Origin of the sequence: Colwellia demingiae (assembly GCF_007954275.1) — a bacterium.
Classification (GTDB): domain Bacteria; phylum Pseudomonadota; class Gammaproteobacteria; order Enterobacterales; family Alteromonadaceae; genus Colwellia; species Colwellia demingiae.
Genome location: NZ_VOLT01000002.1, coordinates 230,687 through 288,357 on the forward strand (window position 1 = coordinate 230,687; position 57,671 = coordinate 288,357).

At 38.5% G+C, this 57,671-nt stretch carries 53 protein-coding genes and 1 pseudogene (2 of these 54 running past the window's edge); 26 read left to right on the forward strand and 28 right to left on the reverse strand.

Going from position 1 to position 57,671, the window contains the following annotated elements:
- The 4 genes from ESZ36_RS03825 to ESZ36_RS03840 form a co-directional block, all read left to right on the forward strand.
- Window positions 1-1,019, forward strand: partial view of a sigma-54-dependent transcriptional regulator gene (locus tag ESZ36_RS03825; protein ID WP_146783801.1) — the 3' portion only. The gene continues 433 nt to the left of window position 1, outside the view; the window shows 1,019 of its 1,452 coding nt (coding positions 434-1,452); its start codon lies off the left edge, out of view; its stop codon occupies window positions 1,017-1,019.
- The gene (locus tag ESZ36_RS03830) at window positions 1,009-2,397 is read left to right on the forward strand and encodes a sensor histidine kinase (RefSeq protein ID WP_146783803.1); all 1,389 of its coding nucleotides are present in this window, start codon (window positions 1,009-1,011) and stop codon (window positions 2,395-2,397) included. Before ESZ36_RS03825 ends, ESZ36_RS03830 begins: the two co-directional genes overlap by 11 nt.
- Before the next feature lie 227 nt (window positions 2,398-2,624).
- Window positions 2,625-3,137: a hypothetical protein gene (locus tag ESZ36_RS03835; RefSeq protein ID WP_146783806.1), complete on the forward strand. Its 513-nt coding sequence runs from the start codon at window positions 2,625-2,627 to the stop codon at window positions 3,135-3,137.
- A 139-nt stretch (window positions 3,138-3,276) separates the two neighbouring features.
- Window positions 3,277-3,690 carry a hypothetical protein gene (locus ESZ36_RS03840; RefSeq protein WP_146783808.1) on the forward strand — a complete coding sequence of 138 codons (414 nt, stop codon included), beginning with the start codon at window positions 3,277-3,279 and terminating at the stop codon, window positions 3,688-3,690.
- A gap of 83 nt (window positions 3,691-3,773) precedes the next feature.
- Here ESZ36_RS03840 and ESZ36_RS03845 read toward each other — a convergent pair whose 3' ends face one another.
- On the reverse strand, window positions 3,774-4,658 hold the full coding sequence (locus tag ESZ36_RS03845) for a TIGR01777 family oxidoreductase (protein WP_146783810.1): 885 nt from the start codon (window positions 4,656-4,658) through the stop codon (window positions 3,774-3,776).
- Window positions 4,659-4,986: 328 nt separating this feature from the next.
- On the opposite strand from ESZ36_RS03845, the gene ESZ36_RS03850 reads away from it, so the two are divergent.
- Entirely contained in the window at window positions 4,987-6,888 is a 1,902-nt protein-coding gene (locus ESZ36_RS03850) for a methyl-accepting chemotaxis protein (RefSeq protein ID WP_146783814.1), read from the forward strand.
- A gap of 160 nt (window positions 6,889-7,048) precedes the next feature.
- On the opposite strand, the gene ESZ36_RS03855 is transcribed toward ESZ36_RS03850, so the two are convergent.
- The 14 genes and pseudogenes from ESZ36_RS03855 to ESZ36_RS03915 all read right to left on the reverse strand — a co-directional run bounded on the left by ESZ36_RS03855 (window position 7,049) and on the right by ESZ36_RS03915 (window position 22,544).
- On the reverse strand, window positions 7,049-7,390 hold the full coding sequence (locus tag ESZ36_RS03855) for a YdbL family probable chaperone protein (RefSeq protein WP_146783818.1): 342 nt from the start codon (window positions 7,388-7,390) through the stop codon (window positions 7,049-7,051).
- Window positions 7,391-7,398: 8 nt separating this feature from the next.
- Window positions 7,399-7,581 (reverse strand): YnbE family lipoprotein, encoded by a 183-nt coding sequence (locus ESZ36_RS03860; protein WP_011045438.1) that lies wholly within the window; start codon window positions 7,579-7,581, stop codon window positions 7,399-7,401.
- A 17-nt stretch (window positions 7,582-7,598) separates the two neighbouring features.
- Window positions 7,599-10,208, reverse strand: coding sequence for an intermembrane phospholipid transport YdbH family protein (locus ESZ36_RS03865; protein WP_246128981.1), 2,610 nt, complete (start codon window positions 10,206-10,208; stop codon window positions 7,599-7,601).
- Window positions 10,209-10,454: 246 nt separating this feature from the next.
- Window positions 10,455-11,180: a hypothetical protein gene (locus ESZ36_RS03870; protein ID WP_146783824.1), complete on the reverse strand. Its 726-nt coding sequence runs from the start codon at window positions 11,178-11,180 to the stop codon at window positions 10,455-10,457.
- A 266-nt stretch (window positions 11,181-11,446) separates the two neighbouring features.
- A complete protein-coding gene (ahpF, locus tag ESZ36_RS03875) occupies window positions 11,447-13,018 on the reverse strand; it encodes an alkyl hydroperoxide reductase subunit F (RefSeq protein WP_146783827.1) in 1,572 nt (523 codons plus the stop codon).
- A gap of 240 nt (window positions 13,019-13,258) precedes the next feature.
- Window positions 13,259-13,828 (reverse strand): alkyl hydroperoxide reductase subunit C, encoded by a 570-nt coding sequence (gene ahpC, locus ESZ36_RS03880; protein WP_101231451.1) that lies wholly within the window; start codon window positions 13,826-13,828, stop codon window positions 13,259-13,261.
- 207 nt (window positions 13,829-14,035) lie between these two features.
- Window positions 14,036-14,935 carry a DNA-binding transcriptional regulator OxyR gene (gene oxyR, locus ESZ36_RS03885; protein ID WP_146783830.1) on the reverse strand — a complete coding sequence of 300 codons (900 nt, stop codon included), beginning with the start codon at window positions 14,933-14,935 and terminating at the stop codon, window positions 14,036-14,038.
- 179 nt (window positions 14,936-15,114) lie between these two features.
- Window positions 15,115-15,732, reverse strand: coding sequence for a LysE family translocator (locus ESZ36_RS03890; protein WP_146783833.1), 618 nt, complete (start codon window positions 15,730-15,732; stop codon window positions 15,115-15,117).
- 280 nt (window positions 15,733-16,012) lie between these two features.
- A complete protein-coding gene (locus ESZ36_RS23050; protein WP_281285023.1) occupies window positions 16,013-16,138 on the reverse strand; it encodes a hypothetical protein in 126 nt (41 codons plus the stop codon).
- Window positions 16,139-16,346: 208 nt separating this feature from the next.
- Complete coding sequence (locus ESZ36_RS03895; RefSeq protein ID WP_146784744.1) at window positions 16,347-17,375, reverse strand: isoaspartyl peptidase/L-asparaginase family protein; 1,029 nt, start codon at window positions 17,373-17,375, stop codon at window positions 16,347-16,349.
- Window positions 17,376-17,534: 159 nt separating this feature from the next.
- Window positions 17,535-19,028, reverse strand: a pseudogene (locus tag ESZ36_RS03900) (Na+/H+ antiporter NhaC family protein).
- Window positions 19,029-19,486: 458 nt separating this feature from the next.
- Window positions 19,487-19,678, reverse strand: a complete 192-nt coding sequence (locus tag ESZ36_RS03905; RefSeq protein ID WP_011045449.1) for a hypothetical protein — start codon at window positions 19,676-19,678, stop codon at window positions 19,487-19,489.
- A gap of 186 nt (window positions 19,679-19,864) precedes the next feature.
- Entirely contained in the window at window positions 19,865-21,055 is a 1,191-nt protein-coding gene (locus ESZ36_RS03910; RefSeq protein ID WP_146783836.1) for an anhydro-N-acetylmuramic acid kinase, read from the reverse strand.
- Entirely contained in the window at window positions 21,048-22,544 is a 1,497-nt protein-coding gene (locus ESZ36_RS03915; RefSeq protein ID WP_146783839.1) for an OapA family protein, read from the reverse strand. Before ESZ36_RS03915 ends, ESZ36_RS03910 begins: the two co-directional genes overlap by 8 nt.
- A 514-nt stretch (window positions 22,545-23,058) precedes the next feature.
- On the opposite strand from ESZ36_RS03915, the gene tyrS reads away from it, so the two are divergent.
- From tyrS to glsA, 3 genes are all read left to right on the forward strand, one after another.
- On the forward strand, window positions 23,059-24,258 hold the full coding sequence (gene tyrS, locus ESZ36_RS03920) for a tyrosine--tRNA ligase (RefSeq protein ID WP_146783842.1): 1,200 nt from the start codon (window positions 23,059-23,061) through the stop codon (window positions 24,256-24,258).
- Between the two features lie 292 nt (window positions 24,259-24,550).
- The gene (locus tag ESZ36_RS03925; protein ID WP_146783846.1) at window positions 24,551-25,945 is read left to right on the forward strand and encodes a DcaP family trimeric outer membrane transporter; all 1,395 of its coding nucleotides are present in this window, start codon (window positions 24,551-24,553) and stop codon (window positions 25,943-25,945) included.
- A 15-nt stretch (window positions 25,946-25,960) separates the two neighbouring features.
- Entirely contained in the window at window positions 25,961-26,962 is a 1,002-nt protein-coding gene (gene glsA, locus ESZ36_RS03930) for a glutaminase A (protein WP_246128982.1), read from the forward strand.
- An 86-nt stretch (window positions 26,963-27,048) separates the two neighbouring features.
- Here the strand turns inward: glsA and ESZ36_RS03935 are convergent, their stop codons facing one another.
- Complete coding sequence (locus ESZ36_RS03935; protein ID WP_146783849.1) at window positions 27,049-27,477, reverse strand: hypothetical protein; 429 nt, start codon at window positions 27,475-27,477, stop codon at window positions 27,049-27,051.
- Between the two features lie 314 nt (window positions 27,478-27,791).
- On the opposite strand from ESZ36_RS03935, the gene nosR reads away from it, so the two are divergent.
- The 6 genes from nosR to ESZ36_RS03965 all read left to right on the forward strand — a co-directional run bounded on the left by nosR (window position 27,792) and on the right by ESZ36_RS03965 (window position 36,506).
- A complete protein-coding gene (nosR, locus tag ESZ36_RS03940) occupies window positions 27,792-29,951 on the forward strand; it encodes a transcriptional regulator NosR (protein WP_146784750.1) in 2,160 nt (719 codons plus the stop codon).
- 60 nt (window positions 29,952-30,011) lie between these two features.
- Window positions 30,012-31,913, forward strand: coding sequence for a TAT-dependent nitrous-oxide reductase (nosZ, locus tag ESZ36_RS03945; RefSeq protein WP_146783851.1), 1,902 nt, complete (start codon window positions 30,012-30,014; stop codon window positions 31,911-31,913).
- 964 nt (window positions 31,914-32,877) lie between these two features.
- Window positions 32,878-34,266, forward strand: coding sequence for a nitrous oxide reductase family maturation protein NosD (locus ESZ36_RS03950; RefSeq protein ID WP_211357757.1), 1,389 nt, complete (start codon window positions 32,878-32,880; stop codon window positions 34,264-34,266).
- 4 nt (window positions 34,267-34,270) lie between these two features.
- Window positions 34,271-35,185 (forward strand): ABC transporter ATP-binding protein, encoded by a 915-nt coding sequence (locus ESZ36_RS03955; protein WP_146783854.1) that lies wholly within the window; start codon window positions 34,271-34,273, stop codon window positions 35,183-35,185.
- On the forward strand, window positions 35,185-36,003 hold the full coding sequence (locus ESZ36_RS03960; RefSeq protein WP_146783857.1) for an ABC transporter permease: 819 nt from the start codon (window positions 35,185-35,187) through the stop codon (window positions 36,001-36,003). Before ESZ36_RS03955 ends, ESZ36_RS03960 begins: the two co-directional genes overlap by 1 nt.
- On the forward strand, window positions 36,003-36,506 hold the full coding sequence (locus ESZ36_RS03965; protein ID WP_146783860.1) for a nitrous oxide reductase accessory protein NosL: 504 nt from the start codon (window positions 36,003-36,005) through the stop codon (window positions 36,504-36,506). The genes ESZ36_RS03960 and ESZ36_RS03965 overlap by 1 nt, the downstream gene beginning before the upstream one ends.
- Before the next feature lie 113 nt (window positions 36,507-36,619).
- On the opposite strand, the gene ESZ36_RS03970 is transcribed toward ESZ36_RS03965, so the two are convergent.
- The gene (locus ESZ36_RS03970; RefSeq protein ID WP_146783863.1) at window positions 36,620-37,510 is read right to left on the reverse strand and encodes a TraB/GumN family protein; all 891 of its coding nucleotides are present in this window, start codon (window positions 37,508-37,510) and stop codon (window positions 36,620-36,622) included.
- Window positions 37,511-37,798: 288 nt separating this feature from the next.
- Here ESZ36_RS03970 and ESZ36_RS03975 point away from each other — a divergent pair, with 288 nt between their 5' ends.
- The 4 genes from ESZ36_RS03975 (at window position 37,799) to ESZ36_RS03990 (ending at window position 42,192) form a co-directional block, all read left to right on the forward strand.
- On the forward strand, window positions 37,799-38,284 hold the full coding sequence (locus ESZ36_RS03975) for a DUF4136 domain-containing protein (RefSeq protein WP_246128983.1): 486 nt from the start codon (window positions 37,799-37,801) through the stop codon (window positions 38,282-38,284).
- A 98-nt stretch (window positions 38,285-38,382) separates the two neighbouring features.
- Window positions 38,383-38,706 (forward strand): ribonuclease E inhibitor RraB, encoded by a 324-nt coding sequence (locus ESZ36_RS03980; RefSeq protein WP_146783868.1) that lies wholly within the window; start codon window positions 38,383-38,385, stop codon window positions 38,704-38,706.
- A gap of 52 nt (window positions 38,707-38,758) precedes the next feature.
- Window positions 38,759-39,385 (forward strand): lysophospholipid acyltransferase family protein, encoded by a 627-nt coding sequence (locus ESZ36_RS03985; protein ID WP_246128984.1) that lies wholly within the window; start codon window positions 38,759-38,761, stop codon window positions 39,383-39,385.
- Between the two features lie 143 nt (window positions 39,386-39,528).
- Window positions 39,529-42,192, forward strand: a complete 2,664-nt coding sequence (locus tag ESZ36_RS03990) for a TonB-dependent receptor (RefSeq protein ID WP_146783874.1) — start codon at window positions 39,529-39,531, stop codon at window positions 42,190-42,192.
- A 123-nt stretch (window positions 42,193-42,315) separates the two neighbouring features.
- On the opposite strand, the gene ESZ36_RS03995 is transcribed toward ESZ36_RS03990, so the two are convergent.
- The 9 genes from ESZ36_RS03995 to acuR all read right to left on the reverse strand — a co-directional run bounded on the left by ESZ36_RS03995 (window position 42,316) and on the right by acuR (window position 50,269).
- Window positions 42,316-42,972: a trimeric intracellular cation channel family protein gene (locus tag ESZ36_RS03995; protein WP_146783878.1), complete on the reverse strand. Its 657-nt coding sequence runs from the start codon at window positions 42,970-42,972 to the stop codon at window positions 42,316-42,318.
- 30 nt (window positions 42,973-43,002) lie between these two features.
- Window positions 43,003-43,962 carry a cobalamin biosynthesis protein CobD/CbiB gene (locus ESZ36_RS04000; RefSeq protein ID WP_146783881.1) on the reverse strand — a complete coding sequence of 320 codons (960 nt, stop codon included), beginning with the start codon at window positions 43,960-43,962 and terminating at the stop codon, window positions 43,003-43,005.
- A 46-nt stretch (window positions 43,963-44,008) separates the two neighbouring features.
- The gene (mtnN, locus tag ESZ36_RS04005; RefSeq protein WP_146783884.1) at window positions 44,009-44,740 is read right to left on the reverse strand and encodes a 5'-methylthioadenosine/S-adenosylhomocysteine nucleosidase; all 732 of its coding nucleotides are present in this window, start codon (window positions 44,738-44,740) and stop codon (window positions 44,009-44,011) included.
- Between the two features lie 77 nt (window positions 44,741-44,817).
- Entirely contained in the window at window positions 44,818-45,567 is a 750-nt protein-coding gene (locus ESZ36_RS04010) for a pantothenate kinase (RefSeq protein WP_146783887.1), read from the reverse strand.
- The gene (birA, locus tag ESZ36_RS04015; RefSeq protein ID WP_146783890.1) at window positions 45,564-46,565 is read right to left on the reverse strand and encodes a bifunctional biotin--[acetyl-CoA-carboxylase] ligase/biotin operon repressor BirA; all 1,002 of its coding nucleotides are present in this window, start codon (window positions 46,563-46,565) and stop codon (window positions 45,564-45,566) included. The genes ESZ36_RS04010 and birA overlap by 4 nt, the downstream gene beginning before the upstream one ends.
- Window positions 46,558-47,676, reverse strand: a complete 1,119-nt coding sequence (gene murB / locus ESZ36_RS04020; RefSeq protein WP_246128985.1) for a UDP-N-acetylmuramate dehydrogenase — start codon at window positions 47,674-47,676, stop codon at window positions 46,558-46,560. The genes birA and murB overlap by 8 nt, the downstream gene beginning before the upstream one ends.
- 147 nt (window positions 47,677-47,823) lie before the next feature.
- Window positions 47,824-48,480 carry a nitroreductase family protein gene (locus ESZ36_RS04025; protein WP_146783893.1) on the reverse strand — a complete coding sequence of 219 codons (657 nt, stop codon included), beginning with the start codon at window positions 48,478-48,480 and terminating at the stop codon, window positions 47,824-47,826.
- Between the two features lie 137 nt (window positions 48,481-48,617).
- Window positions 48,618-49,601, reverse strand: coding sequence for an acrylyl-CoA reductase (NADPH) (acuI, locus tag ESZ36_RS04030; RefSeq protein ID WP_146783896.1), 984 nt, complete (start codon window positions 49,599-49,601; stop codon window positions 48,618-48,620).
- Window positions 49,602-49,645: 44 nt separating this feature from the next.
- Window positions 49,646-50,269: an acrylate utilization transcriptional regulator AcuR gene (gene acuR / locus ESZ36_RS04035; RefSeq protein WP_146783898.1), complete on the reverse strand. Its 624-nt coding sequence runs from the start codon at window positions 50,267-50,269 to the stop codon at window positions 49,646-49,648.
- 329 nt (window positions 50,270-50,598) lie between these two features.
- Here acuR and ESZ36_RS04040 point away from each other — a divergent pair, with 329 nt between their 5' ends.
- The 4 genes from ESZ36_RS04040 to ESZ36_RS04055 all read left to right on the forward strand — a co-directional run bounded on the left by ESZ36_RS04040 (window position 50,599) and on the right by ESZ36_RS04055 (window position 52,429).
- A complete protein-coding gene (locus tag ESZ36_RS04040) occupies window positions 50,599-50,937 on the forward strand; it encodes a hypothetical protein (RefSeq protein WP_146783901.1) in 339 nt (112 codons plus the stop codon).
- 110 nt (window positions 50,938-51,047) lie between these two features.
- Window positions 51,048-51,710 carry a phage shock protein PspA gene (gene pspA / locus ESZ36_RS04045; RefSeq protein WP_146783904.1) on the forward strand — a complete coding sequence of 221 codons (663 nt, stop codon included), beginning with the start codon at window positions 51,048-51,050 and terminating at the stop codon, window positions 51,708-51,710.
- Window positions 51,711-51,803: 93 nt separating this feature from the next.
- Entirely contained in the window at window positions 51,804-52,034 is a 231-nt protein-coding gene (locus ESZ36_RS04050; protein ID WP_052056231.1) for a PspC domain-containing protein, read from the forward strand.
- Window positions 52,035-52,072: 38 nt separating this feature from the next.
- On the forward strand, window positions 52,073-52,429 hold the full coding sequence (locus tag ESZ36_RS04055) for a hypothetical protein (RefSeq protein ID WP_146783907.1): 357 nt from the start codon (window positions 52,073-52,075) through the stop codon (window positions 52,427-52,429).
- A 71-nt stretch (window positions 52,430-52,500) separates the two neighbouring features.
- On the opposite strand, the gene ESZ36_RS04060 is transcribed toward ESZ36_RS04055, so the two are convergent.
- The gene (locus ESZ36_RS04060) at window positions 52,501-53,238 is read right to left on the reverse strand and encodes an enoyl-CoA hydratase-related protein (protein WP_146783910.1); all 738 of its coding nucleotides are present in this window, start codon (window positions 53,236-53,238) and stop codon (window positions 52,501-52,503) included.
- 81 nt (window positions 53,239-53,319) lie between these two features.
- Here ESZ36_RS04060 and ESZ36_RS04065 point away from each other — a divergent pair, with 81 nt between their 5' ends.
- The 3 genes from ESZ36_RS04065 to ESZ36_RS04075 are packed head-to-tail and all read left to right on the forward strand — an operon-like array spanning window position 53,320 to window position 55,549.
- On the forward strand, window positions 53,320-53,763 hold the full coding sequence (locus ESZ36_RS04065; protein WP_146783913.1) for a copper chaperone PCu(A)C: 444 nt from the start codon (window positions 53,320-53,322) through the stop codon (window positions 53,761-53,763).
- Between the two features lie 33 nt (window positions 53,764-53,796).
- The gene (locus tag ESZ36_RS04070; protein WP_011045481.1) at window positions 53,797-54,789 is read left to right on the forward strand and encodes a DUF2333 family protein; all 993 of its coding nucleotides are present in this window, start codon (window positions 53,797-53,799) and stop codon (window positions 54,787-54,789) included.
- 4 nt (window positions 54,790-54,793) lie between these two features.
- On the forward strand, window positions 54,794-55,549 hold the full coding sequence (locus ESZ36_RS04075) for a TIGR04219 family outer membrane beta-barrel protein (RefSeq protein WP_146783916.1): 756 nt from the start codon (window positions 54,794-54,796) through the stop codon (window positions 55,547-55,549).
- A gap of 96 nt (window positions 55,550-55,645) precedes the next feature.
- Here the strand turns inward: ESZ36_RS04075 and ESZ36_RS04080 are convergent, their stop codons facing one another.
- Window positions 55,646-56,299 carry a lytic transglycosylase domain-containing protein gene (locus ESZ36_RS04080; protein ID WP_146783920.1) on the reverse strand — a complete coding sequence of 218 codons (654 nt, stop codon included), beginning with the start codon at window positions 56,297-56,299 and terminating at the stop codon, window positions 55,646-55,648.
- Window positions 56,300-56,450: 151 nt separating this feature from the next.
- Between ESZ36_RS04080 and ESZ36_RS04085 the strand changes: the two genes are divergently transcribed.
- A protein-coding gene (locus ESZ36_RS04085) for an assimilatory sulfite reductase (NADPH) flavoprotein subunit (protein ID WP_146783923.1) crosses the window boundary here: on the forward strand, window positions 56,451-57,671 show its 5' portion. The gene runs 618 nt beyond the window's last position; 1,221 of the gene's 1,839 nt are visible here — the first part of the coding sequence; the start codon lies at window positions 56,451-56,453; its stop codon lies off the right edge, out of view.

The window sequence follows — 57,671 nt, forward strand, 5'->3', positions numbered from 1 at the left end:
TACAAGCGAGTAACCCGGCAAGTCAGCAAAATATGCTCGGCCAATCTCAAGCGATGCAGCAAATACAATCGTTAATCGCTCGCTCCGCGCCAACCGAAGCTAATGTGATGATATTGGGTGAAAACGGCACTGGTAAAGAGTTGGTTGCCAGAGAGATACATCAACAAAGCACTCGTGCTCAACAAGTATTTATGTCTGTTGATTTAGGCGCGATTAGCGAAACTTTATTTGAAAGTGAGTTATTTGGTCATAAAAAGGGATCTTTTACAGGTGCACAGCACGATAGAATCGGCCGGTTACAAGCAGCAGATGCCGGTACTTTATTTTTAGATGAGCTAGGGAACTTACCGCTGCATTTACAAGCAAAATTACTTACCGTGTTAGAGCAACGAAAAGTCACTCCCCTTGGTGCAAATAAAGCTATAGCGTTTAATGTTAGGGTAGTATCAGCTACCAACTTGTCTAAAGAAACCCTAAAAGATGAACAGCATTTTCGTCAAGATTTATTATTTAGACTCAATACCGTTGAAATTAATTTACCGCCTTTACGCGAACGTAGCAGCGACATAGCCTTACTTGCCAGTCATTATGTCGACTTTTACGCGAAAAAATATCAGCAACAGGGTAAAGCCGTTAAACAGCTGAGTGTTGATGCATTAGCGGCAATCTCCTCTTATTCTTGGCCAGGTAACATACGAGAACTTCGCCACGCCATTGAACGTGCGATGATATTAAGCCAATCTGAAGTGCTTACTTCGGGTGACTTTCAGCTTGATGTCCCTAGTCATGTAAAACCAAGAAAGTCGACGTCAACAAAAGAACACAGGGTAAAAGCAGAGCAGGTAGGAACAACCAGCACTGAGATAACCCTGCCAGAGGATCTGAATTTAGAGCAGATAGAGAAAAATGCTATCGCCTTAGCCCTTAAAAAGCATCGATTTAATATAAGCCATACAGCAAAAGAACTTGGCTTAACACGTGCTGCACTCTACCGCCGGATGGAAAAACATGGACTTTAAACGGTTTTCACTCTTAATAGCCACGCGTACTATTTTAGCCATGCTAACGTTGATTTTTCTTACGCAAGCAATTATGAACGATGGTTATCACGCAACAGTACTGCTGTTATCAGCAGTACTACTCATACAATTTTATGAAATAATACGTTTTATTTCTAAAACCAATGCTGAACTAGTACGCTTTTTTGATGCCGTTCGCCATGCCGACTTTTCACAACGATTTGAACTAAAAGCCGTTGGTGCTGGTTTTGACGAATTGGGTTCCACCTTTACTGATATTTTAAAACGCATTCAGAGTGTTCGTTCAAATCAGGAAGCTGAACTACGCCATATTAAAGCCATTATTGAGCATGTACCGGTACCGCTATTAAGTATTGATCATAATGGTAAAATCACTTTATGGAACAATAGCGTCAGGCGCTTATTTGGTAGTAATGCTGTCACCCATATAGATGATATGGCACAGTTTAATGAAGATTTCCCAAAAAAATTGCAAAGTATTTTAGCTGGTGAGCGTACATTGGTTCATATCACCATTGATGACATGGAACATAAGCTCATAATCTCAGCGACTGAGATAACAACAGCAACACAGCAAGAAACGTTACTCAGTATGCAAGATATTCAAAGTGAACTAGCCCTCGCTCAACTGCAAGCATGGCAAGACTTAGTTAGTGTCTTAACGCACGAAATAATGAACAGTATAACTCCGGTCGCATCACTGGCCAAAACAGCAGTTGATCTAGTGCAAGATGTACAAGAAAAAACACAGACCTTGCCCGCTATTACCGACGAAATAATCGAAGAGTTAGACGATGTATTAGGTGCAGTAAAAACGGTCGCTAGACGAAGTGATGGCTTAATGCAATTTGTCACCAGCTACCGCCGTTTAACACGCCTGCCCCCACCCAGTAAAAAAACAATCTCTGTGGAAACCATATTCGAGCATGTAACCTTACTAGCAAAACAAAATTGGCAAAAAAGTGACATTGAATTAACCGCTAATATCGCTCCTCAAGCCCTAGATATTTATGTTGATTCAGATATGGTCGAACAAATATTACTTAACTTACTGTTAAATGCTGAACACGCGTTAATAGCCGCAGGAGCAGCAATAGGCAAGCAAATCAGTACGCCAAAAATAGCACTGAAAGCATTTTTAAATGTTCGTGGTCATGTCGTCATTGAAGTTGCTGATAATGGTGAAGGTATTGAGAATGAAAATATGACACAAATTTTTGTGCCCTTTTTCACCACCAAAAAAGAGGGTTCTGGTGTCGGCTTAGCTTTAACAAGGCAAGTGATGTTAGCTCATAATGGTAAGGTTGCTGTGCGCAACAATAGCGAAGGCGGCGCAACCTTTAGTTTAACGTTTTAGCGATAACAGATATTTTAATAGGGATTTTTTAGCTAATAAGAAAGGCTCAATAAAGAATAAGAGAGAGATAACGACCCTACGAATAAGTATTATCATAAGCTAAGTCGGCTAAAAAAATTAATAGTATTCAATCCCCTGATAAAGTACTTGGGAACAAGAACATATATAGCTATAGTTAGCTTTCAATAAAGCATTTAATTTAGTATTCGGTCACATAGGAAGTCACCATGGACAGCATTAACACTTCAGTTTTAACAACACAATTCTCTGGCGCAGACACTTCACGTTCAGCACAGACAGCAGCGGTACCAGTCACTAGTACACCCATTGTTAATACCACCCAACAAGTCGACGTGACTATTCCAGACAAAAGCAAACAATTACAACCAGATAAACTGGCGTTATCTGAAGAAGCTAAAGCCAAGTCGGCTGAAGCTGAGGCAGGCACGAAAGAAAAAAGTGAAGATAATAAAAGCATAGATGCCAGTAGCTTAAATGGTGCTATGTCGCCAGAAGAATCCGCCGCCGCAGAGAAAGCTAAAGAAAGTGATCTAGATACACAAATTCGAGAATTATCAATGGAGATCCTCGAGTTAAGTGTCAAAGTTCAAATGCTACAAGACAAAGAAGATAAAGCGTCAGTAAAAGAACTCCAATCACTTGAAGTAGACTTGGCGATGAAAAAAGGTAAACTTGAAGCTTTGTTAGAGCAAAAGTTACAGCAGGCTAGTGCTGGCTAATAGTTCCTTATAAAATAGTGTAAATTGAGTGGCTACCGTTTAGCAATATCATTGCTATCAACATTTTAGTCCGCCTTTATTGAGTACATTAATGTGGAATTAGCTGAATGTGGCCCTTAACTTCAGTAATTTAAAATCTATGCGTATACTATTTTACCTACTTTTTTCATTAGTTTCTGTCTCTGTAAATGCAGAGACAATTGCCCCCTTCACTACTGACGGATGCAGCGTTTTTCCTGATGGAACATTTGAGCAGAAAGAATTATGGCTATCTTGTTGTACCGCTCATGATTATGCTTATTGGCAAGGCGGTACCTATCAAGGTAGGTTAATCGCTGATGAACAACTTCAGCAATGTGTTGCTAAAGTGGGTGAACCACAAATAGCGAAGCTCATGTTAATGGGTGTTCGTGCAGGGGGAAGTCCATATTTCCCTACGTCGTTTCGATGGGGGTATGGTTGGTCATACCCTCGATTTTATAAACCGTTAACGACAGAAGAAAAAAGACAAATAATATTTCTAGAAACTAACACATCTGAAATCAGTCATTAGGATAATAAAAATTTGTCAATAACCTGCAACTAAGTTGATGATGGAACGACTACCCCTGATTTATCAAGGTGATATTTTTAAGACTAAATAGCTAAATCCGCAAGCGCATGTTCTATATCACAGTGATTAAAGTGAAAACCATGACTGAGTAATTTTTGCGGATAAATATTTTGGCTAGTGAGTAATAACTCTGCACCTTGCCCCATTAAAATGTTTAACATAAATGCCGGTACAGTAAACAAAGTAGGTCGATTAACTTGTTTACCTAATGCTTTCGTAAACGTTTCATTCGTTATTGCCTGTGGAGAAGTGCAATTAATAGCGCCCTCAATACACTCTATTTGTAAGCTAAAGTGGATAGCATGAATCATATCGTCGATATGTATCCAAGACATGTATTGTTGACCATGACCAAGTTTTCCGCCTAATCCTAAAGAAAAAGGTAAACGCATTTTCTCTAATGCACCACCATCATCCGCTAACACTACCCCAGTCCGTAATAACACCACACGACAATGTTCATTGGCTTTAAGGGCAAGTTCTTCCCATTTTTGACAGAGAGTGTGAGCAAAATCAGGATGTACTACTTGTGCGTCTTCATGCGTTGACACAATACCCGTTTCACCATAATAACCTATGGCTGAGCCGCTAATTAAACAACTTGGTTTAGTTTTAGAGCGTGCAATCATTTCAACTATTTTATCAGTGATTTTCCATCGACTCTGACAAATATTTTCTTTTTGTGCACTAGTCCAGCGTTTATCAACAATTGGCTCACCGGCAAGGTTGATTATCACATCAAAGTTATTCTGCTCTGGTAGCTGTTCAATAAATTCAATGTTTTGAGGCAAATATAGTTGTGCTTTTTGAGTGTTGCGCGTTAAAACAGTGAATTGATATTTATGATTAAAAGCACTAATAAAGTGTCGACCAATTAAACCTGTACCACCGGTTACTAATATTTTCATATTCACTCCGCTACATTTAAGGCTATTACTCTTATGAATACGTGAGGTATCTCAAATTCGATCAATTATGATCCTAAAGTAAATGCCAATTACGAATCAGTAATTAAAAAAACGAATAACATTGAGTAAAGTCGCTTTTAACAATGAGTATAGTCGCTTTAAATTAAGCCAATGGACACCGTTTTGAATAGTCTAATTTATATTCATGCCAAAGATTCAGAGCAGCCAAATATATTTTTGTAAATGTATTACTGTTACTTGATATATAAAAGCAATTTCAATCCATAAAAAATTAACAGCCCAAGATGGCGACAAAGAAGGATACACCATGGTGCAGTTTGGATTCAAAAACCTGTTACTGATTACAATAACTGTATTAGTCGGACTTTCCGTTTCTTTAACAAGCTATTTTTCCTATATAAAAGAGGAGAAAACCCTAACCGCTCTCATTATGAAAGAAAACAGTGAGTTCGTGCGAAAACAAGCTGAGCTTATTGAACAACAATTGAATGAAAAAGCATTAGGTTTGGCCAGAATTGCAAAACTATATGATGATCAAGGAGAAGAAGGTAGTACTGAATATTTTGTTAAATTAACAAAAACCATTGCGTTTTCGATGAATCTTAATAGCTCGGCCATTGGTTTTGAAAATGGCATTGGCTACTGGAATCAAACGAGTAATACTTGGCCTGAACATATATTTTCAGGTGATGTTAGAGAAGAATCATACTACCAATTAGCTCGAAGAAGCTCAGGTACTGCAACAAGTGAACCTTATTTTGGTTCAATGACTTATTGGATCAGTATCGTTCATAAAATTAAAAATGGCATGATTTCTGTTGATATGAAATTGGATTTTTTAAATGAGTTAGTTGAGAACTCCGCAGAAATACCTGGCGCTGTAGCATTAATTTTTAATCAAGATACAACGGTTTTGGCTTCGACTAGTAAAACTGTTGAAACCAAAAAACTAGCAACGAGTTATCCTTGGTTTAAAGAGGCAGCGTTAAGCGCTGTTAGCCACGAGAGTGACATACATACGTATCAATTAGACGGAGTGGATAAATTACTTTTTGCACATCGAATTCAAATAGCTGATAAATATTGGTATTACACTCTGGGTCTAGATACAGAAGTTGCCTATGCGAGTCTTGTTGAAGCGAAAAAAAGCGCTATTATCAGTACCCTTGCAGCAACACTGATAAGTGTTGCGTTGGTTTTCACTTTATTACAAATTATTTATCGCCCAATACTCGTATTAAAAGAAACAATCACCGCACTTTCTCAAGGTAATGGTGATTTAACGCAGCGACTTAACGTGCACTCGAATGATGATTTAGGCCAAATTGCAGATGGCGTTAACCGGTTTATAGAAAGCTTGCAATCGATGATGTTAGAAATAAAAGAGGCAACAACAGCGCTAAACGGCAATGTCTCTAAATTGAAAAATCAATCAGAGCATAATACGACCATATTGAATGGGCATGTTCAAGAAACAGAGCAAGTGGTAACGGCTATTGAAGAAATGAATGCGACTGCCGGCTCTATGGCAAGCGATATTGCAAATGTCGCTCAACTGACAGATAACGCCAACAGCGCTGGTCGTGAGTCTATGAAAACAGTAACCCAAGCGCAAGGGACTATTGCAGAGTTGGTTACTGACGTTGAGAACTCGGTAGAAAGTGTTAGTGAGATGAGTAGTAAGACCGATGGCATTAATTCTATCTTGAGTGTTATTGGTGGCATTGCTGATCAAACAAACTTATTGGCACTTAACGCTGCTATTGAAGCAGCTCGCGCTGGTGAACAAGGTCGTGGTTTTGCCGTTGTTGCAGATGAAGTACGTAACCTTGCGAGCCGAACCAAGTCGAGTACTGATGAGATTGAAAATGCACTTTCTAGCCTATTAAAAGGTAATCAAACAGTTGTTGACTCAATGAGTGTGACGAAAGAGCGTTGTCAAAAAGCGGCGACTGGTGCAGGTGAAGTTTCAATAAGTTTGGATGAAATGACAGGTATTGTGTCCGAGATTAATAATTTAAGTACACAAGTTGCCACTGCTGCTGAAGAACAAAGCAATGTCACACATGAGGTCAGTAAAAATATGACCGCAATTAACGAAATTGTCGGTGAGCTAGATAATAATGGTAAACAAGCGTTTGCAGAGCTCAATAGTATTGATGATATTAATCAACAGTTAACTGAGATTATAAGCCGATTTAAAGTGTAGTTTAATTTATACCAACTCCATTAAATTATTGCCCACTTGTATTGGTTATAAATACGGTTAAACCCCAACAATTAGTTAATAGACAAAAAAAACCGTAGTACTTACTCAGGACTACGGTTTTATTATTTACAGCTCAATTGCTTTCAATAACAGCCGTAAGTTATTTTTTAACCCACTGCCCTGCAGAGTTTTGAACTAAATGTCCTGACTGAGTTTTAGCCATAGACTTTTCACCGGCTAGTTTAGTAACTTGTTGCATGGTGATTTTATTTTTTCGCGCCAAGTTCAGGTAAATATCTTTACGTTTTTTATTCACCATATCAACCAAGTCGCTCACTTCAGCGCTTGCAACTACCACACCTAGGTAGCCATTAGACATTTCACCAACAAGCCCTTGTTGCTTCGCTTGGTCGAGAGTTACTGCCCAAGCCGAGAATGCTATGGAAGAAGCAATTAACACTAGGCTTACTTTTCTAATTGAGTGCTTTATAAATTTATTCATTATTGCTCCTAAAAGATATCACTATCGTCACTGAAAATATCATCGAGTTCTTTATCAACTTTGACTCGAATCTCATGATCAATTTTAAGATTCAAGTTGATCGTGATTGGCTCTTTAGCACTTACTTCAACTCGATGAGTGCAGGCTGTAAATAAAAATACAGCTAGCAGTGGTGCCAGTATTTTAACCATAAATGTTCCTTAATTATTTAGTTCTTTGTTTTTTGTAAGCCTTTGATAATTTTGCTTTCAAAGTCTTCGGTAATATTGAGTGATTCAATTAAGCCTAATAAATCATAGCTAAGATTTAAATTCAAATTTACATCGTTATCCAAATCAGGATTTCTGCCCTTAATAGCGGTATCTAATAACATGTAGCCATCATCCGCCATTGAAACTTCCGATGAGAGGTGGTGATAATGTAAGTTTTCCAAGGCATTAAACGCAAGCTTTAATTCAGTGCTACTGGCTTTAAGTTCTTCAACCGCAGGGTTATTATAAACTTGAATAATGCCATCACCGACATTTTTCAAATTACCTTCTTTGATGAGAAAATTATCGCCATCATAATGAATAGGTAATTCCCCTGAGACTCTCCCTGTAACGACTATACCTTGCTTTTTATCTAACTCGAGTAGTTTTTCTAAATCTATTTTAGTTAATGTTACATTCACTGGCAGCTCTTTACTAAAAGGCCACTGCGCTTTAGCTATATCAAAACGCCCACCCAATAAACTTCCACGAATGTCATACGCTAATAGCTTTAAATTATCTGATGAAAAGTCGATAAAAGTGCTCGTTGCTAAATTATTAATTGGTGTCGCCGTTTCTATCTTTGCAATAGTCAGATTAGGTGATGCTTCAGTCTTGTCACGTATCGATTGAATCTGGCCATTTTGCAACAAAAGTTTTTGCTGCCAGTTCAGCTCCTGTAACCAAGTGCCGTCAACCTCTCCTGTGACCTCTTGCACTACAAGTGTCATTGTCATTGGGTTAGCTAATAAGTCTTCACTATTTTTAAGTTGTCCACTTAAGTGATAGTCGATATTGCCATCAATAAGTTTCAACTCGACAGGTAGTTTTATCTTTAATGCTAATAAGTCAGTAAGCAATACATCTTGTGCCGACACAACCACACTGGGATGACGTAAGTCTCCCGTTAACATAGCGGTCGCTATGGGAACGTTATCGGCAACCACTTTAGTGCCTATCGTTATATCATCGACACTGCCACTGAGTTTTGTCTTTAATTCAAGTCCATTAATTTTTAATGTTTTGGGATAATTCAGCTGACTTATTTGACTGTTAATATCTAGTTCAAAAGTCACTAAGCCATTATTTTTTGACTGCTGTTGATTATCATTTTTGGCTATCGACACTTCACCTTGCCAATGACTGATTAACGATTTCATACTAGGCTGGGCTTTGTGGCTCGATTGTTTAGATTTTCTTGTCGGTTCACTCGCTGACTTATTTAACGGCAAGCTTAGCTGAACTAATTCGAATATCGTTCCATGGGAAAGTGTTAATTGCCAACTATTACTATATTGCTCAATTCCCCCTATAACACTTAGCTTTACTGGCTGTTGGCTATAAGTCTGTAATTGAGCAATATTCGCTTGTCCTGTCAGAGATAATTTTGCTTTTTGTAAGTTCGTTGTTATTGCTGGATCATCATCAAAATTAAAGAGTAAATCGCTTAGCGAGAGTTCTATTGGCCCATATAAATTTCTGCTAGAGATATCAAGGCTATCACTGGCTATAGTTTGCTGGGTAAAATCAATGGTTAGCGAACCCAATGGCTTAACTGTTAAGGAATTTATAGCATTGTCTGTGATGACATTTATTATCTGCTGGTCAACTGCTTTTACTGTGAGTAAATCAATTAACTTTTCTGAATTAAAAGCTAACTGTATGTTATTACGCTCATAATCTTTAAGATGGCTCGTCTTACCATTATTTAGATTATCCTCATGAGTAAAGTCAAAGTGTAGGTTTTCGCCCGCTAAGACTGTTTGCCAAGTAAAGGTTGTGTCTAGCTCAATCGGCCCTAATGAAGAAGAATCTTGTGAAGCCTCAAAAGAAAAATCAGTCAATTTACTGGTCATATTCAAGGTTTTCTTTTGCCAGTCTAGCTGACTATTAAAATTCCCCTTAACAGACCAAGACTCATTTATTAATAGTGTCGATAAACTAAGAGGCAAAGCCGTTTGATGTCTAATGATAAATGGTCTTAGTTTAGCTAAATCAGTTGCTAAATCAGCACTGAGATCATCACCATTTTTAGTTAATGCCAAAGAAAAGACGCTCTCTTTCTTATGATTAGCTAAAGAGAATGATAGCTTCTGGGCATTTACTGAAAATTGGCCTTGATAAGTGTGGCTTTGATTCGTTTTTTTATGGGTTTGTTTATTAGTTTCTTTATTAGTAAGGGGTTGGTAGCTAAACGTTTGAATATCAACTTCAATCGGAATTGAGAGCAACGCAAGGTCATGAAGTTGTTTTCTAATAAGTGTTGGTAACTCAGTAATTTTTACTGTGCTTGAAGTAGTATTTTCAGGGAATTGAATATCACTTTTAGCTCGTACAGTAACTGCATCAATATTTATCGCTGAAATAGCGTCTGATAGTTTATCTACGTCTATCTTGCTAGGTTCAAATCGCCACTCTACCAAACTATTAATTAATTCTATTTCCGCATAAGGCGAATCAATACATAAACGAGTAATTAGCAAATCAAAGTTGTTATTTATCTCAAAATCAATGCACGTTAGCGCGCTATTATGCTGTGTAAGGTAATTATTTACTATCGAGGTCACCACCGAGCTTCGGCTATAAAATACTGCACTAAATGTGACAACAAAAACCAAGCATATGGCTAAGGTAAACTTAAACAACCGCAAAATAATCCCTTACCTTCAAGATGAGTGTGATAGAGCGTATATCCGTTACCTTATAAGAGCTCAATTTCAGTGGGAACCAAAATGACTTTAGGTGAAGTAAATAGTGTAATCATGGGTATTGTGCGATCAATCTATTAACGCATCAATAACCCGCTTAAGCGATTATCTATAAGATAACTTAATATACTGATTAACTTTATCATTATTAAGTCGTTGTGGAGATAGGCGATCAACTATTTCTAGTGCTTGATGCACTTTACTGAGTCCGATTTTGTCATCTAAAGGTAATTTTTCAAATGACTTATCATTGATCGTTTCCTTAAGTAAGGCTAATGCTCCCTTAAGAGATGTCTTAAAATCAGTTTGTAGTTTCTGCTCTTCGACGTTATTCAATATTTTTTTTGCGGTAGTTAACGCTCCCGTTAAAGCCACTATTGTTTCGCTTTCAGTAACCTTTTCATCACTGTCTGTATCTCCATCAGCATCATCATCTTTATTTAAACGTTCAATGAAGTCCCCAAGGAAATTAGTTAACGTGGTAGTAGATGTGTTCGCGCTAGATTCGCTGGTTGTCGCATCCGTTGTAGTACCACCTAAAGTCGCATACTCACCTTTTGAAATAAGTCCAAACTGATAAAGCTTTTCTTTTAACGCGCCTACATCATCAAATGTCAGCTCTGCTCCGCTAAAAAATTCACTGCTAATAGCATTTATTTTTTGAGCTCGGCTTGATAAATATAAACTGTTATCAACGACAGCTGACTCTTCACTTTTAACACTACTGTCAGCATGTTTATCAGTTATCGCTTGTATTTCAGCAGTATTCTGCTGACTCACAGTTGAATTATTATTAAAAGTGGCGCTATACAGGCCTAGGTTATTGATCATTTGGTAAATACCGCAATAAATTGACACTTTTATTACAAGCAATTTACATACCAATTATAGTCATTATTTTTATGACACTATCGCTAACAAACCTTGATGCTTGATAGCTTCTCATCTTAACAACGGATGTTACTACACAAATAAACCAAGCACTGTCGTAAGCTACCCCCCGTGCTAAACCGTTTAAATGATAGTTTTTAAACGGTTTCTTTTCTAATGATGAGTACTAATTAAAAGTAATCAGTACTGAAAAGTATGAATATTAATTAAACGTCCTGACGAATAAGATAATCAAAAGCACCCAAGGCGGCATTTGCGCCACTACCCATAGCAATGATAATTTGTTTATACGGGTTGTTGGTTACATCGCCTGCTGCAAATACCCCTGCAATGGACGTCTCACCTCGGCTGCCTGCAATAATTTCACCGCGATTAGTTAACTCAATCTCACCTTGTAGAAACTCAGTGTTTGGCATCAACCCTATTTGCACAAAAATACCTGCCAATGCCAGTGAATGATGCTCTCCTGTACCTCGGTCAGTGTAACTTAAGCTCGTTACACGTTTACCATCGCCATGTACTTCAGTGGTTTGCGCATTAGTAATAATAGTGACATTAGTTAACGAATTAGCTTTTCTCACCAAAACGTCATCTGCACGTAGCGTGTCTGCAAATTCTAAAACAGTGACGTGCTCTACAATACCTGCTAAATCAATGGCAGCTTCAATACCTGAATTACCACCACCAATAACCGCTACTGGCTTGCCTTTAAAGAGTGGCCCGTCACAATGAGGACAGTAAGCAACACCTTTGCCACGATACTCATTTTCACCCGGTACATTCATTTCTCTCCAGCGTGCGCCGGTTGCCAATACTACCGATTTACTTTTTAAGACTGCACCATTTTCTAAGCTAACTTCAACCAATCCTGTTACTTCATTACGTTTCACTTGACTCGCTTTATTACTGTTCATGATATCTACATCATATTCACGAACATGTTCTTCTAAACTGGCGACAAGTTTTGGTCCTTGTGTTGCTTTGACGGAAATAAAATTTTCAATAGCCAGGGTGTCACTGACCTGACCGCCGAATTTGTCCGCGACTAAGCCGGTATTAATACCTTTTCGGGCGGCATAAATTGCTGCTGCTGCACCTGCTGGGCCACCACCGACAACTAAAAAGTCATAGGTATCTTTATTCTCTAATGCTTTGGCTTGGCGAGCACCAGCATTTTTATCTACTTTATTTAAAATATCGGTTAATGACACACGGCCTTGACTAAATGATTCACCATTTAGATACACACTGGGTACTGCCATCACATCACGATCAAATACTTCCGTTTGGAATAACGAACCATCAATCATAGTGTGTTTTATATTCGGATTAAGGGCAGCCATCATATTTAAGGCTTGTACCACATCAGGGCAATTCTGACAGCTTAAGGAGATGTAGGTTTCAAAGACAAAATCGCCTTCAAGGTTGCGCACTTGTTCTATTTGTTCAGCCTCAATTTTGAGGGGATGTGAACCACTGTGCAATAACGCCATCACTAATGAGGTAAATTCATGTCCCATGGGTAAACCAGCGAAACGCATTTCGCTATTGCTCGCGACACTACGTACTAACATAGATGGCACTCGTTCATTAGCGGCTTGCTCAGTATTATTACCATTAATTTCAGTGATTAGCGGTGATAATCCAGCAATTTGTGATACGAGTTGGGCAAGTTCTTTTGCCTTAGGGCTTTCATCAGTAAAGGTGATTAGCTCGACTGGTGTTTTTAAATTGTCTAAATAACTTGTTAATTGTGTTTGTAAATTTGTGTCTAACATAATGACCTCTAAAGATATTCAATGGGAAGTGGAAAGTGATAAGGGAAAGGAACTTTAGTTTTGCTATTAATTAGCAAGTGCGAAACATCCTTATTCCGCCGAAGTTTGACTTTAGATTTGAATTAAATGCTTTCTGCTCAAGGCGCGAGGGCTGTAGCATAGCTTGCCTATGTGAAGCCCTCGTAACGCAGAGCAGTAAGCATTTAAACGAATCTAAGGAGAACTTATCTAATCAAATATTTAGATTTTTCCTACTAAGTCTAGTGATGGAGCTAAAGTTTCAGCACCTGGTTGCCATGCTGCTGGACATACTTCACCATCATGCTCGGCAACATATTGTGCAGCTTTAACTTTGCGTAGTAACTCTGCAGCGCTTCGGCCTATACCTAAGTCATGTACTTCAGCAATTTTTACTTCACCCTCTGGGTTAATAACAAATGTGCCACGAAGTGCTAAACCAGCTTCTTCGATCATGACACCAAAGTTACGTGTAATTGCGCCTGTTGGGTCACCTATCATTGGATATTTTATTTTATTAATCGTATCTGACGTGTCGTGCCATGCTTTATGAGTAAAGTGGGTATCTGTTGATACTGAGTAAACTTCAACACCCATTTTTTGTAATTCGTCATAATGGTCAGCCATGTCACCTAATTCGGTAGGACATACAAAAGTGAAATCAGCTGGGTAGAAGAAAACGATTGACCATTTATCAGCAAGGTCTTTTTCGCTTAGTTCAACAAATTCGCCGTTGTGAAAAGCAGTAGCGTTAAAAGGTAATAATTTAGTATTAATAATTGATTGGTTCATTCTGAGTTCCCGTTTTTTAATAAAATGTTAAGTATTTAAAAAGCTAAAATGAAACGTTTATAAACTTCGTTTCGTTGAAGACGAGGTAATAATAGAGTCAGAAGTACAATTATCATAATCGATAGTAATTATAAATATGATAGGCAAAACCTATCACTGGTAATGTAAGAAAATATAGTGAGCTATTTTGAGGTGTGATGGGTATAGCTAGGTAATGATTCCGTTGAGGGACTTTCTAACACTTGCCACTATCGCTCTAACGCATTGCATACGTGAGTAATTAGGCCTAATCACCAAAGAGATACCACGTACAGGCACAGGGGCTTGAAACTGCCCATAATGAATAGTATCGCTGGCTAAATTGCCTTGTGCAGCAAGAGCAGGTAATAAAGTAATGCCCATACCGCTTGCCACCATATGACGTAGAGTTTCTAAGCTTGTCGCTTGAAAACTATTATCTTCTTTAGCACCAGCAGAGAAACAATACCCCATCGCTTGGTCTTTCAGACAATGACCATCCGCTAACGTAAGAATTTTTTCATCATGCAAGTCTGAAAGTGATAAATCTTTTTTATTGGCAAGTCGGTGATTTTTTTGTGTTGCCAGCATAAGTGGCTCATCAAATAATTGGTATGATTCAAATTTATCCATTTCTTCAAGATAAGGTAAAATTAATACGTCTAATTTACCTTCATCCAATTGCTGCAATAACACCTTGGTCTGGTTTTCATGTAAAAAGAAGTTGATGTTAGGTAATGCTGTATTCAAGTCTGCCATGATATGTGGCAACAAATATGGCGCTAGTGTTGGTATTAAACCTAGATGTAAATCACCAGCAAAAGGGTCAAGCAGGGCTTTAGCACAAGACTCAAATTGTCCGGCAGCTTGTAGTACTTTTCGCGCTTCTTTAACTAACTGTTCTCCAGCAGGGGTTAGCATAACATTGCGGCGATGACGCTCTACCAGCTGCAAACCTAATTGCTCTTCCAGCTTCATTAATTGCCCACTCAAGGTAGGCTGACTAACGAAACAAGATTGAGCCGCTTTACCAAAGTGTTTGTGTTTATCGATAGCCGTTAAATATTCTAAATCGCGCAACTTAATCATAGCTAAGGCCTATCCTTTAATAAGAAAACAGAGAGTTAGGCTATGGTATTATGATCAGGTTATGAAAGCGAGTTTCATCACCTATGTGAGGGAAAAATGTTGCCATCAGTTTAACTTAAACCCAGTTAGCTTAAGCTCAGTTCAGTCATGTACAGAGAAAACCATGCTCTAGCTAAATGCTAACTAACTGCTAGCCAAATACCGACACCTACCATCAAGCTACCGGCAATACGATTCATCCATTTAACATTATCGCCGCGACTTAAAAATAACCGTAGACTCTTACCACCCGTAGCGTAAGCCATCATGCTAGTGAATTCAGTAAACATGATAACGCCTAGTAACATCAGTAATTGTGGTGCAACTGCGCGGTCAACACTAATAAAAGGAGGAAGCAGAGAAATCATAAAAGCCCAGCCCTTTGGGTTAGCAATAGCGGTGACAAATCCTTGCGTGAATAATGAATAACGACTGACATCGCTGGGTTTATTGTCACCTATCGACATTTTACCCCTTGAGCGCCACATATTAACGCCTATGTACGCTAAGTATGCACCACCTATCCATTTCAAAACTTCGAATACATCTGGATAGTTAAGCATAATACTAGCAACGCCAAATACCGCAGCTATAGCAACAATTGCGACACCAATGAGTTCACCAATCATCATCCACATTGTACGACGCACACCAATACTCATGCCAAGCGTCATAGCTAATGTCATGCACATACCAGGCGTGATAGAGACAAAAAAGAAAGTAGGAATAAAAACCGCAAGAACAGCTATATCAGGCATTCGATTCACTTTTAAGTTGAAGACGGGACAATTCGCAGACACTTTAACAATAAAATGTATCATTGATTAGAAAATAACGATGAATAATCGAATTTAAAAGTCTAAATGCAAGAATCGACAGGATAACGATGATATTGAGTTTTAATTGAGACGACTAGAATACTGAGTATTGTTAGAAGGGGCAAAGAGAGAAAGTAGTAAGTAGTAAGTAGTAAGTAGTGCAGAAGACAATAATTACTGTGAGGAGCAAGTGCCCCTCGCCAGTAATAGTTAATATTGCTTAACGCAAAAGCGTAAACCAACCCATAACCATTGGTAATAATGGCATAGCAAACATTGCCACAAGGATCATTGCTAAGTGTTTGAAAGAGGAGGGATCTTTAAAATCTTCTTCGTGCTGAGACATGGTCTAGTTTCCTGTACTGCGGTTAAACAACTAAAATATGGCGCGGATTTTAGCCGATATTGTTAATGATGGACAGAGAAAGTTGATCTAGATCAAAGGGTATAGCGACGAAAAACTAAAAGTTAAGTCACTAATCTTCGCGTAACCAACAACTTACCGAGCAGGTATTCTAGCTATTCGATTTTGTTATTTGATATTTGATATTTAATTAATCATCTTTAAAAATACCAACATAAGTCACTTGGCTGGTAGATTTGCTGGCTCGATACATACCTTTAGTATTGAATGGTAAGCTGATATTACCTTTACTATCTATAATAATCACACCACCCGTACCACCAACAGGCATGAGCACATCATGAATAACTTCTTTACCCGCTTGGTCAATACTCTTACCTTGATATTGAACTCTGGCACAAATGTCAGCCGCTACGTTATAACGAATAAAGAATTCACCATGGCCAGTCGCTGAAACGGCACATGAAGCATTATCAGCAAAAGTACCTGCACCTATCACTGGTGAATCGCCAATACGGCCATAACGTTTATTGGTCATGCCGCCAGTAGATGTGCCCGCAGCAATATTACCGAACTTATCAAGTGCCACTGCGCCAACCGTACCCACTTTATATTCGGTATCTAAAGCAAAGTGAGCTGCTTGGTAGTCTTTCTTTTGTTGTTTAGCCTTTTCCATTTTGGCTTTAGCGCGTTGCAGTGATTTATATCTATGGTCAGTATCGAAGATCTTATTATCAACTAACTTAACACCTTGGCTTTGAGCAAAGGTTTCTGCGCCAGCACCACTTAACATGACATGCACTGATTCATCCATCACCAAGCGAGCAAGGTTTATCGGATTTTCAATATGCTTAACCCCCGCAACAGCACCTGCTTGACGATTTTTCCCGTTCATAATAGAAGCATCCATTTCATGAGTTTCTTCATGGGTATAAACAGCGCCTTTGCCTGCATTGAAAAATGGTGAGTTTTCAAGAATGTTTATTGCCGTAGTTACCGCATCAAGACTAGTGCCGCCCTGTTCAAGAACGGTATAACCTGCTTCAACAGACTCTTTTAATTTAGCGCGATAAGCGGCTTCTTTTTCAGGAGTAAAATGGTCTTTTTTAATGGTACCAGCACCACCATGAATGGCGATTGCAAAAGGAAGTTCTTTTGCTAAGACAGTATTAGAAAATGCAGTATTAGCAAAGGCTGATACAAGTAAAAAAGTTAACATCGGTCGCGTTATTTTCATTATTATTACTCGTTATTCTTAGACTGTAAATCTTAGACAATTAATCGGCAGTAACTGAACTGCTTTACAACTCATCGCACGCAAAAGAGTTATAACCAAGTGTCCTGAAACGCGCATATTCAAGTGGCTTGGGTATATAAGTTAAATCATGACAATGCTTGCGATAATATAAGCCACAAGTGTTAACGCGCCACCAAACAGTGCATAAGGCATCTGGGTTTTAACATGCTCAAGTAAATCACAACCTGATGCGATGGCTGATACACAGGTGGTATCAGAGATTGGTGAGCAATGATCACCAAAGATACCACCACCTAAAATTGCAGCAATCACTAATGAAGGCGGTAAACCGAGCGCTTGAATTAATGGTACGCCAATAGGAATTAAAATGGCGAAAGTACCCCACGAAGTCCCAGTACTAAATGAAATAACTGCACCTGCGATGAACAACATAGGCACGACTAAAATTAATGGTAAATACTCACCAACAATACCTGCAATAAAATAACCTGTGCCCAGCTCTTTCAAGCTAGCGCCAAGGGTCAATGACAATAGCACTATCGTTACTAACGGTAATAATTCAGCAATGCCTTTAAAACCTATTTCTACTAACTCTTGATGTTCGAAACGATTAGAAAAGCGCAATAAAAAGTAACTTACTGCCAAACCTAAACAGGTGGCATAAAGTACAGATTTACTACCATCACCTTGCGTGATATCGCCATTTCCGCTCCAATACATAAAGAAAAACATACCGAAAATCATGCTCAATAAGGGTACCAACATAAAGCGTGCTTTAGTGGCTGGCACCATGGTTTCTTGTAGTATGGCTTGTGATAGTGTTTCTTGTGGTGCCGCTTTTTGTTAAACTGTCGACTGCAAAGTTGTTTCCGCTATTGAAGAGCGCTGTGATAAATCGTCAGATTCTATTGTTCCCTTCGTTTTATCGCTTGTATTCAATGCCAACTCTGCCGTTTTCATTGGGCCATGTACTCTATCGGTCACCACCGTATAAACCACCATAAGCAAAGCGATAATGGCGTAGAAATTAAAAGCGACTGAGCCCCATAAAATAGACACAGAAGACTGCCCTAGTTCATAGTTATTTAACAGTGCTAGTACATACGCACCCCAGCCATTTAGCAGTACTAATATACATACTGGCGCACTGGTACTGTCAATAATATACGCTAAGCGAGCACGGCTCATTTTGAATTTGTCGAATAAATCACGAGACAAAATACCTGCAGTAAGCACACTAAGATTTGATTCAATAAAGATGACCATGCCAGTAAACATGGTTAGAGCACCTACTTGTCGCTTACTTTTGGCAATACCTTTATTAACTAATTTTTCTACCGTTGCAGTAACACCACCTGAATCTCTAACATACGCCAATAAAGCGCCAATCAGTAAACTAAAAATCAAAATACGGGCATTACCAGCAGAGCTAACCACGCTGATAACTCGTTCGAGAGAGCCAATAAAGGCATGAAAAATGACATTGCTATGCTCTTGTGATGCTAATAACAACTCAGAGGTAAATACGGCAGTAAGCAAAGCAAGAATGACTTCTTTTTTCCAAATAACAATAATAATAGCGACCAAAGGAGGTAGCACTGACAACCAATCCATAAAAGACCTTAAAGCATGAGTTTGATATTGAGTGGCTTGATTATACTAATTCAATTAATCAAGCTAGTCGTAGAGGGAGCAGTGTGGCAAATAACTAAGGCAGATTCAATATATACCCGTCACCAATCAAGATGCTGGTTTCAGAGTGCTTGAGCAATTTCAACTCAAGGCGCTGTGATGACATAATGGTTATTCCATTGTGAATCACAGCAACGATGAAGTGATGTTGCTCAAGCGCTTCTTCGATGAGTTTTAAATGACTTTATACTGCGTCAAATAATCAAAACATAGAATGACTATGCTTAAATCATTCTTCTTGCCTAAAATCATTTAAATTCCCACTGAAAACCTGCACCTTCAAGTGGACGGGTATATTGACTAAGTGGAAATAAAAAACCCGACAAACTGTAAATTTGTCGGGTTTCTAATTATTTTTCAAAGATAAATTTCAATACTATTTAATAGTAATCATCTTCTTTATTGTGCGCTTGTGGATCTTCGATAATATCGTTGATGTTAACTTCAAAGTTGTCATTATTGTTACAATCAACCATATAAATAGTATGTGTTGAGCCATCAACCCACGTAACAGTACCGCTACCTTTTTTACTGCCACATTTCATACCAATATGAATATCTTTAAATTCCATAAGCCCTCCTCAACGCTAACTTCCAAGGTGTACTGAGTTTGACTTCAGCACGACCAGTTAGTTCATTTTTTGAACACCCAGTAATTAAGTATAGTATTGATGTGATGAAATGCTAGTAGATTATTGTCTGATTTAAGCATGAAACTGCTGAACGTAAGTAACTGACTCAAACTTATGAAAAAATATTTAAGGAAGAAAAGCACTACCCAAGGTACAACTTGCGCTCGCTCCAGTTACTGCTGGCAGATTACTATCTAAACCTTGATCAAAAGCGTATGCAAGCCAAGCAAACGCCATAGCTTCAAGAATATCACCATCAATGTTCAGTGCTTGCATGTTCTTTATTTCAAACGCAGTGTCGGATGCAGTTAACCTACTTCTAAGCGCGTCAACTAGAGCGTTATTATGTACACCGCCGCCACACAAGTAGACCTTGGCTTGTGGCGTTAATGCCCTAATGGCATTGCTTATACTCTGTGCGGTAAAAGCCAATAATGTCGCTTGAATATTGGCACTATGATTAGTTACTGTCTCAGGTTGCGAATGAGTTACTTCTTTAAAAGCCGTTAATTGCTGTTCAAGCCATTCAAGGTGGAAATACTCTCTTCCTGTACTTTTAGGTGCTGCTGACTTTATATAATCATCTTGAATCAACTGTTCTAACAGCAATGGGATAATTTGTCCCGTTTTCGCCCAAGCACCATTTTTATCAAAGGTGTCAGCACTGCTTGAATGATGTTTAGTGAACCAATCATCAAGCAAAGCATTACCGGGGCCAGTATCAAACCCCAAAACAGGCTGATTAGAGCCTTGCTCAGGCAAAAAAGTTATATTGGCAATACCGCCGATATTCACCACAAAGTTAGCTGCGCTTGTTTGAGTAAATAACTGTTGATGAAAAATCGGGACTAAAGGTGCGCCTTGACCCCCTAACGCCATATCTTTACGACGAAACTGCCCTACCACGCGAATTCCAGTCAATGTTGCCAACGTTTGGCAGCAACCTATTTGTAGAGTAAATGGGTTATCTCCACTTGGACGATGACGAATGGTTTGCCCGTGATTACCAATGGCGATAATATCTTTAGGGCTAAGGTCTTCTTGATTAAGTAATGCATTAATGGCCTGAGAAAATAACTGCGCTAATTCAACATCCAAATGAAATGCACGATCAACCTCATTATTCCCAGGTTGATAAAGCGAGGTAATTTTATCTGCAATAACAGCGCTATAACTTTTATAGAAACTGGCCACTAATCGAGGCTGTTTCCCCTGAGCACTAAAGTCTACTAGCGCTAAGTCGATACCATCAGCACTGGTGCCTGACATCAAACCAATATAGTATTTTCCTCGTGCTACCGCTTCAGTATTAATCATTAGTCGCTATATCACTTGCTTGTGTCGAAAGTAATGCATTTTTAGCCCCTGATAATGCTTCTAGACGTTCATCAGCTAATAATAAGAATTTAGCTTTATATTTTTTAGCGATAGGCCTAGCATCAGGTAATTTGACGGTACGCGGATTACGATGTACGCCATGAAGTAAAAATTCGTAATGTAAATGCGGCCCTGCCGCTAAACCAGTAGCGCCCACATAACCAATGACTTGCCCTTGTTTGACACGTTGACCTTTTTTGACTGCACGTTTAGAAAAGTGCAGATACTTAGTTACTATGCCATTACCATGTTGAATAAAGACATAGTTACCATTGTATTTATTATAAGTCGCATGTGTCACTTTACCATTACCTGCCGCAACAACGGGTGTGCCGGTCTTAGCAGCGTAATCAATACCACGATGTGCTTTCCAACGTTTCTGCACTGGATGAAAACGTTTTCGTTTAAAACTAGAGCTTATATATTTAAAGTTTACAGGTGCACGTAAGAAGGCTTTACGCATACTTCTACCATCAGGACTATAATACTCATCATCAGTAAAACGAATAGCTTGGAAGACTTCGTCTTGGTTAGTTATTTCTGCCGCTAAAATATCGCCTGTACCTATATATTCACCGTCGATATATTTCTTTTCATAGGTAATATGAAAGCTGTCGCCTTCACGGATATCTAAGGCAAAATCAATGTCCCAACCAAAAATATTGGCAAAGTTAATAATTTGGCTATCATTCAAGCCAGCAGTTACGCCAGCATTCCAAAAGCTAGAATTGATGGTGCCGTAACTAAAACTTTCTCGTATCTCTACTTCTTTACTTTCCCGATGAGATTGATAACTGTCGCCCACTAAATTAATGAATAAAGTATCAGTTTTAGAAAGAGGATATTCAAGCGCGGCTAATTGTTGCTCTTCATTTTTGGCAATTCGTAATTTATCACCGACATTCAGTCTTTTTAATAATTTACTCTCTTTACCTTTAGCTGTACTCACCGCATAGGTTGTTTGAGCACTAAATCCTAACCGTTTTAGTATCAATGCTAAAGAGTCACCATTTCGAACCTTCACGGTTTGCCAGCTTAATTGGGCAAGTTTTTCTACCGAGTCTTGTATTTTGACCTTTCTTTCTAATTTTCCACTCACTAAGCCGCCTTCATTTTGCGCACTACCGCTTTTAGCTAACGAGGGTAACTGTTCAATTGTGATTTTGTTGTTGGCTTTACTAATATTTCGCTGTGGTAAAGCACTTTGCTTTGGCGCTGTACCTTTAGGCACTATATCTTCTGGCAATGATACCTGAATGCGTTTACCGACTTGGATATCTTCAGCATCGAGACTTTCATCATTCGAGGGAATGATCAATAAAAGCAGCATAAAACAGCTACTGATAATAATTATCCGGCGATGAAGCTTAGGTAGGTTTTTAAATATTTCTAATAATTTTTTCAACAGAATACGACTCGAAACTTTCATAGCGGGAAATGATAAATCAAAAACAAATTCAGGTAATCTAACGACTATATCAAAACTAACCCTAAACTACAGAAAAAATAATGCTATTACTGACGGTACAAGTCAATGAGAATCCCTGTCTTTGTAAGCAAATGTAATTAATCACATTAAAAGACAAACTGAGTAATAGACTTCTGTTTAAATTTCGTTCAACACGAAGATTAAACACAACAACTTATTAAGTTTTTAATGACGTGATTTACTTTTAAAAACAAAAAAATCAACATAACTCGCATAAGTTAACCCTTTATTGAGTCTGTTTATCATCAGGATCACTCTTTCTTTACTAAAAAAGCCATTATAAGGTTTTATCCCACCCGCAAAGTGCAGTAGAATTCGACCATTAAATAAACTTTACCTAGTCACTATAACCACTCATTTATCAAAGTAGGCTGCGCCTTGTTTTCAGTGCAACCGCTCAGTAGTTATCACTTATTAATAGACTAAGTACTCAAAGCCAATCAGTGGAGTCCTAATGACCGAAGTTAACCAAGCATTCGCCGAGCTAAAACGCGGTGCAGAAGAAATATTAGTTGAAGAAGAATTACTCGAAAAATTAAAAACAGGTAAGCCGTTAAAAATCAAAGCAGGTTTTGATCCTACTGCACCTGATTTACATTTAGGCCACACGGTTTTAATTAATAAGCTTCGTCAATTTCAGCAACTAGGTCACGAAGTTATTTTCTTAATTGGTGACTTCACCGGTATGATTGGTGATCCAACGGGCAAAAATGTTACCCGTAAAGCGCTTACCAAAGAAGATGTACTAGCCAACGCTGAAACGTATAAAGAGCAGGTTTTTAAAATATTAGATCCCGCTAAAACAACGGTTGCTTTTAATTCTACTTGGATGGAAAAACTAGGCGCTGCGGGTATGTTACAACTTGCCTCTCGTCAAACAGTAGCGCGTATGATGGAACGTGACGACTTTAAAAAACGTTACGCCAATGGTCAAGCAATTGCTATTCATGAGTTTATGTACCCACTGGTACAAGGCTGGGATTCTGTTGCGCTTGAGGCCGATGTTGAACTAGGTGGTACCGATCAAAAATTCAACTTACTGATGGGCCGTGAGTTACAAAAGTCTGAAGGACAGCGTCCACAAACAGTACTAATGATGCCATTACTTGAAGGCCTAGATGGCGTGCAAAAAATGTCTAAGTCATTAGGTAACTACATTGGTATTACTGATTCGCCTACTGAAATGTTTGGCAAAATCATGTCTATTTCAGATGTATTAATGTGGCGTTACTATGAGCTACTAAGCTTTAAACCGCTTGAAGAAATTGAATGCTATAAAGTTGAAATTAGCGAAGGTAAAAATCCCCGCGACGTCAAAATTGATTTAGCCAAAGAATTGATTACTCGTTTTCATGATGAAGCTGCAGCACAAGCTGCTCATGATGAATTCATCAATCGTTTCCAAAAAGGTGCGTTACCTGATGATATGCCAGAATTAACGATTACGACTGAAAAGGGTGAAATAGCCATTGCTAACTTGCTTAAAGAAGCAGGATTAGTTGGTAGTACTTCTGATGCCTTTAGAATGATCAAACAAGGCGCGGCTAAAATTGATAGCGAAAAAGTAACTGACCGTAGCTTAGTAGTTAGCGCTGGCACAACTGCCGTTTATCAAGTAGGTAAACGTAAATTTGCACGTATTACCGTCAGTTAAGTTAGTCAAAAAAGTCACTTACCTTATATCAAGCCAGTACTTAAGTGATTGGCTTTTTTTATGCCTTTTCTACTATTTTCTTTGCTTGCTAGGGAGAAATAATTTGCAATAACTGGTTGTTTTATCCTGTCATTGAGATAATGTAGAGGTCAATAATTATGCACATGGACGGCACTTAAATGATTATATTCTCACTTCATCTCTTGCTACTTACTACTTATTTTACTTAACTAAACTTAGCCAAATAAAATTACTTGAATCAATGAGTAAGACTCAAATAGTGAGATTGTAAATGACTAAACCTGCCCAGACATATCTATCTTCTCGACGTTTTAACGCTGCCCGTTCATTATCTCTATCTTTAGCTGCATTGAGCACACTTTGTTCAGTAAGCGCTTATAGTGAACAAACAGATAAAGAGCGTATCAAAAGTTTAGAGCAACGCTTATTAGAACTAGAACAACAAGTACAAAAGCAAAACAACCAAAGCTCAGCAACCGATAAAGATGGACAAAAAAAATCAAGTAATAGCAAAAATGTCGTAGTCATACCTAAAACTACACAACGACCTAGTCATGATTTTGAAGCACCTGATAAAAGTATTGTACTAAGTAATAGTGATACCACCTTGCAGATTGGCGGACAGATTTGGTTAGATGCTATTTATAATAATGGCGAAATGACCAATCGTGCGGGCTTCCAAACATCTTCCATTGCTTATGAAAAAAACACTACTAAAGACAATACTTTGCTTAGTGTTGGTCAATCTAATTTATCCTTTAAAAGTTACACTCCGACCCAGTACGGTGCAATGATCACTCGCTTTGAGTTTGATATGTTTGATGATCAAGGTAATGCTGATTTTAACCTTACCCATTTATGGGGAGAAATAGGTGATTTTGGTGCCGGTCAAACATTTAGTGGTTTTATGGATATTAATTCCTTCCCCAATATTTTAGATTTTTGGGGTCCTAACTCGATGGTATTTACCCGTCAGCCCCAAGTACGCTATAGCACAGCAGTGAGTAAAAGTGGCCGAATAATGTTTACCATAGAAAAATCTGCCAGTGATTTTGCCGTGCCAAAATCGTCTACAAATGCAGATTATGACGATATTAATGAGTTACCTGACTTGACAGTATCTTACTTACACAGTGGTGATTTTGGTTACATAAAGTCGGCTATGGTGTTTAGACAACTTGGCTATGAAACATTATCAACTAAAGATACAACGCTAGGTTGGGGACTCAATATTTCAGGTGCCATCACACTAACGCCTGCAGACTCGATAAAGTTTCAACTGGCACATGGTGAGGGTATAGGGCGTTATGTTAATGACACCTGCTGTAGTTATTACAGTGATGAAACGGGTGGCGTTGATGCAGGTTTAGACGGCAATGGCCGTTTAAAAGCTATCCCAGTGACTGGCGGTTTTGCCTATTATAATAAACAATGGAGTAAAAAATGGAGCAGTGCTATTGGTTATAGTTATTTAACTATTGATAATCTAGTGACGCAAAAAGACAAAGCCATGAAAAATAGTGCTTATTCAACGGCAAATATTATTTGGTATCCCGCTAGTCAAGTAAAAGCAGGCGTTGAATTACAATATGGTGATGTTCAAAGTAAATCAAACCTTGAAGCTGATAACTTTAGAGTTCAAGCCTCTGTCGGTTTTAAATATTAATAAGGAATCTATTTAATGAAGTTAACTAACTACTTAGTAATTTTTGTTCAACTGCTGGTATTAACATGTGCCAGCCCAGTATTGGCAAAATCTCCGCAACAGCCAGTTATACAAAGCATATTAGATGATGCTTATCATAAGTTTAAAAATGATACTTCAGGTAAAAATGCTGACTATATTCCTGCATTAGCTAAGGTAGATTCAGCTTATTTTGGCTTAGTGGTAGTCACTCCTCATGGCAAAATTTATACCAAAGGCGACGTCAATCAGCCTTTCTCTATTCAATCTATTTCTAAAGTATTCACCTTAGCATTAGCAATGGAACAAAAAGGTCCACAAACAATTGTTGATAAAATAGGCGTAAATGCCACAGGTTTAGCATTCAACTCAGTGACTGCTATAGAACTAAATAAAGCACGCAGTGTGAACCCTTTAGTTAATGCCGGTGCGATAGCTACCGTAAGCTTACTTGATGGTAACAACGAAAAAGCTAAGTGGTCGGCTCTTTCTGCTTGGTATGATAAATTTGCCAACCGAAAGTTAAGTGTTTTAGAAGATGTTTATAAATCTGAATCTGACACCAATGGTCATAACCGCGCAATTGCAGAGTTATTAACTTCTTATGACCGTTTTTATGGTGATGTCGATATCAACCTTGCCGTCTATACTCGCCAATGCTCAGTTGCTGTTACCGCCAAAGATCTTGCCGTAATGGCATCGGTGCTTGCCAATAACGGTGTTCACCCGTTAACAGATAAACGTTTAATGAGTAGTGATAATGTCTCGCGGGTGTTGGCGGTAATGACAACTGCAGGACTTTATGAGAATAGCGGTCAATGGGCGTATCAAGTAGGTTTGCCTGCAAAAAGTGGCGTCGGTGGCGGTATTATCGCAGTATCCCCTGGAAAATTTGCAGTCGCTGTATTTTCACCCAAACTTGATTCCGCAGGTAATAGCATACGAGCACAAAAAGCCATTGATTTTATTGCCGAAAAATTACACGCCAACATTTTCTAAGCCTCAGAAAAGTTTTCATTACCACAAGAAAAAACCAGTCATCGTGACTGGTTTTTTGTAAAATGCACAATGGGTCTAAGCCAAAATCACTTAGGCAAACTATTTAAAAATTCATCCGCTTCAATAGAGAATCCACACGATTTCATCCAGGCAATGGCCTCTGCTGCTTCAACGAACACGCGTCGTTCATAATTCCCTTCACTTTGCGGGACAATATTTTCAAGTTGCATGTTCTTCCAAGCTGATGGCGAATAAACATGACAGTCTTTGATACAGCCGCTATTTTTAAATTGCTGGCAATGCTCAATTAAATGAGATTCCATCTCAGGAACGCCTAATTCCCACTCATCAAAATAGGAAAAAATGGCCCACTGCGTTCCTTGTAAATGCTCCGTTTCAGCGCGAAATTCTCGGCAATATTGAATAGCCGCTTCTTCATTCCAGCAACCACTAAACCACTGCAATACATAATTGTTTTTTACTAATATTCGCCAATCCCCGTGTACTGCAAACATATGAATTTACCTATAAAACTTACTGGTTGTGCTCTTTACTTATCATTAAAGGGGTGTTTTCAATTGAAGTAAAGCAATGATTCGATATTAAGCGATTTAGCGTCATATCGATACTTATACCCATAATTTATATAAGGATTTAAGGAATACAAACCACAGTACATTTATTTACATAGCTTGATCTACATCATAACGGCTTTAAAGCGAAAGCGTACACTGTGACATATTGTCGCAGTTGGTCATTTTTATGCCATACTGCATGAACACAACACCTTGGCGATGTCATGTTAGTAAATAATTTTTTTAACTTCTTCATGGGTTTATCCCAACAAACAGTCTCTACACTGAGAAGCACGCTTACCCAAGCGTTGGTTCTATTTTTATGTGTCATCATGCCAGCACAAGCCCTTTTTGTTAGCCCTCCTAAAGATCCTATGCCGTTAATTAAGGAGATCTTTGCCGAACAAACTAAAATTAGTGAGAAACAAGCTACTGAAGAAGGTGGTCCCTTAGTTTGGACCGTTTATAAACAAGGTTCTAAAGGCGATGAGATTTTAGGTTACGCCTTTGAAACTAATGACATAGCTAAAATCCCAGCCTATTCAGGCGAACCAGTAAATATGTTAGTGGCTATTGATACTAAAGGCGTTTATTTAGGCGCAAAAGTATTAGAACATCATGAACCAATCATATTAGCGGGCATTCCCGAAAGTAAATTACATAATTTCACCAAACAATATGACGGTTTACATGTGAGTGACCGTTTAAAAGTTGGCGGCAACAAAACCGACAATGTTATTCACATCGATGGCCTTTCTGGCGCAACCGTTACGGTAATGGTGATGAATGTTGGTATTGTAAAATCAGCAACAAAGGTTGCTCGTGCGCTAGGTATTATTAGTGCTAGCCAAGACGTAATACAACCAATGGGAACCATTTACCCTGACGTTTTTGCCAAGTCAGATTGGACTACCCTCACCGGTGATGGCTCTATCCGTAAGTTATACCTCAACAGAAAAACTGTTGATGAAGCGTTTGTTGATACTGATGCCGAACATGTTGAAGAAGCGAGTAGCGAACAAAAACAAGATATGTTTGCCGAGGTTTATTTTGCACAATTAAACATTCCTACCGTTGGTCGTAACTTACTTGGTGATAGTGAGTATGACTATGTTATTTCTTCATTAAAACCTGGCGAACACGCGCTTATTTTAATGGGTACAGGTTATTCATTTAAAGGCTCTGGTTATGTTCGTGGTGCTATTTTTGATCGTCTTCAAATATTACAAAATGGCGATGCATTTGCCTTTAGAGATTTAGATCACAGTCGCGTACCCGATATTTATATTGAAGGAGCCCCACAATTCAGTGAGCGTTCAATCTTTATTATCCGTGACCACCACAAGTTTAACCCCGCTTCTGATTGGCAGCTAGAGTTATTAGTTCGTCGTCAAACCGGTCCTCTAGAAAGTATATTCACAAGTTTTAAAGCTGATTATCATACCTTAGACAAATATTTAGATCGCCCAGCTGTCATTATGCCTGAGCCAGAATTAACGCTAGCGCAGCAAGTATGGAAAGAAAAAGAAGCTGAAGTCATTGTACTCATTATCTTACTTATTATTGTTGTGATGAGCTTGTTTTTCCAGGACATCCTTGTACGTCATCCAACATTTATGCATAACTTCCGTCATTTATTCCTAATTGTTACGGTGGTATTTATTGGTTGGTCTTGGGGCGGACAACTCTCTGTAGTGAACGTATTTACTTTCTTACAAGCCTTTATGTCTGATTTTTCTTGGGACTTGTTCTTACTTGACCCAGTGATTTTCATTCTTTGGGGCGCAGCAGCGGTTACCATGATTTTATGGGGTCGTGCGGTTTACTGTGGCTGGTTATGCCCGTTTGGCGCGTTACAAGAATTAATGAATATTTTTGCACGCTACATCAAAATTCCACAATTTGAATTACCTTGGGCTGTTCATGAACGTTTATGGGCCATTAAATATCTAATTTTATTAGCACTGTTTGGTTTGTCGATGGAGTCATTATCACTGGCCGAGCAATTCGCTGAAGTAGAGCCATTTAAAACCACTTTCTTATTGAAGTTTGATCGTGAATGGCCGTTTGTATTGTATGCCACCATTCTACTTATTATTAACATTTTTAACCGCAAATTCTTCTGTCGTTACTTGTGTCCGTTAGGTGCTGCGTTATCAACAAGTAACAGCGTTCGTTTATTTAGTTGGTTACGTCGTCGTCCTGAATGTGGTCAGCCTTGTAAAACATGTGCTAAAGAATGTGAGATTCAAGCAATAGATCCAGATGGTGTTATTAACATGCGTGAGTGCCATTACTGTCTTGATTGCCAAGTGACCTATTTTAATGAAGAAAAATGTCCACCATTGAAAAAATTAGCAAGAAAAAAAGCAAAGTTTAAAGAAACAGAAATAGAAATAACCGAAGTAGCTTAATTGGATCAAGCGAGCTAAATAACAAATTTAATTACATTTTAAGTAAAGTGGAGAATAACAATGAGTAAAGAAGAGTTAAATTTAACGAATGACTCCAATGAAGTTACATTGGAAAGCGAAGAACGTCGTAAGTTTTTTGGTAAAAGTGCCCTAATCGGTGCAGGTGTTGTAGCAGCGCCAATGACAGCAGCTATGTTTGCCTCTACTGCGCAAGCACAAAGAAAAGAAATTGCAATGAGCCCTGTTGTACATCCAGGTGAATTAGATGAGTATTATGGCTTCTGGTCAGGTGGTCATTCTGGTGAAGTCCGTATTATGGGTATCCCATCAATGCGTGAGTTAATGCGTATTCCAGTATTTAATACTGACTCAGCAACAGGCTGGGGTTTAACTGAAGAATCTAAACGTGTTAAAGGCGACAGTGCCGATATCATGATGGGTGACTCTCATCATCCTCATATGAGTATGACCGATGGTAGTTACAACGGTAAATATGTTTTCATTAATGATAAAGCTAACTCCCGTGTAGCACGTATTCGTTGTGACATCATGAAGTGTGACAAAATGCTTACGGTACCAAACGTACAAGCAGTTCACGGATTACGTGTACAAAAAGCACCATATACTAAATATGTTGTTTGTAATGGTGAATTTGAAATTCCAATGAATAACGATGGTAAAGAAGGCATGAGAGATGTCAGCACTTACCGTTCGTTATACAACGTAATTGACGCAGAAACCATGGAAATGGCTTTCCAAGTAATGGTTGACGGTAACTTAGATAATACTGATGCCGATTTTGATGGTAAGTACTTCGCATCTACATGTTACAACTCAGAAATGGGTATGAACTTAGGCGAAATGATTTCTGCTGAGCGTGACCACGTTGTTGTATTCAGCTTAGCGGCTTGTGAAGCAGCACTTAAAGCGGGTAAATTCAAAACTTATAACGGTAATGATGTACCAGTACTAGATGGTCGTAAAGGTTCTGAATTAACACGTTATATTCCAGTTCCAAAATCACCTCATGGTTTGAATACTTCGCCAGAAGGTAAATACTTCATGGCAAATGGTAAATTATCACCAACAGTAACAGTAATTTCTATTGCTAAGTTAGATGATTTATTTGCAAACAAAATTAAACCTCGTGACACTGTAGTAGCTGAGCCAGAGTTAGGTTTAGGTCCTTTACATACAGCGTTTGATGGCCGCGGTAACGCTTACACTACATTATTCCTAGATAGCCAAATTGCTAAATGGAATGTTGAAGACGCAATCAAAGCGTACAATGGCGAAAAAGTTAACTATTTACGTCAAAAACTTGATGTGCATTATCAACCAGGCCATAACCATACAACACAAGGTGAATCACGTGATGCTGATGGTAAATGGTTAGTTGTTCTATGTAAGTTCTCTAAAGATAGATTCTTACCTACTGGACCACTTAAACCAGAAAATGATCAATTAATTGATATTTCTGGTGATGAAATGAAAATTGTTCATGATGGTCCAACATTTGCTGAACCGCATGACTGTATTATGGTACACCGTAGTAAAATTAAGCCTAAGAAAGTTTATACCCGTGATGAGCCAACTTTTGCAGAAACATTAGCAATCGCGAAGCGTGATGGTGTTAATCCAATGAGTGACAATAAAGTTATTCGCGATGGCAAAAAAGTTCGTGTATATATGACTTCTGTTGCACCTACCTACGGTATGAGTGAGTTTACTGTAAAACTAGGTGATGAAGTCACCGTAATCATAACTAACCTTGACCAAGTAGAAGATGTAACTCATGGTTTCTGTATGACTAACCACGGCGTACAAATGGAAATTGGTCCTCAACAGACTTCTTCTATTACCTTTACTGCCAACAAACCTGGCGTACAGTGGTATTACTGTAACTGGTTCTGTCATGCACTACACATGGAAATGCGTGGTCGTATGTTTGTTGAAGCTTAATAATAGCTTCATGCGTGATGTTACCGAAAAGGTTCTGTCACGCAGTTAATATACTACAAGCATGAAAATGCGTGGCCGTATGTTCGTTGAAGCATAAGCTTTAACTTAACAAGCAGTTAATTAAGAATTCAAAAGCTCGACACTGAAAAGTGTCGGGCTTTTTTGTGATCTTAATTACAGGAAACTGGTTCTGTCATGCAGTTAATATACTACAAGCATGAAAATGCGTGGTCGTATGTTCGTTGAAGCATAAGCTTTAACTTAACAAACAGTTAATTAAGAATTCAAAAGCTCGACACTGAAAAGTGTCGGGCTTTTTTGTGATCTTAATAACAGGAAACTGGTTCTGTCATGCAGTTAATATACTACAAGCATGGAAATGCGTGGTCGTATGTTCGTTGAAGCATAAGCTTTAACTTAACAAGCAGTTATTTAAGAATTCAAAAGCTCGACACTGAAAAGTGTCGGGCTTTTTTGTGATTTTAATTACAGGAAACTGGTTCTGTCATGCCGTTAATATACTACAAGCATGAAAATGCGTGGTCGTTTGTTCGTTGAAGCTTAAGCTTAAGCTTTAACTTAACAAACAGTTAATTAAGAATTCAAAAGTCCAACATTGAAAAATGTCGGGCTTTTTTGTGATCTTAATTACAGGAAACTGGTTCTGTCATGCAGTTAATATACTACAAGCATGAAAATACGTGGTCGTATGTTTGTTGAATTGAAGCCAGACCAACACGCAAGATATACGTTTTCCATCTCATCAGTTCAGGTTATCAATCTTATAAACCTACGAAATACCGTGCCCAAAAAACATAAGAACAGCTATCCACGATATTGCAAGGATATTTATATTTTTATTGCCTATTATGAGCTATAAATGAAACTTATTTAATCGAGATCAACTGATTTTCGTCTAATAATGCTATGCTGCATTTAGTTACCCTTTTATAGAATAATTGTTTTGCTACTCTTCAAAAAATCACTTGCCATCTTGTTCATCATCAGCAGCTTTTATGCTCAACAAGTCACTGCGCAAGAAATTCAATTATCGCCCGCTGATGATTTACAACAAGCACTTAATAATAGCCAGAATGGCGATGTTATTATATTAGAGTCTGGGAGTTACTTCGGTAATTTCATCATCCCAAATCAAGTAACGCTTCGTAGCAATAATAAAGGCGAAGCCATTATAGACTCTCAAGGTAAAGGTCATGGTTTATGGCTCAAAAATTCGCATATCACCATAGAAAACCTAACCATAACCAACTGGGGTAATGACTTAACCGAGCAAAATTCTGGTATATATTCTCATGATAAAATAGACAACAACAAAGTACCTAACTTAACCATTAGAAATAATATTTTAATTGGGGATGGTTTTGGCATCTGGCTTAATCAAGCTGACAAAGCGATTATTAGCCATAACCGCGTTAAAGGAAACTTAACATTACGTTCAGCTGACAGAGGAAACGGTATTCAAGTTGCCAATGTCACTAATAGCCATATTTTTCTTAATGAGGTCAGTGAAACTCGAGACGGTGTTTATGTTATTTCCAGTCAAAATAATATTATTGAACAAAATACCATGCACCATTTACGCTACGGTATTCATTATATGTATTCTTATGATAATACAGTAAAAAATAATTCTGCTTACAATACTCGTGCAGGTTACGCCTTAATGAGTTCACGTCGATTAACTATTACCGGTAATAAAACAATCGACAGCGAAGATTATGGTTTTTTACTGAATTTTATTACCCAGTCTACTTTTAGTCATAACTATGTTAAAAACGTTTGGACAAAACCTGAAAATAAAGTGCTTGGCCGCGATGGTAAAGGCTTATTTGTTTATAACTCAGGCTACAATACGGTAAAAAACAATATTATTGATACCGCTGAAATAGGCATTCATCTTACGGCTGGTTCTGAAAACATCAAGATATTCGGTAATAGCTTTATCAATAATCCCACCCAAGTTAAATATGTTTCCAATAAAAAACAAGAGTGGAGTAAAGATGGTCGAGGTAATTACTGGAGTAATTATTTAGGCTGGGATATGGGGAATGATGGCATCGGCGATACTATTTTTGAACCCAACGACGGTATAGATAAACTCGTCTGGCAATACCCCGAAATGAAAATGATTATGGATAGCCCTGCAATTTTAATTTTGCGCTGGGTACAAAGACAATTTCCAGTACTTAAACCACCGGGCGTTAAAGACAGCTTCCCATTAATGAGCGCCCCTAGTTTAACAAAGAACGATCAAACCGTTACAACACCTACCTTTGCAAAAAGTAATTCTGCGCAGTCAGCAAACACCACTAGCGCAAGCTTGAAGGAATAATTTTATGAGTACTCCACTAGTATCACTCACCGATGCAGGTATAAGTTACCAGCAACTCGATGCTTTAAAGTCAGTGACAATGCACTTGAACCAAGGTGAGGTTATGGGTTTATTTGGCCATAACGGCGCCGGTAAAACTACCATGATGAAACTTATCCTAGGGGTTATTTCTCCAAGTCGTGGCACGGTTGAAGTAATGGGCATGGCGCCTGATTCAAAAGAAGCATGGCATTGTCGTAGTAAAGTTGGTTACTTACCTGAAAACGTGAGTTTTTATGAACAACTTACCGGCTTAGAAGTATTAACTTACTTTGCAAAATTAAAAGGTTTCAATAAAAAACAGGCTATTGATTTACTTGAGCAAGTGGGTATTACCCATGCGATGAAAAGACAAGTAAAAACGTACTCAAAGGGTATGCGTCAACGTTTAGGTTTAGCACAAGCATTTATTGGTGAGCCGAAATTATTATTACTTGATGAACCAACCGTTGGTTTAGATCCCATCGCTACCCGCGATTTTTATAAAACAGTTGATCAATTAAAGTCTAATGGCTCTAGTGTCATTCTATGTTCTCACGTTTTGCCAGGTGTTGAGCAACATATTGATCGGGCGATGATTTTATCGACTGGTCAATTATTAGCTATGGGTACCTTAGCCGATTTACGTCAACAGGCGGCTTTACCTGTTGCTATCAAACCCTTTGGACTTAATGGTTCAGTGGCGAATGACAGCAAACTAAATGGTTTTTTAACCGCCAACTGTCCAAACACTTTATTGGTACCTGAACAGGAAAAAATGAAGGTATTAAGACAATTAATCAGTCATGAAGGCTTAGATGATTTACAGGTAGAGACTGCAAATTTAGAGCAAGTTTATCAGCACTTCCTGTCGGAACATGAAAGTGGAGAGAAAAAATAATGAGACAAATATTAACCGTTGCTAATAAAGAGTTTCACGATGGTTTAAGAAATCGTTGGTTAATTTCTATTACACTCATTTTTGCACTACTGTCTATTGGCTTAACCTACTTTGGCGCTGCAGCTTCTGGTGCTGTTGGTGTAGCTTCACTTTCAACAACGGTTGCCAGTTTAGCCAGCTTAGCTGTTTTTCTTATTCCTCTTATTGCCTTACTGCTCAGCTACGATAGCTTTGTCGGTGAACAAGAAAGTGGTACCTTGTTGTTGTTATTGACCTACCCATTAAGTAAAAGCCAATTATTACTCGGTAAGTTTATCGGTCAAGGCAGTATTATCGCCTTAGCGACCTTGCTTGGTTTTGGCTCATCGGCGATATTATTGTATTTCCAACTCGGCGACATACAAGTGTTAACAAGCTTCTCAGTATTTATTGTTAGTGCAATTTTATTGGGCTTAAGCTTTACTGCAATTTCTTATTTAATTAGCTTATCGGTAAGTGAAAAATCGAAAGCCGCTGGTTTTGCTTTAATTACTTGGTTCTTGTTTGCGCTTGCCTTTGATTTAGCGTTATTAGCTCTACTTGTCGGCGTTGAACAAGGTATTACCCAAGCTGGTTTAACACAATTGATGATGCTTAATCCAGCGGACATTTTCCGTTTAGTAAACCTTTCAGGGCTTGATAGTAGTGATGTTAACGGCGCTCTTGCTGTTGCCATTAATGCTAGCCTTTCACAAGGACAGTTGTTCTCTGCTTTACTTGCTTGGGTTGCATTACCCTTGAGCATTGCCATATTTATCTTCAAAAGGAAAAAACTTTAATGTTTGCTATTTTTAAAACGCTCGGTGCAATTTTTTGTTTAATCGTCATATCTGCCTGTTCAGATAATTCAGCACAACAAGCCGTTATTCATAAAGCGGTTGCCATGGAAAGCAGCGATGAATGTCACTTATGTGGCATGCTTATCACCAACTTTGATGGCCCTAAAGGCGAAGTATTCCGAAAAGAACAAGGCGATAAAGTATTTAAGTTCTGCTCTACCCGCGACATGTTTAGCTATTATTTAGACCCTGAAAATACCCGTAATGTCAGTCAAATACTGGTACATGATATGAGTAAAATGCCTTGGGGCAGTGACAGTATTGATGATAAATATTTTATTGATGCTAAAACTGCTTGGTATGTTACTGGCTCTGAAAAAACAGGGGCAATGGGAAAAACGTTAGCAAGCTTTAGTTTACAAACAGATGCTCAAGCTTTTGCCGATGAATTTGGCGGTAAAGTACTTAGCTTTAAAGATGTGAATCAAGATAGTCTTTGGTAAGTAGAGACTCTGTTTCCTCGGTGGTAACTCGGTGCGAATATGATGTATTAACTAGCTGAACCTTTTAACTATGTTCAGCTAGCTTTTTTACAAGTTTAATAAATCTATTGAAGTTAAAGCTTTTCTACACGATACCCTTTAGCTTTCAATAATGCTAAAACACTTTTATCACCCGCTAGATGCGCGACGCCCACTAAAACAAACTCTTTATCTGTGCTTTTACCATTGCTACTAAACATGCGATCAATATGTGAGATCCACGTGTGATTTCTATCGGTTAGTAATTTTTTAAATGTTTTAGGATCATCCTTCATCGGTAAAATAGCTAAGGTATTAAGCTGCTGTTCATCACCTACTCGCCAAGCTTTAAGTAAGCCCAAAAACATCGTTTTAAAGTCTGTCATTTGCTCAAGGTTTGACTTGATGAAACGATCTTCATCGCCAATACCCATATTAGCAATCATATTCATTTGAAACTCGGCACTCTCCAAGTACGCTATGTCTTTATTATCCCTAGTTGCTTGTTTGCTGTAGAAGATATCAACACCTTCTCCTGATAACTGTGCTTTTTGCGCTTCTAATAACGCCAACATGGTGACCAAAAAGCCAGGTTTAAAGTGTTCAAACATCACTAGATCGACACCTAAAGAAGAAACATACTGACTGAGCTTTTGTTGCGTTTTTGTTGATAAGAAACTGCTAATAGTTTTACCATTGCTATAAGTCATTTGTTGCATCATATTCAGTTGAAAGCCAGCATCACTGCCATCAGGTAATTTAGCTTCTAATACTATGCTATCGCTTTGTTTATAAGCTTCATCAAATTCTTTTGGTAATGGAAATTCTGACGGTGGTAAAATATGCACTGTACCACCGATAAAAATGTAGTCATTGCCTTTACTGACTTTCCAAACGGATGATTGTGCTTGCGCGGTTAAAGAAACAAAGCTCATTGCAATAAGTGATGCACCAATAAATAGATGCTTATAAGTACTTTTAATCATTAAATATCCTTATTCTTTTCTGTAAAATAATGCAGCTCAAGGTTAAAAAGCGCTGTAATCAAGCTTTACCCATCAAGATACCTGTTTCGAAGAGCACTTTGAATGGTAACGGGTATAAAACCTATAATATTGTCGGTTTCCCTGTTCAAACCTTAAGCCAGTTGTTAGGCTAGCGTTTTACTTCTAGCGCATTCTTTAGTCTGTGTTGGCTAACTTATGGTATTAACATTGCCGATAAAATTACTTCTACTCTACCTACTTGTATTAAATTTATCTAGTTGTAGCTCAATGAACAACCCTGTGACCTATCATACTAGTTTTGATTTTTCTAAAGTAAAAACCTATAGCTTTTACCCGAGTGACTCAAAATTTTTTGATAGCCAAAGCCTAAGCCATGCACAGCGAAATCGTATTGAAATAGCAATAGAAAAGAGCCTTAACGCACAAGATTTTAATTATAGTGACCTTGTGAATGCAGATATCATCGTTACCTATCACCTAGTTAAGGGTACACGTCAAGATTACCAAGATTATAATAAAGTTGTGTTATTTTGCCCGCACTGTTTAAAAGCCAATACGTGGCAACAAGACAACGATGATTGGTCTATTTATCCAGGTGGTTTGATTATTGATTTAGTCGATCCTAAACGTAATCGTTCTGTGTGGCGCAGTATATATCCTCTAGATTTCAAGCCAAAAGATAACAGCACCACACAAAATGAAAAAACAATGGAAGCGGTTGATGTTATGCTGACTCAGTATCCTGGAAACTAAAACCAACCATAAAAATATTTATTTATCCCAAGCTCTATTCAAGGCGCTTTTACCGATTTATAATGCCCCATTAAATAACATAAGAATTTTACCCATATATGAACTACCCAGATGACGAAACAGGCCAAGTATTAGCCGAAATGCACCAAGCAGGTATAGACTTGAGCCAATCACATGATGTGGTATTTTTTCATTTGTTTGAGAAAGAAAGCCAGGCACAGGCTATGGTCCAACATTTAAAAGAACACTTGCCCGAAGTAAAATGCAACTTACACCCAGATGAAACCCCTAATGTTTGGGATGTAGATTGTACCGTTGTTATGACGCCATCACATGAAGCGATTGTTAAACAAGAAGAAGCTTTTGATAAAATCGTTACCCAGTTTTCTGGTTATACCGATGGCTGGGGGATTGAAGCTTAATTATCGCTTCACAATAATACTCATGTTTAGCTTTTATCTAAAAAAATACTCTATGTATGTCTTCATAGCTGCCGAGTCTGTTGCACTCTCTCTGTGTAAACGCCACGGTGCTATGTTCAATCGTTTTCGCCAATTTTTTGTTGTTAGGATTGTGCGCAGTGTTGGTGCTCGAGTGAACCTTACTGGCACTATCGACGCCGATACCGATATTTTAATTGTTAATCATCAAAGTATGTTTGATATATTCTCTCTTGAAGAAGCCGTAGGCTTGGATACTCGTTTTATCGGTAGAACCGGTATTATGGATAAATGGCCCGTTTCTCGAATTGTCGATAGGGTTGGCCATATTACCGTCGATCAAAAAGACAGTCGTGCCATCATCAAGTTATTAAAAGACGTAAAAATTTGCAAAGGTAAAAAGGTCATCATCTTTCCTGAAGGAACACGCTCACAATCAGGAAAAATTGAACCTTTTGAAGCAGGTGCAAAATTACTGGTTGAAAAGCTTAAGCTGAAAGCGCAACCCGTTGTTATTAAAAACATATTAGATATTTATAACGAGTCAGATAAAACAGCTACTTCAGGTACCATTGAGATAGAAGCTTTACCTGCAGTCACCATTACTGATAATTGGTACGAAGACATACAACAACAAATGAACAAAACGTTTAGCAAATAACTTACAGCATCGGCTAATTAGCCATCAGACCCACTAATTGCGGCAATATGTCACACTACGTAATTGTTTGTAACTGATAAAATCTCGGCACCTTTTTAACTCGTTACAACAACGAGTTGTTATACCTAGCTTGGTGCTTCCCAATGAAAAAATCCCTCTTATTTACCGCTATATTTATGGCGTTCAACAGCCCTCATATTTATGCTAATGAGCTTGAGCAAAATTTAGCGGAAGAAATTGAAAAAATATCCATTACCGGTTCTCATATCAAACGAGCAGATTTTGAAACAGCCAGCCCTATTAGTGTTCTCACTGCCGAACAAATAGCACTTACCGGCATAGTCAATGTCGAAGACTTATTACAACGTATGCCTTTTTCAGCCGGTGTTGCTGGTAATGCCACTAACGCTTACTGGACCAGTGGCGGTTATGGTACTGCGCAAGTCAATTTACGTGGTATGGGTATTAAACGGACGCTGGTATTACTTAACGGTAGACGCATGGTTAATGGGGGCACTGGCGCAAATAGTTCAGTAGATCTGAACACGATTCCCACCGGGTTGATCGAGCGTATCGATATTCTAAAAGATGGCGCTTCTGCCATTTATGGTGCAGATGCAGTAGCTGGTGTGGTTAATATCATTACCAAGAATGATCTTGAAGGTGCTACTTTTACTGCAAAAGCGGGCGCATCTGATGAAGGTGATGGCGAACATCAAGAGCTCAGTTTAAACATTGGATCTTCATTTGACCGTGGTAATTTTGTTTTTAGTGCTAATTACGTAAACACTGAGGCGGTCAGACAATCAGATAGAATTGATTGTGCAAAAAAAGAAATTGTTAACGATGATGGCACCAGCCAACTAGCTTGTTTTGGTAGCTCCTCTACCGAGGGTGGACGTGCATTATTGGCTGATGGCCAAAGTGTGCAATTTAATCAAAATCCTCAAGGTGATGGTAATAGCTATGAAACTTACGACAGTAATAAGCATGCTTTTACTTGGATACCTTACTTAAATGCAGTTAGTCCGAGTAAACGGATTAACTTGGCGACAACGCTCAATTATCAATTAACAGACCAAATTAATTTATTTACCGAAGCCATGTATAGCAATCGCCAATCTGAACAGATTGTTACACCTCGAAGCATTGGTGGCATTATGGTGTCCAAGGATTTTGCTTATAATCCAACAGGACAAGATCTTGAGCTAACAAAACGTCGTAATACCGAACTGGGCGCACCTTTCTTTTTTCAAGAAACTGATACTACACGCCTTGTTTTAGGGCTTAATGGTGAGTTCAGTAACGACTGGCACTGGGATATGGCTTACAACTATAGCCGTAATACTGGTAACGATGGCTGGACCTTCGATTTAGATAAGGAAAGAGCGAGCCAGACCCTTGATGAGAACGTTTGTAGCGCTGATGCTGGTGCGAGCATTCCTTGTGGTGATTGGTTTGGTGTCGGTGAGTTAAGTCCAGAGGTTATTGATTACGTTAAATATCGTCGTGAAGGTAATGGCGGCAATGAACTCAAATCATTTACTTTAAATTTAACGGGTGACATTACTCAATTACCTGCGGGTACCCTAGCCTTTGCGACAGGAATTGAAAGTAGATACGAAAGTGGCTGGCGTAATCCAGATTCAACTGTATTACGTAATGGTGGAGAAGATAGCATTAATGGCCATTATAACGTCAATGAAGTCTACGCTGAATTTTCGATTCCTTTACTCGCTGGCTTACCCTTTGTTAAATCACTTAATGCTGAAGTAGCCACTCGCTATGCTGATTACAGTACCTTTGGCGATAAGACCACTTACAAAATTGGCTTAACTTGGCAAATTGTTGATAGTTTAATGTTGCGTGGTGTTAAATCGACCGCCTTTAGAGTGCCGATGTTAACCGAGCAGTTTGGTGGCACCAACTCTGAAAATCTTCGCACTATTGACCCCTGTGAAAATGCCACGGGTACCATTGCAGCTAATTGTTTAGCTGATGGTGTCGCTGTTGATTTTGTGCAAGATGGTACTACGGTATTAACCGCTGTCGGCGGTAATCCTGAAGTAGAGCCCGAGTCTGCTGAAACATTAACATTAGGCGTGGTATGGCAAGCAAGTTTTGTTGAGGGATTATCGGCAACCATTGACTATTTTGATATAGAAGTTGAAGAAGCTATTACCTCGGTCAATGGCTCTGATGTACTTAAACTTTGTTATAGCGACCCTGTTGCCTACAGTGAGTATTGTAATAGCTTTGAGCGCCATAGTATTAGTAAACAGGTGACTACACTTAATCAACGTCCTGTTAATGCGGCTTGGGAGAAAGTCAGCGGGCTAGACTTCAACGTGCAATACCAAGGGTCGCTGTTTAATTTAACAACCAAGGTTGATTTAGAGGCAACTCATCTACTTAATCATGAGAATAAGCCATTACCAGGACAAGCAACCCATGAATTATTAGGCCTTATTACCGAAGATCAAGGCAGTTATACCGAGTGGCGCGCTAATCTAGGCTTTACCGTACAGGCAGAGGATTGGGGCACTTATTATGCCATTCGCTACATTGGTACCGCGGATGATGCCAATGGCGGCGGTCCTATTGGTAGTTCGGTGCCCAGTATTTTTTATCATGATATTCAAGGCAGTTATTATTTAACTGACGATGTCAGCCTATCTGCAGGTATCGATAATATATTTGATAAAAAGGCACCGTTCTTAACTTCATGGAATGATGCTAATACTGATGTGATGACGTATGACTTACATGGCCGACGTGGTTATGTGAAGGTCTCTGTTAGCTTTTAGCCTTTGATGAGGCAACATTAGCATTTATGATGAAATCCAGTACTTATTGATAGTACTGGATTTTTTACTTTTAATTACATGATATGAGGAATCAGATAGAGAGTTTGTAAAGCGGTAATTTTATTATTTCTCTATAGTTTTATCTTTACCTTTATCTTTTTTTGGCTTTTCAACAATATGAAAAGCCGGTAATGAAACATGCCAATAGATAGCAGCTAAGCGTAGGGCCAATGCTGCAGAAATTGAGACAATCATCGCGTTAGTATCATTCCAATTTAACCCATGCAATATAATAAATAAACTACCACCTAACATGGCCGCCAGCGCATAAATTTCTTCACGTAAAATCATCGGAATTACATTACATAAAACATCTCGAATCATACCGCCAGCAATACCCGTAATAGTACCTAATACAACAGCCACCGGGATTGGTGCGCCCAAATATAACGCTTTTTGCGTGCCTAAAACGGCGAACAAGGCTAAACCTAATGCATCGGCAATGAGCAAGAAACGCTTAGGGATCCGTTTTGGTTGTCTTATGAGTACGATGGTGAGTATCGCTGTCACTAAAATAACATAGAGGTAATAGGGTTTTTCCACCCAAAAGACTGGCGTTTGTAAAATGACATCGCGAATGGTACCGCCACCTACAGCCGTAACTGAGGCCAACACAACGACACCAAAAGGATCAAGTTGATAGCGCCCTGCCATAAGCGCCCCTGATAAAGCAAAAACAATAACGCCAAAAATATCTAAATAAAATAAAAAGTCATTCATGTAAAGTCCAAATCAACAAAGGGGTTAGCTTTACGTGACTAACTGCCAGCATAGAGCTGACAGCGCGAGTAAAAATAAACTGCTATAGATAGTGAAATTAACTTTTCGGCTTGCTTTAATAATATCGCGTGGCTCTGGTTGCTTGCCAAGATCATTAAAGGCGGCCTTACGTAATTTTTCGCCTTGATACATAGCGACTCCGCCGAGTCTCACGGTAAGCGAAAAAGCATGTACCGCTATAAAAAAATCATTATTGAGCTTAAAGAAGTGGCCTCGTGTTAAGCGCCAAAATAATAAACTGCCCTGCCCTACAGTACTTAGTAATATCAATAATGCCATTAACCGGCTAGGTAACCATTGAATAAGCTGGGTAAACAGCTGGCTGTAAAAGCCAAAATGTTTATATTGCCCTAATTTAGTGTTCCAACAATAGTGCATTTCTAACATTAATCGGTAGCTAAGAGCCGCTAACGGGCCAAAGGTAATAAAGAGGAAGCTAACCACATAAATTTGCTGCAAACTGCGAAGTAGGTGCATTTCAATAGCCGCTTTACTTAACCCCACTGGTGAGAGTTGATCTGTTTCTCGCAAGAGTAGTGGCTTGAGGGTTTGCTTTGCCAAATAGTTTTTTTTAGCAACTAAAGCTTGTGCAATACCTATGTTTACCTGCCCTAGATTGAGGCTGCCTAGGGCAAGATAAAGTAATAACCCTTGCCACAGGTAATCAACCGCAATAAAGTCAGCGAAGAGCCATAAAATAATAACTATCGGTACCAAAGTGACTAATAGCGCTAATAAACCAGCGATGATTTGATGTTGAGTACTATTTTTACTGTTATTAACTTTATTACCTAACTGTAAGCAATAAAATTGGAAAAAACGTAGTGGCTCATGAGCAATGAAATGGCTAACTAAGGACTTAATGATCAGCACTACCATGAGAATTAACACATGATTAGTAAAAGGCACTAACTCGGTGAGTACTGTCATTAATTATCCCTTTTCAGTTGCCAACTTCTAGTTTTAAGTAACGTGCTTAGGCTGCGCTAAGTGCTTTACCTTTAAGTTGTTCTAACATATTTAGTACGAGTTGCGATGAGTTGACCGCCGCTGTTTCTAAATACTCTTCAAAGGTATGTGGTGATTCTTTACCAGCAATATCAGAAAGCGAGCGAATAACAACAAAAGGAGTTTTAAGCTGTAAACACGCTTGTGCTATCGCAGCACCTTCCATTTCAACCGCTGCCATAGTGGGGAAATTAGCACGTGCTTTGGCGACATCTTCTTCTTTAGTCATGAAAGTATCACCTGTAGTGATCAACCCTGTTACCGCTTTAATGCTCTGCCCAGCTGTTTGGCTTAATTGTTCAATGCCTTTTTTTGCTGCTGCCACTAAATCTCCATGTGGCATAAATGCCGCAGGATTGGCTGGTAATTGGCCAACTTCATAGCCAAAGGCAGTAAGGTCTACATCGTGATAGCGAACTTCTGAGCTCACGACAATATCTCCCACTTTTAAGGTCGCATCGAAGCCACCAGCAGAGCCAGTGTTAACAACATAATCAACCTGAAAACGGTCAATTAATATCGCGGTTGCTAACGCCGCAGCTACTTTGCCGATACCTGATTGAACAATAACAACATCACTACCGTCTAATTGACCTTGATGAAAAGTGTAACCTGCATGGTCGGTGCTTTTGGCATCGGTTAATTTTGCTTTTAAAATGGCAACTTCTGGCTCCATTGCGCCAATAATTCCTGCTTTCATGATAATTCCTAACTGTGTTTAATTTAATTAAGCAGATGATATCTGCTCATATCACTATGACAAGGTCATAGCTTGTTTTATGCATATTCCTGCAAACCGTAGAAAATCAAATTATCGATAAATTGGATGTTTTCTACCGCAACGGTAATTCCAGTTGTCTGTGCTAACAATAACGTTGTTAATGCCTTACCATCGCCACCTGTCAATATAATGCGATTAATATCACCTAATTGCTTTGCTTGTTCAATTGCTTGTTCAACCATACCCAAAGTTGCTGCCCAACAAGCGTTATTGACATTATCAGTTGTGTTAGCGCCAAATGCTAAGCTAGGCATTACTTTGCTTTTTGCATGAACCAAAGTGCTATGGCTTAAAATACTAGTAAACAGTGCGTTAATACCCGCTAATATCCAACCACCTTGGTGCTGACCATTACTTGCCAATAAATCAACAGTGGTCGCAGTGCCTGCATCTATTATTAATACATTTTCCTGTGGGTAAAGATGCATAGTCCCTAATAGGGCGAGCCAGCGATCTATGCCTAGGGTTGTTGGCTCTTGATACGCTGAAATCAACGCGTTTTTTTGCTGTTCACTGTGCACTTGTTTATAGCTAATTTTTTCTCTTGCACACCAAGTAGCAAGTTCATCGGTTAATGCCGACTTAGCCACATTGGCAACTATTAACTGGCTAGCTTGGCTGAAGTATTTTGTAAAATATTTTGCAGAAAATTCATTATTATTTAACTGCGTAGTCGCTGATAACTCACCATTAATGAGCTGCACATATTTCGTTCGGCTATTGCCGATATCAATTAATAGGATCATTCGTCCATCCTAAGACTGACTTCACCGCCGTAGACTGGTTTAACTTGCCCATCTACCTCTAACAATAAAGCACCTTGGTTATTAACCCCTCGACATATGCCGTGAGTTACTCGTTCGCCGGTCATCAATTTTACCCGCTTATTTAAAAAAGAATCATGAGCATGCCACTCTTCTAACATAGGCACTAAACCCACTTGCTGATGTTGTTGTAATCGCTTTCGTAAACAACTAATTAATTGTGCACTGAGCCCATTTCTATCAATTTTGACTTTACTGTGTGATTGCAAATCTGTCCATTTTTGTTCAATTAATTTACCTGCTGCTGCTGGCATATGCAGATTTAAGCCAATGCCAATTACGCAGTGACTAGGCTCTAACGCCTGCCCTTCAAGATCAATTAAGATACCTGCGAGCTTTACGCCATCAAGATAAATATCATTAGGCCACTTCAATTGAACTTGTACGTTACTATGAGCTTTTACTGCATCGCTGACCGCTAGTGCCGTGACTAAACTTAATCCCATTGCCCCTGATAAGCCTTGTTCTAAGTACCAGTACATAGACAAGTAAATTTGTGAGCCAAAAGGTGAAATCCACTGTCGACCTCGACGACCTCGACCAGCGCTCTGATATTCAGCTAAACAAACCTGTCCTGATGATACTTGATTGGGCAAACGCCTCATTAAATAGTCATTGGTGGAATCAATTAAGCTATGCACTTCAATCAATGGCAAGTCGCTTTGCTTTGCAGCCTGCTGGTTCGCTTCATCGGCCAATAGATTGATAATTATCTCTTTCTCTAATAAATACAGCGGTTGCGCCAGCTTGTAACCTTTGCCAGTGACACTGTAAATATCTAAGCCTATTTCAGTTAATACTTTAATATGTTTAGCGATAGCAGTACGGCTGATCCCTAACTGCTCACCAAGCAATTGTCCTGAAACAAATTGGCCTGAGGCTAATGACTTAACTAAGTGCTCTTTAACTGTTTTAGTCATCGCGATTCCCTCTAATAGAATTAATATCTTCAATAGGATTTGAATCACTCAACGATGAGAATGATCTCTCACCTTTATGGGTAATCATGCGTACTTCTGGTATTAAGGATACTGAGAATTTTGCTGCTACTTTTCGTTGGATGTACTTAGCTAAACTAATAATGTCTGCACCTAAGTCACTACCATAGTTAACCAGAACTAGGGCTTGTTGTTGATGAACACCAACGGCGCCATGGCGAAATCCTTTTAATCCCGCTTGATCAATTAACCAACCAGCGGCCAGTTTTATCTCACCGTTTTTCTGAGGGTAATGGGGGATTTTCGGGTATTTCTGCTGTAATTGAGCAAAGTCTGCATCATTAACTATGGGGTTTTTAAAGAAGCTACCTGCATTAGGTAACTCTTTAGGATCAGGTAATTTGCTACTGCGTAATGCAATGACTTGCGCCATCACTTGTTTAGCCGTGCTATCTTTTGCAAGAATATCTAGTCCCGCGTAAGAAAGGTTTGCTTGCCATGCTTTCGGAAAATTAAAGGTCACTTGAGTAATTAAACCCTTGTTATAACGTTCCTGCTTAAAAATGCTATCTCGGTAGGCAAATCGGCAAGCTTGTTTAGTGAGCGACTGCAGTGTTTTACTGGCAAATTCATACCACTGTATTTCTTGACAAAAATCAGCAAACTCTACCCCATAAGCACCAATATTTTGCACTGGCGCTGCACCAACACTGCCGGGAATCAAGGCTAAATTCTCTAAGCCATAAATACCCTGTTCTAGACAAAAACACACAAGGTCATGCCAATTTTCTGCTGCACCAACTGTGACGACAAAGCGATCATCTTGTTCAAGAATACTGATACCGTTAAATTTCGGCTGAATAATAATGGGCGCTTGAGATTCTACAAACAGCGTATTACTACCTTCACCAAGAATATAAAACTTGTCTGAGGTATTGCCAGCCGATAAATCAGGTAATTGCTGTAATTCTGCCAAGGAGCTTGGGAAATAGATGCGCGAGCAACTCGCCTTAATATTAAAGCTGTTACTGCTTTTTAGGGAGTAATTTTGGTTTGAGTGCATAGCCATGAAAATGAAAAATGAAAGAATCATTATTGTACTGAAAAATCTACTTAACTCCAATTATTCACAACGATTAACCAAGATAAGGTAACAAAGAATTTCTTGTTACCTTATTTACATGAATGACTTATTTTATTTATTACTCGCACTTTCTGAGTTATTTACTCTTCACATAGACTAAATGCGTACTAAAACATCTTTAAGGGCTAAACGAGATTTTGGTAAATTGGCGTTAAAATCTTCTTCCGGGTGATGATAACCAATAGCCAATGCTACATCACATTGATAACCATCAAGCTCTTTGCTAAATTCTTTATTCACTAACTCAATATCAATACCTTCCATTGGTGTGGAATCAATTTTCAGTCGAGCAAGTATATGAAGAGTATTACCTAAAGCTAAGTAAGTTTGTGCTTTGGTCCAAGTACTGGTATCGCCAGATTCGCTAGTATTAAGCTCTGCAAAAAGGAAACCACCAAACGCCGCTTCGCGTTTTTCATGCGATGTACGCTTATCGGCAATGCCTTTATCTACCACCTTGGCATAATCCTCACGATTATATTTAGGATTATAAGCAAACAAAATCATCTGTGAGCTATCAAATACATGCGGTAGATTATAGTGATGCATGTTGGCGAATGTTTTACTCATACGGGTTTTTGCTTCATCACTTTCAAGTACAATAAACTTCCATGGCTGGGAATTAATAGACGAAGCTGAAAGACGCATTGCTTCATATAGGACATCTAAATCTACCGGTGGGATTTTTCTCGTTGCGTCGTATTTTTTTACCGTATGGCGGTTAGCAAGATCTTCGATAATCGGGTGAGTCATAGTGATTCCATCAAGATAAGTAATATCAACATAAGGTAGTAGCTATGACATTGATATTCAATGCCGCTAAGGTGTTTTTTACTTAACTTTAACCTTAGCGACCATTTTTATTGCAGAAGTATTACTTCATTTGGAGGCTATTTATTTACGTCAACTACAACACGACCAGTAACGTTACCATCAAGTAACTTACTTGCTACGTCAATGGACTCTTCTAAACTAATCACTTCTGCTATCGATTCCATTTCCGTTGCGGGTAAAATTTCCGATAGTTTTTTCCATGCTGCCACTCTGTCTGCTCTAGGACGCATAACACTATCAACACCTAATAGAGAAACACCTCTAAGAATAAACGGAGCAACTGTTGCTGGTAAATCCATGCCTTGTGCTAAACCACAAGCTGCAACAGCACCACCATATTGGATGCTTGCGCAAACGTTGGCAAGAGTATGACTGCCTATAGAGTCAATTGCGCCAGCCCATTTTTCTTTCATTAACGGTTTACCTGGAGCCGATAATTCTGCTCTATCGATAATCTCAGTCGCGCCTAAATTAGTTAAATAATCATGTTGTTTACTACTACCTGTTGAAGCTACAACTGAGTAACCCATTAAGGAAAGTAGTTTCACCGCGAAACTACCAACACCACCAGTGGCACCCGTCACAAGGATTTTACCACTTTGAGGTGTAATGCCGCTTTTTTCTAATGCTTGGATGCACAACATGGCAGTATAACCTGCGGTACCAATTGACATTGCCTGCAGAGGTGAAATGGCTTCTGGTAAAGGAATTAACCAGTCACTATTTACTTTCGCTTTTTGTGATAAGCCACCCATATGCTTTTCACCAACACCAAAGCCGTTAAGTAATACCTTATCGCCGACTTTGAACTCATCACTCTCACTGTGCTCAACAATGCCGCTGAAATCTACCCCTGGTATCATAGGAAAACTTCTTACTACGGGACCTTTCCCGGTAATAGCTAAGGCATCTTTATAATTAAGCGTGCTATATAGGACTTTTACTGAGACATTGCCTTGGGATAGAGTTTCCTCAGGTAATTCAGTGATCGATGTTTTGTAACCATTTTCATCTTTATTTACCAGTAAACATTTAAACATATGAATCTCCAATATAGACCGATCGTCTATTAATTAATAAAAAATTATTTTTTCAACAACTGTAAAAAATGATTGATAAAAAGATCAATCGGCTGAGTTGTTTGTACTAATTTGCAGCGACTTACCGCACCTTCCCAACCAATCCAAAAAAACTCTGCTAACGAGTGACGCTCTTCTTGTTCAGCATCCGGGCAAAGTACATTGAGGTGATCAGAGATTTTACTCTGCCAGCCTTGCATCACCATGATTAATTTATCACGGTGACTATCAGGTAAAACGGCAATTTCTTGCTCTAGGTTGCCAACTAAACAACCACGATTAAAGTTATATCGTTCGATACCCGCTTTAGCATCATCAACAAAACTTATTAACCTTTGTTCAGGCGCTAACTGTTCATTTTTTAAATGTGAATCCAATTTGCGGCAGAAATAGTCATCATAATAGTCAATTACCGCTAAACCAAAAACTTCTTTATTGGCAAAGTAATAATAGAAAGATCCCTTAGGTACAGACACTTTTTTTAATATCTGATCTAAACCCGATGAAGCAAAACCAAATTGCGTAAAGTGCTCAACGCCACTACTGATTAATTCAGTTTTGGTATTAGTGGTATCTCGGCCAGACTTTGCAGGCCTGCCTCTTCGTTTTTTAATAGTATCTAATTGCATAAATCAATATTAGACCGATCGTCTATTTAAATGCAAGCATTAATTTGTATAAATAATAAACAAGGCAATAAACCCAGCCGTATAGTAAATGGTCAAATAGACTATATCTATGGTCAATTTAACTAAAAAATTAAAATATTTTCCCTTGCGGGATTTTCACATAAGTAATAGTAAATAATATATTCAATAATTATCAACAACTTAAAATATTATTAATCTTTGGCACAGCACTTGTAATAGCTATTACATACCAGACGATGTTTAACATCCAAATAGAAAAATAGCACTACAACGTAACCAACAAATACAAAGAGAAGAAGGAATTTATTATGAGCACATTTAACATGACTAAAAATACTAGCAGCAAAATTAAAGATGTAAGCCTTGCATTAGTACTTATCGGATCTTTAATGGGCGCCACGCTAAGCACTGGCGTTAATGCAGCACCTTTACCTGATGTTGAAAAAGCCGTAAGCGACTTTATTGTTGCCCAAGGAGAAAAAATGATTACTGAATTAAATACGCAATTACAGCAATCAATAGATATCGAAATTGAAGAATTCTCAGCTAATTTTTCATTTGAGAATGCGTCAACTTGGTTAGCAGCAGAGCAAAAAGTGAAGCAAGCTACACCAGCAGTTAACGACGATAGCAAAGAAGCTAATTAAGAAGCTAACATAGCTTTGAACCAACTTAATAACATGTAATTAAATTGCATGTTATTAAATTACAAAACTAAATATTTAAACTAAGTATCAAAAATAAGCAGGAGAAAACTATGGGATTATTCAGCCGTTTTACCGACATTGTTAATGCAAATTTAAACAGCATGTTAGACAAAGCCGAGCATCCAGAAAAAATGATTCGTTTGATCATTGGCGAAATGGAAGAAACATTAGTTGAAGTACGTTCAACTGCAGCCAAAAATATTGCTGAACAAAAGACCTTAGCAAGAAAAGTTAAAACGACTCAAGAAGGCATAGCCCATTGGCATGACAAAGCAGAGATCGCGTTAAGTAAAGGTCGAGAAGATTTAGCAAAATCAGCACTGGCACAAAAACATAAATGCCAAGCTGAATTAACTCAATTAGATACAGAAAACGCACAATTAACTGACTTGTTGACCGCCATACAAGAAGATGCACAACGTTTGCAAGATAAGCTTAACGAAGCCAAACGTCGTCAAGAAGCATTAAGACTTCGTCAAGAGTCAGCTGAAGTAAGATTAAAGGTGCGGGAAAAAGCTGTGATTCACAATATTGATGAAGCAATGGCCAAATTTGAACGTTACCAACAAAAAATTGATCATCTTGAAGCGCAAGTTGAATCTTATGATTTAACAGAGAATAAAGATTTATCAACACAGATATCTGATCTTGAGCAAGACGATAGCATTGAGGCGGAATTAGCTGAAATGAAAAAGAAAGTAGTTAACGGTTAACGATTTAATATAGCAACTCCCTCGTTTAGGCGAGGGCAGTCATTTTATAAAAGTAACAGTGTAAAAGTTAGAGTGCAAAACTAAGGAGTTCCCATGAGATATGACAGAGAATATTCAAGTATAAAAAGTGTTCGCCAGACCTTATGTAAAGACGTAGCAAATAAAAAATTGACTGGTGTCTGTGCAGGTATTGCCAAATATTATGACTTTCCTCGATTAGCTGTGCGCATTGCCGCTATCGCCGCACTGATTATGTTACCCGTAGTCACGGGTGTTGCGTATGTCGTAGCAAGTATGTTGTTACCTAACAGCAAATATTATTAATCTAGATAATTTTTCATCTCTATAAAAGTGAGGAAACTATGAGCTTCTTTAAGTCCTTAATACTGGCAATTTTCGCGACTATCTTCTTAACCTATGTTTTTGGTGTTGGCATGTTGGAGTTAATGGACTTGCATGTGATGATGGACGGTGAAGCCGTTGAACCACTAAAAGCCATAGGAGTTTCAGCGTTAATTGTTGTGGTATTAGTTGTGGCCGCACTAGGAATTGTATTAAGTGTTTTTGGTGGCATGATATTTATTGGCTTGGTTATCTTTGGAAGCATTGCCATGGTGACTGTAGGCATATTTTGGCCAATTCTGTTAATGGCAGTAGTTATCTGGCTGCTTACTCGAAATAAAAGTAGTCGAAATAAAAACACTAAGCAGTATGCTTAGTGTTTAATACTTAATACCCAGTAAAAGCAGCAATAATCTAACAAGGTAGATTTAAATAATATCGCTCAACTTTATTTGAAAAATTTAGCTAGAATATTTTTACATTCATCCGACTTAACTAAATGAGAAAACGCTTGGCTTTCTTCACTAAGAACCTGGCTCAATGCTAATTTGTTCCCTTGACGAATTAATCGTCGACTAGTCATTACTGACTCAACAGGCAAATTGGCAATGGCTTGGGCAACATCGGATGTTAGCGCTAATAGCTCATCTGGCTGACACGTTTGGTTAGTAATGCCATAACTCAATGCTTGCTCTGCGTTAAACGTTTGACCAAGCACCATTAATTCAAAGGCTTTATTTGGGCCAACTTTTTGAGTTAATAACAAACTAGAGCCCGCTTCAGGACATAAACCTAGTTGGGTAAAAGGCAGTTTAAATTTACTATTATTAGCCGCAATAACCATATCACAATGCAATAATAAAGTAGTACCAATACCCACCGCAACGCCAGCAACACCGGCAACTAGAGGTTTAGTAAATTCTGACAAAACTTTAACAAAAGCAAGGGCGGCTAATTCGTCATCAGCTGAACATTGAATAAAATCATGCAAGTCATTACCGGCACAAAAGCACTGTTCATTTCCTTGAATGACCAAGCAATGAATACTTGATGTTTGCTCTGCATAAGCGAAATACTGACAGAGTTGTTTATACATATCGTTAGTTAATGCATTTTTTTTATCAATACGATTCAAGGTAATTGTAAAAACACCTTGGTTTTCTGTCGTTAAAATCAAATTATCCATTTGCCACCAGTTTAGTTACATAGGTTTATCAATACGGTATAGTCAAACTCTAATACTTGTTATCAGGGATGTATAGGTACAATGAGAAATATTCACTATAGAAAAATCGGTATCTTTTTCACTTTATTGTTCGGAATGATAACTAATGTCTACGCAACAAGCCCGATTACAGTGACCGATGGATATATTAAAGCAAGTATACCTGGCAGTGACATTACCGCCGCTTATATGACTATAAGTAATACTGGTGATAAAGCGATAACATTACAAGAGGTCAGCAGTACAATCTCTGATCGTATTGAAATTCATGAACACAGCATGGCTGACGGTATGATGCGTATGCGTGAGGTCGGTGAAATTACCATCAAGGCTCACAGTAAAGTTATTCTTCAACCATCAGGATTACACCTCATGATTTTTTCATTAAAACATCCAATGAAAGAAAAAAGTGTTATTCCATTAACATTAAAGTTCTCAAATAAAACAAACATTAATATTCAATTACCTGTTTATCGTTTTAAATAGTACAATACCAACAACCTCATCCTTGGAGTGGATATGAAAACAATGTTTTCTACAAAATCAATTGTCTGGGCCTTTACTGGCATCTTTTTTCTTCTATATGGCATTGGTGTTTATTGGAGCACTGCTCCTATGTCCATCAATATTCACGCTGAAGTAACACAAGCAGCTAAAGCTGAAAATGTTGCCCCTGTTGTTGGCTACACCACCACCACTGCATTGATAAAAGTCAGTGAAGCACTATTAAATAAGCCTGGTGGTTATTTATCAAATGACATTATGCCTCCTTCACTCTTTTTAGATAATATGCCTGCTTGGGAGTTCGGTGTATTAGAGATGGTCCGTGATATAGCATTAGTTATGCGTAAAGACTTTAGCCGTTCTCAATCACAATCCCTTGTTAACAAGCACTTACTCGAAGCACAACCACGTTTTAATATCGATAGTGAAAGTTGGGCTGTACCGAGTGCAGAGTCTGAATATGGAGAAGCTATTAAGCAACTTTATGCCTATCGTTCGGCATTGGTTAGCACTAATGGTAATAAAGCTCAGTTTTATGCTCGTGCCGATAACCTACGTGCCTATATTGAAGAAGTTCAAAAGCGTTTAGGTGGTTACTCTCACCGCTTAAGCTTGAGCGTAGGTCGTGAACAGGTCAATACTGATTTAGCTGGTGATAAACCCGCAGAGCAATCAAGCCAAGGTGACTCTCATTTGCAACTGCAAACAAGTTGGTGGCAAATAGATGATGTATTCTATGAAGCTAGAGGTGCTACTTGGGCATTACTGCAATTACTTAGAGCCATTGAAATAGATTTTAATAGCGTGTTAGAAAACAAAAATGCCAAAATTAGCTTACAGCAAATTATTCGCGAGCTAGAGGCAAGCCAAGAATCAGTATGGAGCCCAATGATTTTAAACGGTAGTGGCTTTGGTCTTCTTGCCAATCACTCACTGGTAATGGCTAACTATATTTCTCGCGCAAATGCAGCATTAATCGATTTAAATGAACTTTTAACCAAAGGATAATGACATGAAAAAGACTTTACTCGCTGGCAGCTTAGCGGCACTAATGTGTGGCGCTGCCCAAGCCGATACTCTATTAGGTTTATATATCGGCGGCCAAATCTGGTCTAACGAAGCCAGCGGTAGCTTTGGTGAAGGAGCTGATAATCAATCAGTTTTTGAATTTGATGATGAAAACCAAGGCAGCTTCTACGTCGCTTTTGAGCACCCAATTCCATTAATTCCTAATATTAAAATAGCATCAACAACACTTGATACGGTTGGTGGTACTACATTAAATGACAGCTTTAAGTTTGATGGTATTACTTATAATGCTAACGCAACTTTAGATACTACGTTAGATGCCAGCTTCGTTGATTACACTCTTTATTATGAAGTATTTGACAACGATTTGTTAACCTTTGATTTTGGTTTAACTGCGCGTGATTTAGACGCTAACATTCAAGTCATAGAACCTGAAACTCGATTACAAAGTGATTTAGATGTCTCTGGCATTATCCCAATGTTTTATGTATCAACTATTGTTGGTCTACCTTTTACCGGGTTAAACATTTTCGCCGATGCTAACTTTATTAGTTATGACGACCAAACTGTTTATGATGCCCAAATTGGCGTGAGCTATGCCGTGTTAGACAACCTTGCAGTCGATTTTGATGTGACACTTGGTTACCGCACTGTCAAAATAGAATTAGATGATTTAGATAACTTCTACAGTGATTTAACTTATGACGGTTTCTTTGCTGGTGCCGTAGTTCATTTTTAGAACTTAGCCATAATAAGCAATATAAGCAAACATAAAATAAAAGCCGCTGATATTATAAATATCAACGGCTTTTTTATGTGCAAATAAATGTAGCAACTATCTATTAAGATGAGAAAATCGTCCATAACGCTGGTGTAAAATACCGACCCGCTCTACATACACTTGGGTTTCTTTATAGGGCGGAATACCACCGTGACGTTTAACTGCGCCTTCTCCTGCATTATAAGCTGCTGAAGCCAATTTATTATCACCCTTATATTTTCTGAGTAAGCGTGCCAAATGTTTAACCCCACCCTTAATATTCTGCTGAGCACTTAAAGAATTCTTCACGCCTAATTCTCTGGCGGTGGCTGGCATCAATTGCATTAGGCCTTGAGCGCCCTGCTTAGATACAGCTTGGGGATTAAAATGCGACTCTGCATGGATAACGGCTCGAACAAAAGCAGGGTCTATATCATATTTCAACGCAGCCTTATTTATATCATTCTTATAAGGCTGTAAATAAAGGGTTGCTTTGCGCCAGTCAATTAATGAATCAACTTCGCAGGCATAACAATCAAATCGATAACGACTAAAATCAACATCAAGTGGTTCGATATCAGAGAAAGACGTTACCCCTGAGGTTGATTTATAGGTATAAATATTTGCTGCTTTTTTTTCAAAAGCGTAACTGACGCTTACAGACGTAGCTAAAATTAGGAACAAACCTAAGCGGCAACATTGAAATTGTTCCCTTGAAAATCGTCTCATCACCCCTCCTTATTCAATACACTTAACATAGACTAAAATCCTTTCATAATTCTATATTCCATTTTGGAATAAAAAATCGCTATCTATTCCTTTTGATCTGAATGAAATTTGTCTATTCTTCATCCATCAATTGTCATGGGTGAAAATAGTTATGTTGCCAAAGCAGCGCTTATTAAATCAAAATACATCAAATTCAGCAAACAATAGTAGTGCCTTAGATGCAAATCAATTAGCTTCACTACAACAAACCGTTGCTGATTATTCATCACTACAACTTGCTTGGGCAAGTGGTTATTTAGCAGCGAAAAGCGAACAAGGCCATAATGCCCAAATCGCACCAGCTGCGCCAGCTATTGCTGCAAAGACCTTAACTATTTTGTATGCCTCGCAAACAGGTAATGCTAAAGGTGTTGCTAGTAAACTTGGGCAAAGCGCAAAAGCAGCAGGTATTAATGTTGTACTTAAAAACATTGCTGACTATAAAGCCAAAGGCTTAAAAAATGAAAGTCATCTGTTGATAGTAGCCAGTACTAATGGTGAAGGTGAAGCACCAGATGATGCCATTGAATTTCATGAATATTTATTAGGTAAAAAAGCACCTAAATTACCTAACCTTAGCTATAGCGTATTAGCGTTAGGTGACAGCAGTTATGAGTTCTTCTGCCAAACAGGTAAAGACTTTGACGAACGTCTACAAGCGTTAGGTGCTAAACAAGTTACCCCTCGCGTTGACTGTGATGTTGATTATGACAGCGAATGCGAAAGCTGGACCTTAAGTATTGTTGAATCCTTAAAAGATGAGCTTACCCAAGTCTCTTCAGGTTCAGATAATGTTGTCGATTTACCAACAGCAGGCGCTGCTAGTCAATATTCAAAGCAAAACCCGTTCGCGGCAGAGTTTTCATTAAGCCAAAAGATCACTGGCCGAGATTCAGCCAAAGATGTACGCCATATTGAAATTGATTTAGGCGAGTCAGGTTTAACGTATCAAGTAGGTGATGCATTAGGTGTTTGGTTTGAAAATGACGAAGCATTAGTATCAACATTACTGAATGAACTTAGCTTTTCTGGCAATGAAAAAATCAGCTTAAAAGTATCTGGTAACGAACAAGAGTTTACTTTAAAAGATGCATTAATTAGCCAATTAGAAATTACTCAAACAGCACCATCATTTATCGAATTTTGGGCTGAGCTTTCAAAGAATGCAGAATTAGTTACTGTTGCTAGTGATAAAAATTCAGCACGTGAATTTGCCGGTGAGCATCAAATAATTGATGTCGTTAGCTTGGCAAAAGCTGATGTAGAGCCACAAACTTTTGTTGATGCTTTACGTAAGATAACACCACGCTTGTATTCAATCGCTTCAGCGCAA

What these genes read in the sequence shown, in the direction of transcription:
- ESZ36_RS03830 (WP_146783803.1), top strand. Translation starts at nt 1,009, where the DNA reads ATGGACTTTAAACGGTTTTCACTCTTAATAGCCACGCGTACTATTTTA.
- ESZ36_RS03835 (WP_146783806.1), top strand. Translation starts at nt 2,625, where the DNA reads ATGGACAGCATTAACACTTCAGTTTTAACAACACAATTCTCTGGCGCA.
- ESZ36_RS03840 (WP_146783808.1), top strand. Translation starts at nt 3,277, where the DNA reads ATGCGTATACTATTTTACCTACTTTTTTCATTAGTTTCTGTCTCTGTA.
- ESZ36_RS03845 (WP_146783810.1), bottom strand. Translation starts at nt 4,658, where the DNA reads ATGAAAATATTAGTAACCGGTGGTACAGGTTTAATTGGTCGACACTTT.
- ESZ36_RS03850 (WP_146783814.1), top strand. Translation starts at nt 4,987, where the DNA reads ATGGTGCAGTTTGGATTCAAAAACCTGTTACTGATTACAATAACTGTA.
- ESZ36_RS03855 (WP_146783818.1), bottom strand. Translation starts at nt 7,390, where the DNA reads ATGAATAAATTTATAAAGCACTCAATTAGAAAAGTAAGCCTAGTGTTA.
- ESZ36_RS03860 (WP_011045438.1), bottom strand. Translation starts at nt 7,581, where the DNA reads ATGGTTAAAATACTGGCACCACTGCTAGCTGTATTTTTATTTACAGCC.
- ESZ36_RS03870 (WP_146783824.1), bottom strand. Translation starts at nt 11,180, where the DNA reads ATGATCAATAACCTAGGCCTGTATAGCGCCACTTTTAATAATAATTCA.
- ahpF (WP_146783827.1), bottom strand. Translation starts at nt 13,018, where the DNA reads ATGTTAGACACAAATTTACAAACACAATTAACAAGTTATTTAGACAAT.
- ahpC (WP_101231451.1), bottom strand. Translation starts at nt 13,828, where the DNA reads ATGAACCAATCAATTATTAATACTAAATTATTACCTTTTAACGCTACT.
- oxyR (WP_146783830.1), bottom strand. Translation starts at nt 14,935, where the DNA reads ATGATTAAGTTGCGCGATTTAGAATATTTAACGGCTATCGATAAACAC.
- ESZ36_RS03890 (WP_146783833.1), bottom strand. Translation starts at nt 15,732, where the DNA reads ATGCCTGATATAGCTGTTCTTGCGGTTTTTATTCCTACTTTCTTTTTT.
- ESZ36_RS23050 (WP_281285023.1), bottom strand. Translation starts at nt 16,138, where the DNA reads ATGTCTCAGCACGAAGAAGATTTTAAAGATCCCTCCTCTTTCAAACAC.
- ESZ36_RS03895 (WP_146784744.1), bottom strand. Translation starts at nt 17,375, where the DNA reads ATGTTAACTTTTTTACTTGTATCAGCCTTTGCTAATACTGCATTTTCT.
- ESZ36_RS03905 (WP_011045449.1), bottom strand. Translation starts at nt 19,678, where the DNA reads ATGGAATTTAAAGATATTCATATTGGTATGAAATGTGGCAGTAAAAAA.
- ESZ36_RS03910 (WP_146783836.1), bottom strand. Translation starts at nt 21,055, where the DNA reads ATGATTAATACTGAAGCGGTAGCACGAGGAAAATACTATATTGGTTTG.
- ESZ36_RS03915 (WP_146783839.1), bottom strand. Translation starts at nt 22,544, where the DNA reads ATGAAAGTTTCGAGTCGTATTCTGTTGAAAAAATTATTAGAAATATTT.
- tyrS (WP_146783842.1), top strand. Translation starts at nt 23,059, where the DNA reads ATGACCGAAGTTAACCAAGCATTCGCCGAGCTAAAACGCGGTGCAGAA.
- ESZ36_RS03925 (WP_146783846.1), top strand. Translation starts at nt 24,551, where the DNA reads ATGACTAAACCTGCCCAGACATATCTATCTTCTCGACGTTTTAACGCT.
- glsA (WP_246128982.1), top strand. Translation starts at nt 25,961, where the DNA reads ATGAAGTTAACTAACTACTTAGTAATTTTTGTTCAACTGCTGGTATTA.
- ESZ36_RS03935 (WP_146783849.1), bottom strand. Translation starts at nt 27,477, where the DNA reads ATGTTTGCAGTACACGGGGATTGGCGAATATTAGTAAAAAACAATTAT.
- nosR (WP_146784750.1), top strand. Translation starts at nt 27,792, where the DNA reads ATGGGTTTATCCCAACAAACAGTCTCTACACTGAGAAGCACGCTTACC.
- nosZ (WP_146783851.1), top strand. Translation starts at nt 30,012, where the DNA reads ATGAGTAAAGAAGAGTTAAATTTAACGAATGACTCCAATGAAGTTACA.
- ESZ36_RS03955 (WP_146783854.1), top strand. Translation starts at nt 34,271, where the DNA reads ATGAGTACTCCACTAGTATCACTCACCGATGCAGGTATAAGTTACCAG.
- ESZ36_RS03960 (WP_146783857.1), top strand. Translation starts at nt 35,185, where the DNA reads ATGAGACAAATATTAACCGTTGCTAATAAAGAGTTTCACGATGGTTTA.
- ESZ36_RS03965 (WP_146783860.1), top strand. Translation starts at nt 36,003, where the DNA reads ATGTTTGCTATTTTTAAAACGCTCGGTGCAATTTTTTGTTTAATCGTC.
- ESZ36_RS03970 (WP_146783863.1), bottom strand. Translation starts at nt 37,510, where the DNA reads ATGATTAAAAGTACTTATAAGCATCTATTTATTGGTGCATCACTTATT.
- ESZ36_RS03975 (WP_246128983.1), top strand. Translation starts at nt 37,799, where the DNA reads ATGAACAACCCTGTGACCTATCATACTAGTTTTGATTTTTCTAAAGTA.
- ESZ36_RS03980 (WP_146783868.1), top strand. Translation starts at nt 38,383, where the DNA reads ATGAACTACCCAGATGACGAAACAGGCCAAGTATTAGCCGAAATGCAC.
- ESZ36_RS03985 (WP_246128984.1), top strand. Translation starts at nt 38,759, where the DNA reads ATGTATGTCTTCATAGCTGCCGAGTCTGTTGCACTCTCTCTGTGTAAA.
- ESZ36_RS03990 (WP_146783874.1), top strand. Translation starts at nt 39,529, where the DNA reads ATGAAAAAATCCCTCTTATTTACCGCTATATTTATGGCGTTCAACAGC.
- ESZ36_RS03995 (WP_146783878.1), bottom strand. Translation starts at nt 42,972, where the DNA reads ATGAATGACTTTTTATTTTATTTAGATATTTTTGGCGTTATTGTTTTT.
- ESZ36_RS04000 (WP_146783881.1), bottom strand. Translation starts at nt 43,962, where the DNA reads ATGACAGTACTCACCGAGTTAGTGCCTTTTACTAATCATGTGTTAATT.
- mtnN (WP_146783884.1), bottom strand. Translation starts at nt 44,740, where the DNA reads ATGAAAGCAGGAATTATTGGCGCAATGGAGCCAGAAGTTGCCATTTTA.
- ESZ36_RS04010 (WP_146783887.1), bottom strand. Translation starts at nt 45,567, where the DNA reads ATGATCCTATTAATTGATATCGGCAATAGCCGAACGAAATATGTGCAG.
- birA (WP_146783890.1), bottom strand. Translation starts at nt 46,565, where the DNA reads ATGACTAAAACAGTTAAAGAGCACTTAGTTAAGTCATTAGCCTCAGGC.
- murB (WP_246128985.1), bottom strand. Translation starts at nt 47,676, where the DNA reads ATGATTCTTTCATTTTTCATTTTCATGGCTATGCACTCAAACCAAAAT.
- ESZ36_RS04025 (WP_146783893.1), bottom strand. Translation starts at nt 48,480, where the DNA reads ATGACTCACCCGATTATCGAAGATCTTGCTAACCGCCATACGGTAAAA.
- acuI (WP_146783896.1), bottom strand. Translation starts at nt 49,601, where the DNA reads ATGTTTAAATGTTTACTGGTAAATAAAGATGAAAATGGTTACAAAACA.
- acuR (WP_146783898.1), bottom strand. Translation starts at nt 50,269, where the DNA reads ATGCAATTAGATACTATTAAAAAACGAAGAGGCAGGCCTGCAAAGTCT.
- ESZ36_RS04040 (WP_146783901.1), top strand. Translation starts at nt 50,599, where the DNA reads ATGAGCACATTTAACATGACTAAAAATACTAGCAGCAAAATTAAAGAT.
- pspA (WP_146783904.1), top strand. Translation starts at nt 51,048, where the DNA reads ATGGGATTATTCAGCCGTTTTACCGACATTGTTAATGCAAATTTAAAC.
- ESZ36_RS04050 (WP_052056231.1), top strand. Translation starts at nt 51,804, where the DNA reads ATGAGATATGACAGAGAATATTCAAGTATAAAAAGTGTTCGCCAGACC.
- ESZ36_RS04055 (WP_146783907.1), top strand. Translation starts at nt 52,073, where the DNA reads ATGAGCTTCTTTAAGTCCTTAATACTGGCAATTTTCGCGACTATCTTC.
- ESZ36_RS04060 (WP_146783910.1), bottom strand. Translation starts at nt 53,238, where the DNA reads ATGGATAATTTGATTTTAACGACAGAAAACCAAGGTGTTTTTACAATT.
- ESZ36_RS04065 (WP_146783913.1), top strand. Translation starts at nt 53,320, where the DNA reads ATGAGAAATATTCACTATAGAAAAATCGGTATCTTTTTCACTTTATTG.
- ESZ36_RS04070 (WP_011045481.1), top strand. Translation starts at nt 53,797, where the DNA reads ATGAAAACAATGTTTTCTACAAAATCAATTGTCTGGGCCTTTACTGGC.
- ESZ36_RS04075 (WP_146783916.1), top strand. Translation starts at nt 54,794, where the DNA reads ATGAAAAAGACTTTACTCGCTGGCAGCTTAGCGGCACTAATGTGTGGC.
- ESZ36_RS04080 (WP_146783920.1), bottom strand. Translation starts at nt 56,299, where the DNA reads ATGAGACGATTTTCAAGGGAACAATTTCAATGTTGCCGCTTAGGTTTG.